Source organism: Bradyrhizobium tropiciagri (assembly GCF_018130545.1).
Taxonomy (GTDB): Bacteria; Pseudomonadota; Alphaproteobacteria; order Rhizobiales; family Xanthobacteraceae; genus Bradyrhizobium; species Bradyrhizobium tropiciagri_A.
This window is the reverse complement of sequence record NZ_JAFCKF010000004.1, coordinates 478,048-534,965: the sequence shown is the minus strand read 5'-3', so window position 1 is coordinate 534,965 and position 56,918 is coordinate 478,048. Positions and strand designations below refer to the sequence as shown.

General features: G+C 64.8%; 53 protein-coding genes, 1 tRNA gene and 1 pseudogene (2 of these 55 only partly in view). 42 read left to right on the top strand and 13 right to left on the bottom strand.

Translation table 11 applies throughout. The annotated features are described in order from the left end of the window. From epsC to JQ616_RS20195, 3 genes are all read left to right on the top strand, one after another. Positions 1-530 carry the 3' portion of a serine O-acetyltransferase EpsC gene (epsC, locus tag JQ616_RS20205; RefSeq protein WP_212017243.1) on the top strand. It extends 424 nt beyond the left edge of the window, so only the last 530 of its 954 coding nucleotides appear in the window; the start codon falls outside the window, past its left edge; the stop codon is at positions 528-530. A 45-nt stretch (positions 531-575) separates the two neighbouring features. After that, positions 576-1,913: an LLM class flavin-dependent oxidoreductase gene (locus JQ616_RS20200; protein WP_212017240.1), complete on the top strand. Its 1,338-nt coding sequence runs from the start codon at positions 576-578 to the stop codon at positions 1,911-1,913. An 84-nt stretch (positions 1,914-1,997) separates the two neighbouring features. After that, entirely contained in the window at positions 1,998-2,816 is an 819-nt protein-coding gene (locus JQ616_RS20195) for a MetQ/NlpA family ABC transporter substrate-binding protein (protein WP_212017238.1), read from the top strand. A gap of 55 nt (positions 2,817-2,871) precedes the next feature. Here the strand turns inward: JQ616_RS20195 and JQ616_RS20190 are convergent, their stop codons facing one another. Continuing rightward, positions 2,872-3,792 (bottom strand): LysR substrate-binding domain-containing protein, encoded by a 921-nt coding sequence (locus JQ616_RS20190; RefSeq protein WP_212017236.1) that lies wholly within the window; start codon positions 3,790-3,792, stop codon positions 2,872-2,874. Between the two features lie 97 nt (positions 3,793-3,889). Between JQ616_RS20190 and JQ616_RS20185 the strand changes: the two genes are divergently transcribed. The 21 genes from JQ616_RS20185 (at position 3,890) to JQ616_RS20085 (ending at position 28,190) form a co-directional block, all read left to right on the top strand. Then, positions 3,890-4,666, top strand: coding sequence for an ABC transporter ATP-binding protein (locus tag JQ616_RS20185; protein WP_249137016.1), 777 nt, complete (start codon positions 3,890-3,892; stop codon positions 4,664-4,666). Beyond that, positions 4,663-5,385 carry an ABC transporter ATP-binding protein gene (locus JQ616_RS20180; RefSeq protein WP_212017234.1) on the top strand — a complete coding sequence of 241 codons (723 nt, stop codon included), beginning with the start codon at positions 4,663-4,665 and terminating at the stop codon, positions 5,383-5,385. Before JQ616_RS20185 ends, JQ616_RS20180 begins: the two co-directional genes overlap by 4 nt. A 1-nt stretch (position 5,386) precedes the next feature. Then, positions 5,387-6,301: a branched-chain amino acid ABC transporter permease gene (locus JQ616_RS20175; protein ID WP_212017232.1), complete on the top strand. Its 915-nt coding sequence runs from the start codon at positions 5,387-5,389 to the stop codon at positions 6,299-6,301. 3 nt (positions 6,302-6,304) lie between these two features. Continuing rightward, positions 6,305-7,378, top strand: coding sequence for a branched-chain amino acid ABC transporter permease (locus JQ616_RS20170; RefSeq protein ID WP_212017230.1), 1,074 nt, complete (start codon positions 6,305-6,307; stop codon positions 7,376-7,378). Positions 7,379-7,409: 31 nt separating this feature from the next. Beyond that, positions 7,410-8,597: an ABC transporter substrate-binding protein gene (locus JQ616_RS20165; RefSeq protein ID WP_212017228.1), complete on the top strand. Its 1,188-nt coding sequence runs from the start codon at positions 7,410-7,412 to the stop codon at positions 8,595-8,597. 97 nt (positions 8,598-8,694) lie between these two features. Further along, entirely contained in the window at positions 8,695-9,423 is a 729-nt protein-coding gene (gene pxpA / locus JQ616_RS20160) for a 5-oxoprolinase subunit PxpA (RefSeq protein WP_212017226.1), read from the top strand. A gap of 41 nt (positions 9,424-9,464) precedes the next feature. Next, complete coding sequence (locus JQ616_RS20155; protein WP_212017224.1) at positions 9,465-9,707, top strand: acetyl-CoA carboxylase; 243 nt, start codon at positions 9,465-9,467, stop codon at positions 9,705-9,707. Positions 9,708-9,713: 6 nt separating this feature from the next. Next, complete coding sequence (locus JQ616_RS20150) at positions 9,714-11,114, top strand: acetyl-CoA carboxylase biotin carboxylase subunit (protein WP_212017222.1); 1,401 nt, start codon at positions 9,714-9,716, stop codon at positions 11,112-11,114. 43 nt (positions 11,115-11,157) lie between these two features. After that, a complete protein-coding gene (locus JQ616_RS20145) occupies positions 11,158-12,033 on the top strand; it encodes a 5-oxoprolinase subunit B family protein (RefSeq protein WP_212017220.1) in 876 nt (291 codons plus the stop codon). Beyond that, entirely contained in the window at positions 12,023-13,000 is a 978-nt protein-coding gene (locus JQ616_RS20140; RefSeq protein WP_212017217.1) for a biotin-dependent carboxyltransferase family protein, read from the top strand. The genes JQ616_RS20145 and JQ616_RS20140 overlap by 11 nt, the downstream gene beginning before the upstream one ends. Positions 13,001-13,210: 210 nt before the next feature. Beyond that, entirely contained in the window at positions 13,211-14,176 is a 966-nt protein-coding gene (locus JQ616_RS20135) for a LysR family transcriptional regulator (protein ID WP_212017215.1), read from the top strand. A gap of 105 nt (positions 14,177-14,281) precedes the next feature. Beyond that, complete coding sequence (locus tag JQ616_RS20130) at positions 14,282-15,241, top strand: helix-turn-helix domain-containing protein (protein ID WP_249137015.1); 960 nt, start codon at positions 14,282-14,284, stop codon at positions 15,239-15,241. 387 nt (positions 15,242-15,628) lie between these two features. Further along, positions 15,629-17,653, top strand: coding sequence for a hydantoinase/oxoprolinase family protein (locus tag JQ616_RS20125; protein WP_212017878.1), 2,025 nt, complete (start codon positions 15,629-15,631; stop codon positions 17,651-17,653). A gap of 3 nt (positions 17,654-17,656) precedes the next feature. After that, the gene (locus tag JQ616_RS20120; RefSeq protein ID WP_212017213.1) at positions 17,657-19,618 is read left to right on the top strand and encodes a hydantoinase B/oxoprolinase family protein; all 1,962 of its coding nucleotides are present in this window, start codon (positions 17,657-17,659) and stop codon (positions 19,616-19,618) included. 105 nt (positions 19,619-19,723) lie between these two features. Then, entirely contained in the window at positions 19,724-20,833 is a 1,110-nt protein-coding gene (gene torT / locus JQ616_RS20115; protein ID WP_212017211.1) for a TMAO reductase system periplasmic protein TorT, read from the top strand. Positions 20,834-20,900: 67 nt separating this feature from the next. Next, complete coding sequence (locus JQ616_RS20110; protein ID WP_212017209.1) at positions 20,901-22,439, top strand: sugar ABC transporter ATP-binding protein; 1,539 nt, start codon at positions 20,901-20,903, stop codon at positions 22,437-22,439. Beyond that, a complete protein-coding gene (locus JQ616_RS20105) occupies positions 22,436-23,452 on the top strand; it encodes an ABC transporter permease (RefSeq protein WP_212017207.1) in 1,017 nt (338 codons plus the stop codon). The genes JQ616_RS20110 and JQ616_RS20105 overlap by 4 nt, the downstream gene beginning before the upstream one ends. After that, positions 23,445-24,458: an ABC transporter permease gene (locus JQ616_RS20100; protein ID WP_212017205.1), complete on the top strand. Its 1,014-nt coding sequence runs from the start codon at positions 23,445-23,447 to the stop codon at positions 24,456-24,458. Before JQ616_RS20105 ends, JQ616_RS20100 begins: the two co-directional genes overlap by 8 nt. Further along, on the top strand, positions 24,455-25,348 hold the full coding sequence (locus JQ616_RS20095) for an FAD binding domain-containing protein (RefSeq protein ID WP_249137013.1): 894 nt from the start codon (positions 24,455-24,457) through the stop codon (positions 25,346-25,348). The genes JQ616_RS20100 and JQ616_RS20095 overlap by 4 nt, the downstream gene beginning before the upstream one ends. A 16-nt stretch (positions 25,349-25,364) precedes the next feature. Then, the gene (locus tag JQ616_RS20090) at positions 25,365-25,823 is read left to right on the top strand and encodes a (2Fe-2S)-binding protein (protein WP_212017203.1); all 459 of its coding nucleotides are present in this window, start codon (positions 25,365-25,367) and stop codon (positions 25,821-25,823) included. Between the two features lie 15 nt (positions 25,824-25,838). Further along, positions 25,839-28,190, top strand: coding sequence for a xanthine dehydrogenase family protein molybdopterin-binding subunit (locus tag JQ616_RS20085; RefSeq protein ID WP_212017201.1), 2,352 nt, complete (start codon positions 25,839-25,841; stop codon positions 28,188-28,190). Positions 28,191-28,195: 5 nt separating this feature from the next. Here the strand turns inward: JQ616_RS20085 and JQ616_RS20080 are convergent, their stop codons facing one another. Both JQ616_RS20080 and JQ616_RS20075 read right to left on the bottom strand, forming a co-directional pair. After that, on the bottom strand, positions 28,196-28,954 hold the full coding sequence (locus JQ616_RS20080; protein ID WP_212017199.1) for an SDR family NAD(P)-dependent oxidoreductase: 759 nt from the start codon (positions 28,952-28,954) through the stop codon (positions 28,196-28,198). A 78-nt stretch (positions 28,955-29,032) separates the two neighbouring features. Further along, positions 29,033-30,304: an ROK family protein gene (locus tag JQ616_RS20075; protein ID WP_212017197.1), complete on the bottom strand. Its 1,272-nt coding sequence runs from the start codon at positions 30,302-30,304 to the stop codon at positions 29,033-29,035. 241 nt (positions 30,305-30,545) lie between these two features. On the opposite strand from JQ616_RS20075, the gene JQ616_RS20070 reads away from it, so the two are divergent. From JQ616_RS20070 to JQ616_RS20040, 7 genes are all read left to right on the top strand, one after another. Then, the gene (locus JQ616_RS20070; protein WP_212017195.1) at positions 30,546-31,511 is read left to right on the top strand and encodes a sugar-binding protein; all 966 of its coding nucleotides are present in this window, start codon (positions 30,546-30,548) and stop codon (positions 31,509-31,511) included. Positions 31,512-31,574: 63 nt separating this feature from the next. After that, positions 31,575-33,101, top strand: a complete 1,527-nt coding sequence (locus JQ616_RS20065) for a sugar ABC transporter ATP-binding protein (protein ID WP_212017193.1) — start codon at positions 31,575-31,577, stop codon at positions 33,099-33,101. After that, a complete protein-coding gene (locus JQ616_RS20060; protein ID WP_212017191.1) occupies positions 33,098-34,153 on the top strand; it encodes an ABC transporter permease in 1,056 nt (351 codons plus the stop codon). Before JQ616_RS20065 ends, JQ616_RS20060 begins: the two co-directional genes overlap by 4 nt. 308 nt (positions 34,154-34,461) lie before the next feature. Then, a complete protein-coding gene (locus JQ616_RS20055) occupies positions 34,462-35,814 on the top strand; it encodes a carbohydrate porin (RefSeq protein WP_212017189.1) in 1,353 nt (450 codons plus the stop codon). A 31-nt stretch (positions 35,815-35,845) separates the two neighbouring features. Further along, positions 35,846-36,610: an ATP-binding cassette domain-containing protein gene (locus JQ616_RS20050; protein ID WP_212017187.1), complete on the top strand. Its 765-nt coding sequence runs from the start codon at positions 35,846-35,848 to the stop codon at positions 36,608-36,610. Beyond that, positions 36,610-37,692, top strand: coding sequence for an ABC transporter permease (locus tag JQ616_RS20045; protein WP_212017185.1), 1,083 nt, complete (start codon positions 36,610-36,612; stop codon positions 37,690-37,692). Before JQ616_RS20050 ends, JQ616_RS20045 begins: the two co-directional genes overlap by 1 nt. A gap of 94 nt (positions 37,693-37,786) precedes the next feature. After that, positions 37,787-38,719 (top strand): sugar-binding protein, encoded by a 933-nt coding sequence (locus tag JQ616_RS20040; protein ID WP_212017183.1) that lies wholly within the window; start codon positions 37,787-37,789, stop codon positions 38,717-38,719. Between the two features lie 218 nt (positions 38,720-38,937). Here JQ616_RS20040 and JQ616_RS20035 read toward each other — a convergent pair. The 3 genes and pseudogenes from JQ616_RS20035 to JQ616_RS20025 all read right to left on the bottom strand — a co-directional run. Then, positions 38,938-39,213 (bottom strand): annotated as a pseudogene (locus JQ616_RS20035) (ethanolamine ammonia-lyase light chain EutC); the annotation flags it as partial. Positions 39,214-39,255: 42 nt separating this feature from the next. Further along, complete coding sequence (locus JQ616_RS39810) at positions 39,256-39,417, bottom strand: 2Fe-2S iron-sulfur cluster-binding protein (RefSeq protein ID WP_349630025.1); 162 nt, start codon at positions 39,415-39,417, stop codon at positions 39,256-39,258. Then, entirely contained in the window at positions 39,384-39,734 is a 351-nt protein-coding gene (locus tag JQ616_RS20025) for a (2Fe-2S)-binding protein (protein WP_212017179.1), read from the bottom strand. Before JQ616_RS20025 ends, JQ616_RS39810 begins: the two co-directional genes overlap by 34 nt. A gap of 679 nt (positions 39,735-40,413) precedes the next feature. Here JQ616_RS20025 and JQ616_RS20020 point away from each other — a divergent pair. Next, positions 40,414-41,457, top strand: a complete 1,044-nt coding sequence (locus JQ616_RS20020; protein ID WP_349630024.1) for an AraC family transcriptional regulator — start codon at positions 40,414-40,416, stop codon at positions 41,455-41,457. Positions 41,458-41,501: 44 nt separating this feature from the next. Here the strand turns inward: JQ616_RS20020 and JQ616_RS20015 are convergent. The 5 genes from JQ616_RS20015 to JQ616_RS19995 all read right to left on the bottom strand — a co-directional run bounded on the left by JQ616_RS20015 (position 41,502) and on the right by JQ616_RS19995 (position 44,681). After that, a tRNA-Met gene (locus JQ616_RS20015) sits at positions 41,502-41,578 on the bottom strand. Between the two features lie 115 nt (positions 41,579-41,693). Then, positions 41,694-42,068 carry a hypothetical protein gene (locus JQ616_RS20010; RefSeq protein WP_212017177.1) on the bottom strand — a complete coding sequence of 125 codons (375 nt, stop codon included), beginning with the start codon at positions 42,066-42,068 and terminating at the stop codon, positions 41,694-41,696. Between the two features lie 52 nt (positions 42,069-42,120). Beyond that, positions 42,121-42,759: a class I SAM-dependent methyltransferase gene (locus JQ616_RS20005; RefSeq protein ID WP_212017175.1), complete on the bottom strand. Its 639-nt coding sequence runs from the start codon at positions 42,757-42,759 to the stop codon at positions 42,121-42,123. Positions 42,760-42,784: 25 nt separating this feature from the next. Next, the gene (gene mnmA / locus JQ616_RS20000; protein WP_212017173.1) at positions 42,785-43,981 is read right to left on the bottom strand and encodes a tRNA 2-thiouridine(34) synthase MnmA; all 1,197 of its coding nucleotides are present in this window, start codon (positions 43,979-43,981) and stop codon (positions 42,785-42,787) included. Positions 43,982-44,381: 400 nt separating this feature from the next. After that, positions 44,382-44,681 (bottom strand): hypothetical protein, encoded by a 300-nt coding sequence (locus JQ616_RS19995; protein WP_212017171.1) that lies wholly within the window; start codon positions 44,679-44,681, stop codon positions 44,382-44,384. An 85-nt stretch (positions 44,682-44,766) separates the two neighbouring features. Here JQ616_RS19995 and JQ616_RS19990 point away from each other — a divergent pair, with 85 nt between their 5' ends. The 3 genes from JQ616_RS19990 to JQ616_RS19980 all read left to right on the top strand — a co-directional run bounded on the left by JQ616_RS19990 (position 44,767) and on the right by JQ616_RS19980 (position 47,249). Further along, positions 44,767-45,927: a flagellar hook-length control protein FliK gene (locus JQ616_RS19990; protein WP_212017169.1), complete on the top strand. Its 1,161-nt coding sequence runs from the start codon at positions 44,767-44,769 to the stop codon at positions 45,925-45,927. 10 nt (positions 45,928-45,937) lie between these two features. After that, positions 45,938-46,654: a flagellar hook assembly protein FlgD gene (locus JQ616_RS19985; RefSeq protein WP_212017167.1), complete on the top strand. Its 717-nt coding sequence runs from the start codon at positions 45,938-45,940 to the stop codon at positions 46,652-46,654. 412 nt (positions 46,655-47,066) lie between these two features. Continuing rightward, positions 47,067-47,249 (top strand): hypothetical protein, encoded by a 183-nt coding sequence (locus JQ616_RS19980; protein WP_212017165.1) that lies wholly within the window; start codon positions 47,067-47,069, stop codon positions 47,247-47,249. A gap of 48 nt (positions 47,250-47,297) precedes the next feature. Here JQ616_RS19980 and JQ616_RS19975 read toward each other — a convergent pair whose 3' ends face one another. Beyond that, positions 47,298-48,275, bottom strand: a complete 978-nt coding sequence (locus JQ616_RS19975; protein WP_212017163.1) for a helix-turn-helix transcriptional regulator — start codon at positions 48,273-48,275, stop codon at positions 47,298-47,300. Between the two features lie 545 nt (positions 48,276-48,820). Between JQ616_RS19975 and JQ616_RS19970 the strand changes: the two genes are divergently transcribed. From JQ616_RS19970 to JQ616_RS19960, 3 genes are all read left to right on the top strand, one after another. Continuing rightward, on the top strand, positions 48,821-49,000 hold the full coding sequence (locus JQ616_RS19970; protein WP_212017924.1) for a hypothetical protein: 180 nt from the start codon (positions 48,821-48,823) through the stop codon (positions 48,998-49,000). A gap of 125 nt (positions 49,001-49,125) precedes the next feature. Continuing rightward, positions 49,126-50,361 (top strand): OpgC family protein, encoded by a 1,236-nt coding sequence (locus JQ616_RS19965; protein ID WP_212017161.1) that lies wholly within the window; start codon positions 49,126-49,128, stop codon positions 50,359-50,361. Between the two features lie 125 nt (positions 50,362-50,486). After that, positions 50,487-52,220 (top strand): hypothetical protein, encoded by a 1,734-nt coding sequence (locus JQ616_RS19960; RefSeq protein WP_212017159.1) that lies wholly within the window; start codon positions 50,487-50,489, stop codon positions 52,218-52,220. Positions 52,221-52,299: 79 nt separating this feature from the next. On the opposite strand, the gene JQ616_RS19955 is transcribed toward JQ616_RS19960, so the two are convergent. Next, positions 52,300-53,079: an alpha/beta fold hydrolase gene (locus JQ616_RS19955; RefSeq protein WP_212017157.1), complete on the bottom strand. Its 780-nt coding sequence runs from the start codon at positions 53,077-53,079 to the stop codon at positions 52,300-52,302. A gap of 522 nt (positions 53,080-53,601) precedes the next feature. Here JQ616_RS19955 and JQ616_RS19950 point away from each other — a divergent pair. The 4 genes from JQ616_RS19950 to JQ616_RS19935 form a co-directional block, all read left to right on the top strand. After that, positions 53,602-53,877 carry a DUF1153 domain-containing protein gene (locus tag JQ616_RS19950; protein WP_002714638.1) on the top strand — a complete coding sequence of 92 codons (276 nt, stop codon included), beginning with the start codon at positions 53,602-53,604 and terminating at the stop codon, positions 53,875-53,877. A 227-nt stretch (positions 53,878-54,104) separates the two neighbouring features. After that, positions 54,105-55,679, top strand: a complete 1,575-nt coding sequence (fliF, locus tag JQ616_RS19945) for a flagellar basal-body MS-ring/collar protein FliF (protein WP_249137082.1) — start codon at positions 54,105-54,107, stop codon at positions 55,677-55,679. Position 55,680: 1 nt separating this feature from the next. After that, positions 55,681-56,766, top strand: a complete 1,086-nt coding sequence (gene fliG, locus JQ616_RS19940) for a flagellar motor switch protein FliG (protein ID WP_021077001.1) — start codon at positions 55,681-55,683, stop codon at positions 56,764-56,766. Further along, positions 56,766-56,918: the start of a FliH/SctL family protein gene (locus JQ616_RS19935; RefSeq protein WP_212017153.1), read on the top strand. It continues 471 nt past the right edge of the window; only the first 153 of its 624 coding nucleotides appear in the window; the start codon lies at positions 56,766-56,768; its stop codon lies off the right edge, out of view. The genes fliG and JQ616_RS19935 overlap by 1 nt, the downstream gene beginning before the upstream one ends.

The following is a 56,918-nucleotide window of genomic DNA, read 5'->3' as shown; positions in this document are numbered from 1 at the left end:
TCAACGATCTGCGCGCCGCGTTCGTCGGCGATCCGGCGGCGCGGAATTTTCCCGAGATCCTGATCGGCTATCCCGGGATGACCGCCATCATCCACCATCGCCTTGCCCACCTGCTCTATCAGATCGGCGCCCGGCTGGTGGCACGCCTGATGTCGGAGATCGCCCACACCAGGACCGGCATCGATATCCATCCCGGCGCCCGGATCGGCTCCGGCTTCTTCATCGATCACGGCACCGGCGTCGTGATCGGCGAGACCGCCATCATCGGCAACAACGTCCGGGTCTATCAGGCCGTCACGCTCGGCGCGCGGCACTTCCCGACCGACGACGAAGGCCTTGTGATCAAGGGCGACGCCCGTCACCCGATCGTCGAGGACGACGTCGTGATCTATGCCGGTGCAACCATTCTCGGCCGGATCACGATCGGCCGCGGATCGACCATCGGCGGCAATGTCTGGCTGACCAAGGATGTGCCGCCGAACAGCATTGTGACGCAGGCCACCGCACGAAACAGTTCGAGCGGCGCCTGAACCACCGCCTCACTGATAACAACAAGCAGAACCTGCGAGCCCGACATGAGCAAACGGCAGCTTTCCCTCAACCTCTTCATTTATCCCGGCGGCCATCACGAGGCGGCATGGCGCTACAAGGAGTCCACCGCGGATCGCATCCTCGACGTCACCTACTACCAGGAACTGGCGCAACGCGCTGAAGCCCAGAAATTCGACGCGATCTTCTTCGCCGACGGGCCGGCACTCGCCGACAACGTCCGTTATGCGCAACGCTTCCGCTTCGAGCCGATCACCTGGCTGGCCGCGATCGCGGTTGCGACCACGCGCATCGGCCTGATCGCGACCGCATCGACGACCTACACCGAGCCGTACAACCTTGCGCGCCTGTTCGCGTCGCTCGATCATCTCAGCGGCGGCCGTGCCGGCTGGAACATCGTCACCACAAGCACCGCGCAGGCGGCGCAGAACTTCGGCCTGCCCGAGCATCCGCCGCATCACGAACGCTACGAGCGGGCGCGGGAATATCTCGACGTCGTCACCCGGCTGTGGGACAGCTGGGAAGACGACGCCGTGGTGAACGATCCCGAGTCGGGCGTCTTCGCTGACACCGGAAAGATTCACGCGATCGATCACGTCGGAAAGCATTTCCGGGTGCGCGGCCCGCTCAACATCTCACGGACGCCGCAGGGAAGGCCGGTCTATGTCCAGGCCGGCTCGTCCGACGATGGACGCGCTTTTGCGGCGCGCTTTGCCGAGGCGATCTTCACCGCGCATCAGACGCTGGCCAGTGCCCAGGAATTCTATGCCGACATCAAGCGGCAGGCCCGCGCCTTCGATCGCAACCCCGATCAGGTCAAGATCCTGCCCGGCATCAGCCCGTTCATCGCCAGCACCCAGGCCGAGGCCGATCGGCTGCAGGACGAGTTCAACGAACTGATCCAGCCGGAATATTCCTTGACCCAGCTGCGCCAGATGATCGGGCTCGACCTCTCCGACTTCGACCTCGACGGCCCCTTCCCGCGTCATCTGATCGACACCGGCAGCGCCCGCGGGGTGGCGAGCCGCTTCAAGCTCGTGGTCGACATCGTCGATCGCGAGCAGCCGACCATCCGTCAACTCGTGCAGCGGCTGGCGGGCGCACGCGGTCACTGGGTGATCGCGGGCCCGCCGGAGAAGATCGCCGACAACATCCAGACCTGGTTCGAGAACGGCGCGGCCGACGGCTTCAACGTGCCGCCCTGGCTACCCGGCGGTTTCGACCTCTTCGCCGAGCAGGTGGTGCCGATCCTGCGCAAGCGCGGCCTGTTCCGCGACGAGTACACCGGCACGACGCTGCGCGACCATTACGGCCTGAACCGGCCGGAAAGCCTGTTCTCCGGATCGATCAAGGCGATCGCGTGATCGCCTGACGATCCCATGTGCGGCCTGCTCCACGCTGGTCGGCATTGATGTTTTGCCTCAGCAACCAAGGATCTGACGTTTCCAATGAAGACGATGCGTTCCCTGCTCCATTCGGCCGTTCTCATGCTCGGTGTCCTCGCCGGCGCCGCGCTGCACGCCGAGACATCAGCCAAGACCGATCTGAAAGTCGGCTTCGTGCCGGGCCCTTATATCGACGAGTTCAAGGTGGGCGTCGCGCCGGAGCTGGAGAAGAAGGGCTACCATATCCGCTATGTCGAGTTCTCGACCGGGTTGGAGGCCAACAATGCGGTGTTCAAGGGTGAGATCGACGCCAATGTCATGCAGCACACGATCTTCCTGAACTCGTACAACGAGCGGCAGCAGACCGACCTCGTCGGCATCGTCCACGTGCCGACGCCACCGATGGGGCTCTACTCGAAGAAGCACGCGGTGGGTTCGCCGATCAAGCCCGGCTCGACGGTGGCCGTGCCCAACGATCCCGTCAATCTGCAGCGTGCGCTGTGGATCCTGCGCGATCTCGGCCTCGTCGAGATTCGCGACTCCAAGCCGGTCGATGTCAGCGAACTCGACGTCATCAAGAACCCCGGCGGCATCAAGATCGTGCCGCTGGAAGCCGCACAGGCGCCGCGCGCGCTCGACGACGTCGATTTCGCCGCCATCCAGGGCAACTTCGCGATCTATAGCGGCTTGAAGCTGACCAATGCATTCGGGCTGGAGAAGATGACGACGCCCTATGTCAACGTGGTCGCGGTGAAGAAGGCCAATGCGGATTCTGCGTGGGCACAGGACATCGTCGCCGGCTACAAGTCGCAGACCTTCAAGACCGCGATCCTGTCGGACCGGTTCTATGACGGGTTTGCGCTGCCGGATTACCTGAAATGACGGTCCGGGAGTTGCGACGGCTTGCGAGTGGCGACGGCTCGTCGCGGCGAGGACGTCAGTCGAACTGGACCGGCTCGGCGCCAGGATAGGAATGGGCGACGAACTCGCAGAACGCGCGCGCCGCCGGAGACAGCTTCGCGTTGTTCTTCCAGGCCAACCCGACATCCATGGTGTGAACATCGTCGTCGAGCGTCTTGAGGTCGATGCGATGTCCCTCGAGCGACCAGGGACGGTAGACCATGTCGGACAGGACGGTGATCCCCATGCCGGTTGCGACCATGCTGCGCACCGCCTCGACCGACAGGGTGCGGAAGATGACGTTCGGCACAAGCGCCGTGTGTTGCCAGTAGCGCATCGCCGAGCGCTCGGCTTCGTCGACGGTCAGCATCAGATAGGGCTCGCTCGCCAGGTCCGTCAGCTTGATGCTGTCCTTGCGCAGCAGCGGATGATTGACGCATGTCCACAGCCGGCGCGGCGAGCGCAACAGCAGCCGCGAGCGGATGGAATTGCGGTCATGCAGGTTTGCGATCAGCATGATCGCCGCATCGACGCTGCCGCTGATCAGGCTCTGCTCGATCGCGTCGCGTTGAAACTCGTGCAGCCGGACCGTGATGCCCGGAAAGGACCGCCAGAACCGCGACAGCAACGGCGGCAGGAAGTATCCGGCGACAGTGTAGCTCACGGCGACGTCGACAGTGCCGTCGACCTGTGTTCCCCAGCGATGCGGTCCCCGTATCGCATCTGACACGCTCGCCTCGATGGCGCGAGCGCGCTGCAGGAATTCGTGGCCGTCAAAGGTCAGGGTCACGCCATTGGAATGGCGGTCGAACAGCTTGCGGCCAAGCTCGGCCTCGAGGGCCTTGATGGATGAGGTGACGGCCGACTGCGTCACGCTCAGTGCGGCCGCGGCCGCCGAAACGCGCCCGCTCTCCGCCGTTGCGATAAAATGCCGAACCTGACGGAACGTCAGAGACATAAAATTTTCCGATATCAGCGAACGATATTTCGAATTTTACAATCCCGCGACGGAACGGAAAAATCAATCCGTTGGGTGCGGGCGAAAAGGCGTTGAGATGATGGCGGACGGTTTGGAGTTGGTCGCGCGCGATGTCAGCGTCCAATTCGAAGGCCTGAAAGCGCTGTCCGACGTTACATTGGCCATCCCGCGGGGGCGCATAACCGGACTGATCGGCCCCAATGGCGCCGGCAAAACCACCCTTATTAATGTGTTGACCGGTTTCCAGCCGGTCGGCGCCGGCACCGTGGAGCTCGAGGGCGAGACGCTGAACGGCATTGCGGCGCACAAATTGCGACGCAAAGGCGTGGCGCGGACGTTCCAGTCGGGTCGACTTTTCCGCGACCTGCCTGTCATGGACAACCTGGAAGTGACCGGCGTCGGCCTTGGCCAGGGCCGGCCCGACGCGATCGGCGAAGCCGAACGGGTGATGGCTTGGCTCGGCATTTCGCATCTCGCCAACACCATCGCGGGCGCGCTGCCCTATACGGACGAGCGCCGTGTTGCGATCGGCCGCGCCATCATGGGCACGCCGCGATATCTGCTGCTCGACGAACCGGCGGCGGGAATGTCGGAGCTTGAGAGCCACGAGCTCGCCGCCATCATCCGCCGGATCGCAGGCGAGCTCAATGTCGGCGTGCTGCTGATCGAGCACAATATCGGCCTGGTGCTCGAACTCTGCGAGCGCATCTTCGTGCTCGACTCCGGCGAGGTCATCGAAGTCGGCCCCCCCGCGCAGATCCGCGACAGCGACGCGGTACGGCATGCCTATATGGGCACGCAGCGCGACGAGTTGATTGCGCAGGTTGCTGGCGAAGTGGCTGGCGCGTCATGACCGCGCTCGCCGTCAACGACATCACGGTCAGCTACGGGCGCCTCACGGCGCTCCGCGGCGTGACATTGACGGTCGACGAGGGCGAGATCCTGTTCGTGACCGGCCCGAACGGCGCCGGCAAGTCGACGCTGCTCAACGCCATCGCGGGCGTCGTACCGCCCGCTTCCGGCTCGATCAAGATCGACGGTGCAGAGATCACGGGCGCCGCGCCCGAGGACATTGCCCGGCGCGGATTTTCGCTGGTGCCGGAGGGGCGCAACGTCTTCGGCGCGCTGACGATCGAGGAGAACCTGAAGGTCGGAACCGGCATGCGGGCCGACCGCAAGAAGATCGCCGGCGACCTCGATCAGGTCTACCAGGAATTCCCGATGCTGGCGGAGCGCCGCCACACCCCGGCGGGCATGCTCTCCGGCGGCCAGCAGCAGATGCTGGTGATCGGCCGCGCGCTGATGGCCGCGCCGCGCATCATGGCGATCGACGAGCCGTCGCTGGGCCTTGCACCGAAGATCATCGACCAGGTCTATGAGATCCTGCTGCGGCTGCGGGCACAGCGCAAGCTCACGCTCTTGATCGTCGAACAGAGCTCGACGCGCGCCATGATGACCGGCGGGCGGATGATTTTGATCCGCGGCGGACGCATCGTGCTCGAGGGTCCCGCGGCCGAGATGGTCAGGGACGATCGCCTGAAGCAGACCTATTTCGGCTTCGGAGATCATTGAGATGCGCGAGCTACTCCAGATCATCTTCGACGCCCTGAGCCTCGGCAGCCTCTATGCCCTCGGCGCGCTCGGCATCGCCCTGATCTTCGGCGTCATGCGGCTCGTGAATTTTGCCCACGGCGATTTCATCGCCTTTTGCGTCTTCGCCATGCTGTGGCCGTCGATCGATGCGGCGGCGATCGTGTTCGCCGGCCAGCTGCCGTTCTACCTGCTGATCCCGCTGCTGCTGGCGATCGGCGCCGCGCTGTCGATCCTGTCGGAGATCGTCGTCTTCCGCCGCTTCCGCAACGCCAATCCGGCGACGATGATGATTGCATCCTTCGCGCTCGGCTTCGTCATTCGCCATCTGCTGCTGATGCTGTTTTCCAGCCGGCCGAAATCGATCACGCTGTGGCCGAGCCTCGGCCTGCCGGTCGAGTTCCTCGGCGCCCACATCCCGATGCTCCAGGTCGTGACCATCATCATCACGCTGGCCGTGCTGGTGATCCTCGTGCTGTTCCTCAAGCGCACGCGCTACGGGCTCGAGATGCGCGCAGCCGCCGACAATTTCACCATGGCGCGCATGCTCGGGGTTCGCGCCAACGGCGTGATCCTGCTGGCTTTCGCCATCAGCGGCATGCTGGCAGCGGCGATCGGCCTGATCCTGGCGACCAATTCCGGCACCGCCGACATCGGCATGGGCGCCAACGTGATGCTGATCGCGTTCATCGCGACCGTGATCGGCGGCCTCGGCAGCATTCCCGGGGCCGTTGCCGCCGGCTTCCTGATCGGCGCGGCCAGCGTCGTGTTCCAGGCGACCCTGCCGCATGATGCCCGCGTGTTCCGCGACGCCTTCGTCTACGGCGCCGTCATCGTCGTCCTTCTGGTGCGGCCGCAGGGCCTGTTCGCACCGAAATCCGCCAAGCAGAGGGTCTGATCGATGTCGCAGCGGCCGTCCGTCATCCGGCAAACGATCATCACGCCGATCGTGCTGATCGTGGCGCTGCTCATCATGGCTGCCCTCTCCTACCAATTCGGCAGCCGCGCCTTCAACCGCACCGTGGTCGAGATGTTCATCAACATCATGGTGGTGGTCGGGCTCTACGTCTTCGTCGGCAATTCCGGCCTGCTATCGTTCGGCCATATCAGCTTCATGTGCCTTGGCGCCTACATGACCGCCTGGCTCACCATTCCGCCGGTCATGAAGTCGATCACGCTCAAGGGCCTGCCGGCATGGCTGCTTCACACCCAGCTGCCGATGTGGGTGGCGACGCCGATCTCGGGCCTGTTTGCGGCAGTGTTCGCGCTGATCGTCGGGCGGATCATCATGCGCCTGTCGGGCATTGCCGCCTCGATCGCGACCTTCGGCCTGCTCGGCGTCATCAACAATGTCTATTCGAACTGGGACTCGGTGACGGGCGGACAAGGCTCGATCGTCGGCATTCCGCCGACCATGAACGTCTGGACCGGATGGATCGGCGGCGCCGTGGCGATCGCGATCGCCTATCTCTATTCGATCTCGCGCTCGGGACTGGCACTGCGCGCGACGCGCGATGAGTCGGTCGCGGCCAGCGCCTCCGGCATCGACATCGTCCGCGAGCGGCTGATCGCCTTCGTCGTCAGCGCCTTCATCATCGGGCTCGCCGGCGCGCTGTACGCGCATTTCCTGAGCATCGTCAATCCCGGCGCATTCTATCTGCGGACCACCTTCATCACGCTGTCGATGCTGGTGGTCGGCGGCATGTACAGCCTCAGCGGGGCCGTCTCCGGCGTGGTCGCGATATCGGTGCTGATCGAGCTGTTCCGCGATCTCGAGAAAGGCGTCAGCCTCGGCGGGCACACCATCGGCCTGCCGAACGGCGTCCAGGAGATCGCGATCGGCATCATCACCATCGTGATCCTGATGTACCTGCCGACGGGATTGACCCGCAACCAGGAGTTCTCCTGGCGTCGGTGGCCGTTGCAACGGCGCCTGGCACGGCCGGTCCAGACCGCACTGAAGGAACTGCACTGACACTTGTTTGTACAATTGGAGGAGTGGGGTTATGCGCGTTACGACATTACTCAGCATCTTGGCCGGAGCAGCCACGCTCTGGTTCACGCCGGCCCAGGCGGCCGACGAGATCGTGGTCGGATTTGCCACCGCGGCATCCGGCTTCATGCAAGCCTATGACAAGCCGGCGCAAGACGCGGCGCTGATCCGGATCGACGAGATCAACAAGGCCGGCGGCCTGCTCGGCAAGAAGATCAAGCCGGTGTTTGCCGACACCAAGACCGACCAGGCCGAAGGCGCCAAGGCCGGTCTTGCGGTGCTCGATCAGGGCGCCGACCTCGTGATCGTTTCCTGCGACTACGATTTCGGCGCGCCCGCCGCGCTGCAGGCACAGGCTGCCGGCAAGGTCTCCTTCTTCCTTTGCGCCGAGTCGATCAAGGCCGGCATCCCCGGCGTCGGCCCGTTCTCGTTCTCGGCCTCGGTGCTGGCACCGGTGCAGGGCGCGACGATGTCGGAATGGGCCTACACCAAGAAGAACGCGCGCAGCTTCTATCGGCTGCTCGACAGCTGGACGGTCTACAACAAGGGCATCTGCGACGGCTTCGACTGGATGCTGCCGCGGCTGAAGGAGGCGAAGCTGGTCGGCAGCGACACCTTCAAGAACGACGATGCCTCGATCGCCTCGCAGATCACGCGGATCAAGAGCCTGCCGAAGGAACCTGACGCCATCATGCTCTGCACGATGATGCCAGGCGCCGTCTCCGCCATCAAGCAGATCCGCGCCGCCGGCATCAAGTCGATGATCCTCAACGGCTCGGGCGTCGACGGCAGTTACTGGATGAACGCCGTCCCCGACCTCTCGAACTTCTACGTTCCGGTTCAAGGTTCGGTCTATGGCGACGATCCGAACCCGAAGGTCAACGAGTTCAACAAGAAGTACAAGGAGATCACCGGCGGCGACCCGTCCAGCCAGTACGTCTATCCGGGCTACGTCCTGATCGACGTCTGGGCCAAGGCGGTCGAACGCGCCAAGTCGACCGATGCGGCGGCCGTCGTGGCCGAACTCGAGAAGATGAACAACGAGCCCACGCTGTTCGGACCGCGCACCTTCACCAAGGACATCCACCACCAGAACCAGGGCCGTTACCTGATCGTCGACACCGAAGCCGGCAAGCCGAAGGTGATCGACCAGTGGACGATCTCGGAAAAGATCCCGCTCGATTATCTGGTGTCCAAATAATGTCCACGTAACCCCGCCACGCGCCGTCCGGGTGCGCCAGAAATATCCGGACGGCGTCGACGGTCGTATGCAAAGCCAGTTGGAAGGAACTCAGGAGATGGTCGTGATCAACTGCGACATGGGCGAGGCCTACGGCCTCTACAAGATGGGCGACGACAAGGCATTGATGCCCCATATCGACGTCGCGAACGTCGCTTGCGGCTTTCATGCCTCCGACTTCAATCACATGCGCAAGACCGTGCAGCTCGCCAAGCAGTTCGGCGTCAAGGTCGGCGCGCACCCTTCGCTGCCGGATCTGCAGGGATTTGGTCGCCGCGAGATGAAGATCAGCCGCGAGGAGCTCGGCAACTGCCTGCTCTATCAGATCGGCGCGCTCAAGGCATTCCTCGATGCCGAGGGCATGCCGCTCAATCACATCAAGCCGCACGGCGCGCTCTACGGCATGGCCTCGCGCAGCGAGGAGATCGCCGAGGCCGTGGCTGACGCCGCCGACGTCTACAAGGTGCCGCTGCTCGGCATGAAGGGAACGCTGCACCAGCAAGTCTATGAGCGTCGCGGCCACGCTTTCGTCGCCGAATACTATGCCGACCTCGACTACAATGGCGACGGCAGCCTGATCATCACCCGCGAGCACGAGGCCAAGGATCCGGTCGATGCCGCGAGCCGATGCGCAAGGGCCGTCAACGAGGGCAAGACGCGCACGGTGGCGGGAAACGATATCGTGGTCGGCGCCGATTCGATCTGCATCCACTCCGACACGCCGAACGCAGTCGCCATCGCCGAGGCCGTCCGCGAAGCGGTCCGCCCGTATCTCACCGCGCGCTGAACCATCGCGGCAACGAAGCAAAGATTCTCAAAGAGGAAACCATGGCCACCCAGCAGATCTTCTCGCCGCTCCCGGGCATCTTCTATCGCAAGCCCGCGCCCGACAAGCCGGTCTACAAGAACGACGGCGATGTCGTCGCCGAGAGCGACACGATCGGGCTCATCGAGGTGATGAAATCGTTCAACGAGGTGAAAGCCGGCGTCACCGGCAAGATCATCGGCTTCCTGGTCGAGAATGAGGACGCCGTGATGGCCGGCCAGCCGCTCGCCGAAATCGACGTCTGACCAGCCATGGCAATCAAGAAGCTCCTCATAGCCAATCGCGGCGAGATCGCGGTGCGCATCATCCGCGCAGCGCGCGATCTCGGCATTGCGACCGTTCAGGTCTACAGCAAGGCCGACAGGGACTCGCTCGCGGTCCGACTCGCCGACGAAGCGATCGACATCGGTCCGCCGCAGGCATCGAAATCCTATCTCAACCAGGCGACCATCCTCGCCGCGGCGCAGAGCACCGGCGCCGATGCCATCCATCCCGGCTACGGCTTCCTGGCCGAGAATGCCGAGTTCGCGGCCGCGGTCGAAGCGGCCGGACTGGTCTTCGTCGGCCCGACCGCGCAATCGATCCGGCTGATGGGCGACAAGGTCGCGGCACGCGAGGCCGCCGCCTCGGCCGGCGTGCCGACCGTCCCCGGCAGCCAGGGACGGCTGGAGTCGGCGGATGCAGCCTTCGCGCTGGTCGAGAAAACCGGTTTCCCCGTCATGATCAAGGCCGCCGCCGGCGGTGGCGGCCGCGGTATTCGCATCGCGCGCTCAGCCGAGGAATTCCATCATCTGATGCCGCAGGCGCAGGCCGAGGCGCTCGCGGCGTTTGGCGATGGCGGGCTCTATGTCGAGAAGCTGATCGAAGGCGCGCGACATATCGAGGTCCAGGTGCTGGGCGACGGCCGCGACGTGATCCATTGCTTCGAGCGCGAATGCTCGTTGCAGCGGCGCCGCCAGAAGGTCTGGGAGGAGGCCCCCTCGCCTTCGCTCACCCAGGCCGTGCGTGAAAAACTCTGCACCTCCGCCGTGGCGCTGGCCAAGGCGGTCCAATACCGCGGCGCCGGGACGCTCGAATATCTCTATGACGACAGGACCGGCGAGTTCTACTTCCTGGAGATGAACACCCGCATCCAGGTCGAGCATCCCGTCACCGAAATGGTCACGGGCATCGACCTCGTGCGCGAGATGATCCGGATCGCCGGCGGCGAACCGTTACGCATCCGCCAGGACGAGGTGCGCGTCAGCGGCCATTCGATCGAGGTCCGCATCAATGCCGAGGACCCGGCCCGGAATTTCCTGCCGAATCCGGGAACGGTGAGCGGGCTCAGCGTCCCCGGCGGTGACGGCGTGCGCTTCGACAGCATGCTCTATCAGGGCTACACGGTGCCGCCGTTCTACGACAGCCTGCTCGGCAAGCTGATCGTGCACGACAAGGATCGGCCGAGCGCCATCACCAAGCTCGAGCGCGCGCTCGCAGAACTCAACGTCGACGGCATTTTCACGACCAAGCCGCTGCATCAAGCGCTGGCGCGCGACGCCGACGTCAAGGCCGGACGCTTCCACACCGCTTGGCTTGAGCCGTGGCTGGAGTCCCATGCCGCCGCCCTTGCCACCGCTCCACCGCCATCGGCTGCAAAGGCCACCACATGATCACGAGACAATCCGCCCCGTCAGCAACAGGAGGCCGCTAGTCATGCAAACCCGATTTTCCTTCGGCGGCGACGAGCACATCTTCGCCGAAGTCGGCGAAGCGATGTCGCTCGAGGCGTTTTTCAAGAGCCTCTTCATCACCAATGCGGTGCGCGACGCCAAGATCAAGGGCGTCACGGAGATCTGCCCGGCCAATGCGTCCTATCAGGTCAAGTTCGATCCCGATCAGATCAAGCCCGACGATCTGCTCACCGAGCTGAAGCGGCTGGATTCCGCATCCGAGAAATCGGAGCCGGTGATCAAGACGCGGATCATCGAGATTCCGGTGCTCTACAACGATCCCTGGACCCACGAAACCTTGATGCGATTCCGCGAGCGGCATCAGAACCCTGAAGGTACCGATCTCGAATACGCCGCGCGCATCAACGGCCTCGACAGCGTCGAGGCCTTCATCAAGGCGCATTCCAGCGCGCCCTGGTTCGTGTCGATGGTCGGCTTCGTCGCCGGATTGCCTTTCCTCTACCAGATGGTCGAACGCAAGCGGCAGCTGCAGGCGCCGAAATATCTACGCCCGCGCACCGATACGCCGAAACTCACCGTCGGACACGGCGGCTGCTTCAGCTGCATCTATTCGGTGCGCGGCGCCGGCGGCTATCAGATGTTCGGCATCACGCCGATGCCGATCTATGACCCCAACCAGACCATCAGCTATTTGCGCGACTTCATGTGCCTGTTCAAACCGGGCGACATCGTGAAGTGGAAGCCGATCGACCGGGCGGCGTATGACGCCGCGGTCGCCGACGTCGACGCCGGGCGCTTTGCGCCGATCATCCGTGATGTCTCGTTCTCGCTGACCGAGTTCAACCGCGACATCGATGGCTACAACAGCAAGCTCGATGGAGTTCTCCATGGCCGTTAAGGTTTTGAAGCCGGGTCTTGCGACCACCGTGCAAGACCTCGGACGTCCCGGCTATTATCACATCGGCATCCCGCTCTCCGGCGGAATGGACCGCCACGCACTGGTCGCCGCCAACCTTCTGGTCGGCAACGAGGCGGGCGCGGCGGTGCTTGAAGCCGTGTTCATGGGACCCGAGCTCGAATTCACCGAGGATGCGATCGTCGCGATCACCGGCGCGGAGCTGCCGCCGAAACTCGACGGCGAGCCGCGCGAGACCTGGACCAGCTTCAAGGTGAAGCGCGGCCAAATTCTCTCGTTCGACTTCCTCAAGCAGGGCGCGCGCGGCTATATCGCCGTCGCCGGCGGCATCGATGTGCCCGTGGTGCTCGGCTCGCGCTCGACCTACGCGCTCGGCGCGCTCGGTGGCTTCAAGGGCCGCAAGCTCGAGGCCGGCGACGAGCTGCCGGTCGGCCGGGCCGCCGCGACCGTCAAGGACGGCCGCTCCGTCGCCAAAGAATTGCGCGGGCAACCGGCCGGTATGCCGACGGAGCTGCGCGCGATGCCCGGCCTCTATTGGCATCGCATCACCGAGGCGGCCGGCAACGGGTTTTTCTCCGACACCTGGAAGGTCGCGCCGGAGGCGGACCGGATCGGCTACCGCTTCAAGGGCGGCAAGCCGCTCGAATTCGTGCCGCGCGAACCGCCGTTCGGCGCCGGGTCCGACCCGTCCAACATCACCGATGCCTGCTATCCCTACGGCTCGATCCAGGTTCCCGGCGGCACCGAACCGATCGTGTTGCATCGTGACGCCGTCTCCGGCGGCGGCTACTTCATGGTCGGCACCGTGATCGCCGCGGACATGGATCTGATCGGCCAGCTTCAGCCCAACACGCCGGTGAAGTTCGTCAAGGTCGACATGAACGAGGCGCTCGCGGCGCGCAAAAGCCGCTCGGAGTTGCTCGGCAGGCTGCACAGCGCACTGGCATAGTCGCCACTCACCTGCCCAGTCCGCCAAGGCCGCGGTCACCGATCCGGTGACCGCGTGATCACGTCCTACGCTCCGGGCCGTCGGTTGCGGCCTCTCACGTCTGGAATCGGCATCACCGCGTATTCTCGACCTGTCGGCACGAGAGTTGCAAAGAATACCGCCGGGCTGAGGAGCACCGCTCATGGGTTAGGCAGCATCGGAACAACCGCGATGTCCGTTTCTCTGAAACAAATCCGCTACTTTGTCGCCGCCGCCGAGACCGGGCGGATCAGCCAGGCGGCGATCGACCTCAATGTCTCGCAATCGGCGGTCACCGCGGCGATTCAGCAGCTCGAAGCCACCGTCTGCGCGCGCCTGCTGGAACGCACGCCGAACGGCGTGATCGTCACCATGGAGGGCAGCCGGTTCCTGTCGCAGGGCCGCCAAATCCTCGCCACTGTCGCCGAAGCGGTGCGCAGCACGCAGATGTCCGCCGGGCCCTTGTTCGGAACGGTCCGCATCGGCGTCACCTATACCGTGTCGGGCTACTTCCTGCCGCGCCATCAGATGCGCTTCCAGGCGAGCTTCCCCGGCATCACGATCGAGCTGTTCGAGGCGCCGCGCGACGTGCTCGAACGCGCGCTCGTCGACGGCGCGCTCGATCTCGCGGTGATGCTGGTTTCGAACCTGCGCGACAACACGAAGCTCACCAGCGAGACATTGCTGCGATCACCGCGCCGGCTGTGGCTTGCACCGGAGCATCCGCTGACCCGCGCCGAGCGGGTTCACCTCGCCGAGATCGCGACCTATCCCTACGTCATGCTCACCGTCGACGAGGCCAAGCACACCTCGATGCGCTACTGGAGCAACGCCTCGCTCGAGCCGAAGACGATCTTCCGCACCTCCTCGGTCGAAGCCGTGCGCTCGATGGTCGCTGGCGGCATGGGGATCGCGATCCTCTCCGACCTGATCTACCGGCCCTGGTCGCTGGAGGGACAGCGGATCGAGACCCGCGTCATCGAGGACGAGGTGCCCAGCATGGACATCGGCCTGGCCTGGCGTCGCGACACCAAGCCGTCGGAAGCGGCAATGGCATTCCGCGATTTCATGCGCTTTGCGGTCGCCGGCGTCGGGCCGGCCCGGCCCCCGGTCAGCATGGATCACCGGCAGCAGGCCGAGGAGGCGATCGAAATCTAGAATATCTGTTTCCGTTTTATTCGACTTGACGCCGTCCGGCAGTCCTCGCCAAACTTTAGCCGGGGACACGACGACCGGAGGCACAGCCGGCGGCGGGAGTGAAACATGCAAGTCACCTACACGACCAACGACATTCCGTTGCAGAGCCGCCGCCAGTACTGGCAGGAAGTGGTTTCGCGAACCTATTACTCGCTCGACCTGCGTTTCCCGAGCACGCGCGACTTCAATGCGCGCCTCGGCGCCTGGTCGATGGGTCCTCTCTCGGTGTCGCGCAACATCGCCAATGGCCTGCTGTACAAGCGCCACGAGCGGCACCTCCTGAGCGAGCGGGAGGAATCCTTCCTGATCACGGTGCCCGAGCTCGCCGAAATCCGCTTCGAGCAGGACGGCAAGGTCGTGCACTGCCGTCCCGGCGCATTCCTGATCGAGCGTAGCCACCTGCCTTACGAGTTCAGCCATCAGGATCCGACGGCGCTGTGGTGCCTGAAGATCCCGAGCGCGGTGCTGCGCGGGCGCATTTCCCGCCCCGAACGGCTCGCCACGCTGCAGTTCGACGCCAGCCGCAGCGTCGGCGCGCTGTTCGTCGACACGCTGCGGCTCTCCGCCGAGCGCATTGAGGAAATGGACGAGACGGCACGCGCGATGATGGGCAAGCACCTGATCGAGCTGCTTGCGATGGCCATCGAATCCGACGACCGCGTGCTGACCGGCCATTCGTCCTCGGTGCGGAACGGCCATCTGCTGCGCTGCGAGCAGTTCATCCGTGCCCGCCTCGACGACATGCGGCTGACGCCGCAGATGATCGCCGAAGGCTGCGGCATTTCGCTGCGCTATCTGCACCAGATCTTCGAGGGCGAGGGCCTGACCGTCTGCGCCTATATCCGCAACCAGCGACTGTCGATGTGCGACGCCTTGCTGCGCGATGCGAGCTGCCGCAAGAGCATTTCGGAAATCGCCTATCAATGGGGCTTTGCCGACCAGGCGCAGTTCAGCCGCAACTATCGGAGCCGGTTTGGCTGCACCCCCAGCGAGGCACGCGCCACCTCGCGCACCGCCAACGCCTAAGACGCGCACACGCTCGTCTGATCGTTTCCTGGTCAGCCCGCTGCCGCCGGTCCGGGCAGGTATGCCCCCATGCAGGGCAATCGCATATGGCTACGGCCATGTCCCATAGCGCGGGGTGAGGCGCCTTCACGGTTTCTGAATAATAGAATATTACTCCTGATTTGCCCGACATGTCAAGTGTCGAATGCCGGCGCGCCGCCGGCTACTTTGCATGGGGTTGTTTTCGATGTTTTGCAGTGCGCCCGTGCGGAGGCGAGCTATTTGCGATAGCCCTGCCCCGGTGCGGGTGCGCTCTCTCGCACAAATCTTCCTGCGCTCAGCGTCAAGAAGGCAAGCCGCCGCTCTGCCTAAGATCGGCGAAACGCTTGTTCGAAAGGAAGACGCATGGTGCAGGACCTTCGTGTGGCTGTCGATGTCGGGGGCACTTTCACCGACATCTGCATTATGGACGAGACGACCGGTCTCATCCGCATCGAAAAGACCTCCTCCACGCGCGATCCGATCGACGGGATCATGGGCGGCGTGTCCAAGGCCGGTATAGACCTGTCCAGGGTGGCGCTGTTCTCGCACGGCACGACGGTAGCCACCAACGCGCTCATCACCCGCCGCCTGCCCCGCACCGCTGTCGTCACGACCAAAGGGTTCCGCGACGTCATCGAGATCCGGCGCGCCAACAAGGAAGACCTCTGGGACACCTACAAGGACGTGGTCCGGCCCTATGTGCCGCGGCGCGATCGCCTGACCGTGCCCGAGCGCGTCGATGCCGCCGGCCAGGTGATCGAGCCGCTCGACGTCGACGCCGCGCGCAACGTTGCGCGCATCCTCAAGCGTCGCGGCGTCGCCGCGATCGCCGTCTGTTTCATGAACGCCTATCTCAACGGCGCCAATGAGCGCGCCATGCGCGACATCCTGCTGGCGGAGATGCCCGACATTCCGGTCTCGATCTCCTCGCAAGTGCTGCCCGAGATCTTCGAGCACGAGCGGTTCTCGACCACGGTCGCCAATGCGGTAGTGAGCCCGGTCGTCGTCAACTACACCAGCCGGCTCGGCGAACGCCTGGCGCACGAAGGTTACAGCCGCGATCTGCTGCTGCTGCACACCGGCGGCGGCGTGATGACGCCGGCGAGTGTGAAAGATTTTGCGGCGCGCCTGGCCGGCTCCGGCATCGCCGCCGGCGCCATCGCCAGCCGCTATATCGCCGGCCTCTGCGGCTTTCCCAACTCGATCGGCCTCGACATGGGCGGCACCTCCACCGACGTGTCGCTGGCCTATGAGGGGCAGTCGCGCATCACCAAGGATTGGCACATCGAATTCGGCTATCCGATCCGCTTTGCCTCGATCGAAGTGCTCACCATCGGCGCCGGCGGCGGCTCGCTGGCCTGGACGGATCCGGCCGGCTCCCTGCGCAACGGCCCGCAATCGGCCGGCGCTCACCCGGGACCAGCCTGCTATGGCAACGGCAACACGCAGCCGACCAACACCGACGCCAATGTGACGCTGGGCCGGCTCGGCACCGACCTCGCCGGCGGCAAGGTCAAGCTCAACCCCGCATTCGCTGAGCAGGCGGTCGAAGACGGCGTAGCAAAACCGTTCGGCCTCGGCCTGCATGAGGCCGCGGATGCGATCGTCAAGGTCGCCAATGCCAACATGTCCGATGCGGTGCGGCTGATCTCGATCAGCCGCGGCTACGATCCGCGCGACTTTGCGTTGGTGGCGTTCGGCGGCGCCGGCGCCCTGCATGGCGTCGACGTCGCGCGCGAACTGGCGATTCCCGTCGTGATCGTGCCGCCCAATCCCGGCGTGACCTCCGCGCTCGGATGCCTGCTCGTCGACGTGCAGCACGATTTCTCGCAGAGCTGCATGGTCGACGCGGCCGATGCCGACGCCGCCGAGATCGAGGCGCAATTCGCGGAGCTCGAGAAGGCGGCGCTGGCGCGGCTGACCCATGAGGGCGTCGCGCAGCAGGACATCGTGCTGCAGCGCTCGATCGACATGATGTATCGCGGCCAGTGGCGTTCGCTCGCGGTGAGCGCACCACGTCCGATCGCGGCGATTTCCGATCTGGTGCAGAGCTTCCACGCCGAACACCAGCGCGAGTACAATTTCCGCCGCGACAGCGCGCCGGTCAGCTTCTTCCGTCTCAACCTGAAGGCCGTGGGCGTGGTGCCCAAAGCCGAGTTTGCCATTCACAAGCCGACTGGCGCCAGCCCCGGGCCGGTCAGCCGCCGCAGGGTCTGGTTCGAGGGCAGCGGGCTCGATACGCCCGTCTATCGGCGCGACGACCTGCCCTGCGGCTTCTCCTTTCAAGGCCCTGCGATCATCGAGCAGGTCGATGCCACCACCGTCGTGCCGCCCGGCGCCAGCGCCGAGGTCGACAAATATCTCAACATCATTATCCGCGTGAAGGAGTGAGCCATGACCGGAGCTCTCCCGCTCGATCCCGTGACCTTCGAGGTCCTGAAGAACTCCTTCATCACCAGCGTCGACCAGATGGGCGAGCAGGTGCTGCGGACTTGCTATTCCTTCGTGATCTACAACCGTGACTTCTCGAGCGCGCTGCATGACGCCAATGGCGAATGCGCCGCGCAAGGCAACCAGGATATCGCCGTCCACGTCGGCACGCTGCATTTCACCTGCAAGGACGTCATGCGCCATTTCGAAGGCGACATGCATGAGGGCGACGTCTTCGCCATCAACGACCCCTATGCCGGCGGCACGCACTTCTCCGACGTGCGGTTGATCCGCCCGATCTTCGCCGACGGCAAGATCATCGCTTTCAGCCAGTCCAACGGACACTGGTCGGATGTCGGCGGCAGCGTGCCGGGATCGTTCGACGTCGCCGCCCGCGAGATGTTCCGCGAGGGCCTGCGGATCACGCCGGTGCGCCTGTTCGACAAGAATGGCTTGCGCAGGGACGTCGCCCATCTGATTGCTTCCAACACGCGCGATCCGGCCTCGATCATCGGCGACATCCAGGCCCAGGCCGAGGCGACGGCCGTCTGCGAACGCGAGATCTTGCGCCTGGTCGGCAAATATGGCCGCGATACCGTCGAGACCGGGCTTGCCGCCGTACAGGACTATGTCGAGCGCTCGGCACGGCAGCGCATCGCAGCGCTTCCGGACGGCGAATGGGAAACGGTCGACTTCATCGACCGCGATCCGGCCGGCGGCGAAGGCATGATACCGATCCGCATCAAGATGACGATCAAGGGCGACCGCGCGATCTACGACTTCACCGGCAGCCATCCGACCATCGGCTCGATCTACAATTCGGCGTTCGGCGCGACGTTTTCGGCCGTCGCCGCCGGCATGAAGACCTTCTTCCCCGATCTGCCGCTCAATTCCGGCTTCTACCGCTGCTTCGAGATCATCGCGCCCGAAGGGTCGATCGTCGACGCCAAATGGCCGATCGCGGTCACCGGCTTCCTGATGCCGTTCGAGAAGATCATGAACTCGATCTACGAGATGTGGTCGAAGCTGATGCCGGAGCGCGCGCTCGCCTGCGCCTTCAATCTCGAATATCTGCTCACCGGCGGCCTCGATGCCCGCAGCTCCGACAAGCCGATCTTCATGTTCTACGACTGGCTGCCCGGCGGCTGGGGCGGACGCAACGGCAAGGACGGCAGCAACGTCACGACCGCCTGCTTCGGCACCGGGTTGATGTCGCAGCCGGTCGAAGGCCAGGAGCGCGCCAACCCGATCCTGACCACCGAATGCGAGATCCTCAGGGACTCGCCCGGTCCCGGCAAATGGCGCGGCGGCGCCGGCGTCACGAAGACGTCGCGGATGCTGCAGGCCGAGAAGACGGTGATCTCCTATATCTGCGACCGCGAGCGCGCGATTGTGTGGGGCATCGAGGGCGGCTTGCCGTCGATGCCGCACGGCCTCACTCTGAAGCGCGCGGGCAGCACGGCCGAGGAACGGCTCGGCTCGATCTTCTCTGACGTCCCGATCGGCGAAGGCGACGTCTTCTCGCGCCCGACCGCCGGCGGCGGCGGCTTTGGCGACCCGCTGGAGCGCGATCCGAACCTCGTGATCGAGGACATCAAGGACGACTATGTCTCGGTCGCCCGCGCCGCCAAGGACTATGGCGTCGTCGTGCACACCATCGATGCGGAGCTCTGCAACTACGAGGTCGACAAAGTCGCGACCGAAGCGCTGCGCGCCAAAATCCGCGCCGAGCGCGTTGCCAATGTCCGGCTCGATCCCGAAAAGGTGGCGCAGCGCTACCGGAGCGGCGAGATCGACGCGCTCGACGTGATCCGCAGCCACGCGGTGATCCTCGACTGGGGCACCGGTGCCTTGCTTCCCGAATCCACTCGTCAATTCCGCGAAGCATTCGAGCGTCGCTCGGTCACGATGTGGAAACCGGGCTGATCGCCATCGACCACCGCGCCGCCTTTAGCGGCGCGGTCTGTCTATCAAGGCAGGGTCCGAAATCACCGCTCCCCGCACTTTCATTCCAACCATGAGGATTGCGCTATGACGATCACGACGTGCCTTTCTTCTTCCAACCGGCTGCGGCCGATCCGCTCCGTGCTCGGCATCGCCGCCGGCCTCGCACTTGCCGGTGCCGCGACTCAGGCATTGGCAGCGGCCGAGACGCCGTGGTTTCCAATGAAGGTCTACGACGCCTCGTCCGGCACGCCGAAACCGGCGGAATACACGCCGCTGCCGAAGGCCGAGAAGGCCTACAAGCTCTGTGTGCTGTTTCCACACATGAAGGACAGTTTCTGGGTCGCGGTTGCCTACGGCATCGTGAAGCAGGCCGAGACGATGAACGTCAACATGAACCTCTATGAGGCCGGAGGTTACGAGAATCTGCCCAAGCAGCTTTCGCAGTTCGATGACTGCATGGCGAGCGGACCGGACGCGATCATCGTCGGCGCCATCTCCGGCGCGGGCCTCAGCAAGAAGTTCGAGGAAGCCAAGGCCAAGGGCGTGCCGGTGGTCGGCGTCACCAATCCGCTGCCGCCCAACGCGCTGCCCGCGGCCAACTACGTCGACTTCGTCGCCATGGGTGAGGTCACCGGCGACGGCCTGCTGGCGCAGACCAAGCCCGGCGACAAGCTCAACATCGTGACGTTCCCGGGTCCGGCCGGCTCGGGCTGGGCTGAATCGTTCAATGAGGGTTTCAAGAAGGCCGTGGCCAAGAACCCGAACGCCAAGATCCTGGCTGAAAAGTTCGGCGACTCCGGCGTCGCCGTGCAGCTTCAGCTGATTCAGGACGCGTTGCAGGCCTATCCCAGCATGAACGTGATCTGGGGCACCGCTCCCACCGCCGAGGCCGCCATCGGCGCAGTTGCCGAGGCCGGCCGAAACGATCTGAAGATCGTGTCGTCCTACGAGAACCAGGCCATGCTCGACGCGCTGAACCGCGGCGACATCCTCGCCTTCGCAACCCAGTATCCGGTCGGCGAAGGCGCCATCGCGATCGACCAGGCGGTGCGCCTCATCGAGAAGAAGCCGGTCATGAGCCTGGTCCAGCCGGTGGCTGCGGTGATCGACAAGACCACCGTGCCGAAACTGCAGATGGATCTCGTGCTGGCGCCGGCAAGCTGGACGCCGGTCTATTCGGTCAAGGCCAAATAAGCCGACCTGAACCATCAAGGCGGGAGCAACGCTCCCGCCTGCCCGCGAACGGCCCACGGAGAAGCGGATGGACGTCGAGATCGACCCGAACCCGGCCGAGCCTCTGCTGCGATTGCGGGGGATATCGAAGCGATTCACCGGCGTCCGCGCGCTCGACCGCGTCGACCTCGATGTCCACGCCGGCGAGCTTCACGTGCTATTCGGCGAGAACGGCGCCGGCAAGTCGACCCTGATCAACGTCATATCGGGTACCTTTCCACCCGACGAAGGCACCTTCCATTTCGGCGACGAACAGATCCAGCATCTGACGCCGCAGCGGGCGCGTGAGATCGGCATCAGCCCGGTGTTTCAGGAATTCTCGCTGATCCCGAGCCTCACTGTGGAAGAGAACCTGTTCCTTGGCCGCGAGATCACCCATGGCGGCGTGTTGCGCTCGCGCGAGATGCGCAAGCGCGCCAGCGCGCTGATCGACGAGCTCGGCTTCGATATCGATCCATCGCAGAGAGTCGATGACCTCTCCCGCGCGCACCAGCAGATGGCCGAGATCGCCAAGGCGCTGCTCGGCCGCGTTCGCCTCCTCATCCTCGACGAGCCGACCGCCTCATTGACCGAGCGCGAGACCGGACGGCTGTTCGAGCTGATCGCGCGTCTGAAGAGCCAGAATGTCGGGCTGATCTACGTCTCGCACCGCATGCGTGAGATCCGCGCGCTTGCCGACCGCGTCACGGTGCTGCGCGACGGCCGTCATATCCAGACCCTCGACGCGGCCGGCTCGACGGACGGCGAACTGGTGGAATTGATGACCGGCCGCAAGATCGACCTGCTGTTCCCGACCATCACCCATCGCCCGGACAAGATAATGGTCGACATCGAAAGTCTGACGCTCGCCGACGGCAGCGTGCAGGAGGTGAATTTCCATGCCTGCGCCGGCGAGATCACCGGCATCGCTGGCCTCGTCGGCTGCGGCAAATCGGAGCTGATCCGCGCAATCTACGGCATAGAACCCGCGACATCGGGCGTGATCCGGATCAACGGCCTGCCTTACGAATTTCCAACACCGAGGCGAAGCCTCAAGCGCGGCATCGCCTATTTTCCCGCCAACCGGATCGCCGAAGGGCTCGCGCTGTCGCGGCCGATCCGCGAGAACGCGTCGATGACCGGGCTCGACCTGCCCGCCTTCGCCCGCTTCGGCGTGTTGCGGCAGGCCGCCGAGCGCGTGACGATTGCAGGCATCATGGAGCAACTGCAACTCAGGCCGCTGAACATCGAGCGCAGCGCCGGTGCCTTGTCCGGCGGCAACCGTCAGAAGGTGATGCTGGGACGGGCGCTGACGCGAGAGCTGACCGTATTCCTGTTCGACGAGCCGAGCGTCGGGATCGACGTCGGCGCCAAGCTCGAAGTTTACGAATTCATGAAACGCCTGATCGAGGCCGGCGCCGCCGTGATCGTGGTGTCGTCCGAATTGCCGGAGGTGCTGGCGCTGTCGAACCGGCTCTATGTCATGCATCACGGCCGCATCGCCGCCGAGCTGAAGGGGGCCGAGAAGACCGAGCAGAACGTGCTGTCGAGCTTCTTCCGCGACCACCTCGCCGCGGAGGTCGCATGACTACGGCGCTGGTCACCGCCAACCCGCACGGCACGATCAGCCTGCGATCGATCGCCGGCCGGATCGGGTTCCTGCCGGCGCTGCTGGTGATGCTCGTGGCCGGCATGTCGGCGGTCGATCCGCAGTTCTATGGCATCATCAACGTCCTCAACATCCTGCGCAACGCCTCGCTGCTTGCGATCGTCGCCTGCGGCCAGGCACTGGTCATCATCGCCGGCGGATTCGATCTTTCGGTCGGTGCGGTCGTCGCACTTGCGAGCGTCGTCACCGCAAAAGCCATGGCGGCGACCGCCGCCGCGTTTCCCGGCAACAACGCGCTCATCATTGCAAGCGGTGTCGCGGCCGGGCTCGGCTCGGGGGCCGTGGTCGGGCTCGTCAACGGCTTCTGCGTGGCAAAGCTCAAGGTCTCCGGCTTCGTGGTGACGCTGGGCACGATGTCGGCGACCGCGGGCGTCGGCTTGATGATCACCAACGGCATCCCGGTCTACGGCATGCCGGAGATCTTCGTGAAAGGCTTTGGCCGCGCCCAGGCGCTCGGGCTGCCGACCGCGGTCCATATCGCGGTGATCGTGATCCTGGTGATGGTGTTTGCGCAACGGCGCACGCTGTTCGGCCGTTACGTCTACGCGATCGGCGGCAATGTCGATGCCGCCGTGGTGTCGGGCGTGACGATCCAGCGTCATATCGTCGGCACTTATGTCGTCTCGAGCGTGCTTGCGGCATTGACCGGCATCCTGCTGACCGCGCAGGTCGGCTCCGGCCAGGCCAGCTTCGGCGGCGACCGGATGATGCTGCAGTCGATCGCTGCCGCCGTGATCGGCGGCGTCAGCCTGCGCGGCGGCGTCGGGCGCGTCGAGATTGTCGCCGTCAGTGCCCTGTTCCTGACCATCCTCGGCAACGCGCTCAACCTGCTGCACGTCGATTCCCGCCTTCAGCCGGTCTTCCTCGGCGTCATCATGGTCGCAGCGGTGGCGCTCGACGAACTCAGCCGACGGAGCAAGCCGCGTGTCTGATCTCGAATTGTCTGTCGGTGCCAAGGACCCCGATCGCCCGAGACTGACGCTGAGCCGCCGGCTCTGGAGCGCCGTGCTGCCGGTCGCGCTCGCGGTGTTGCTGCTCGGCTTTGCTACCTTCGACCACGGCGTGCTGTCGTCGGCCAACCTGCTCAACATCGCACAGCAGACCAGCTATCTGGCCCTGTTCGCGATGGCGCAGACCGTCGTCATCCTGACTCGCGGCTTCGACCTCGCCCTTGGCCCGACCGTGTCGATGGTCAGCGTCGGCACCGCGCTCGCGATGGCCGGCGCCACCGCGTCGGGCCACGGCACGGCGGCCGTGCTGCTCGCCGGGCTTGCGGCCGGCTTTGCGCTCGGCATCGCATGCGGCCTGTTCAACGGCGTGGTCATTGCGCTGCTTGGGGTCAATCCGTTCGTCGCGACGCTGGGCAGCTACAATATCGCGATCGGAATCGCGACCACCCTTTCGTCCGGGCGTCCGGTGCAGGGCGTACCGCCGCTGTTCTCGCAGATCTTCTACGGCGGCAGCCTGTTCGGCGTGCCAGCGGCGATCGCGATCACCGTCGCGGTCGGCGTCTTGCTTCATCTGCTGCTGGCGCGCACCGTGTTCGGCCGGTCGCTCTATCTGATCGGCACCAATCCGCGCGCCGCGGCGGTCGCCGGCCTGCCGGTCAAGCGCATCCTGGTCGCAACCTATGTGCTGTGCTCGGGACTTGCCGCGCTGGGTGCGATCATGATGACGGCGCGGACCGGCTCGGGCGAACCGAACCTCGGCGGCGCGCTTTCGCTGCAGGCGATCGCCGGCGCGGTGGTCGGCGGAACCAGCCTGGCAGGCGGACGCGGTGGGGTCGGCACCGCCGTGCTCGGCGCGCTGTTCATCACCATTCTCTCCAACGGCATGAATCTCACCCGGATCGACGGATACGTCCAGATGGTCGTGCTCGGCGCGATCGTCATCATCGGCGTCCTGCTGGATCGCCTGCGGCAGGAGCGACGCCAATGATGTCCGGCTCACCCATTCAGGACAGCGCGGTCGTCACGCACGACGCACCGGCATCGATCTACGTCGCGCGCTCGCTCGCCGGCGCGCTCGATGCGCTCGGTGAATACGGCACGGCCGGCGCTCCCTTCGCCGGCGGCACCTGGATCATGAGATCGCCGATCCGGCACCAGCCGCTCAAGACGCACTATGTCGCGATCGGAAGGTTGCCCGAGCTGACTGCGGTCCGGATCAGCAGCGATGCCATCGAGATCGGCGCGACCATCACGCATGCAGCTTTGGCGGCAGCCCTGGCCGGTCTTCCGGAGTTTGCCGGCCTCGCAGCGGCCGCCGGACACTCCGCCAACCCCGCGATCCGTGCGATGGCAACGATCGGCGGCAATCTCGCGACATCGGAATTCGCGGCGGCGGATTGCGTACCGGCGCTGCTTTGTCTCGATGCCGATGTCGAGATCTCGGACCGCAGAGGTCGCGAGCACCTCAGCCTGACGGATTTCCTCAAGATCAGGTCAACGCTCGCGCCCGGTCGCCTGGTGACACGGATCATCCTGCCCCGGACGGAGCGCAAGACGGCCCATGTCCGGCTGCCGCTGCGCAGAGCGGGCGACTATCCGGTCGCCATCGTCAGCCTTTCGGTGAGCCTCGATGCGACGAGCCGTGTCCAGGCCGCGCGGATCGCCGTCGGTTCGGTCGAGGCAACCGCGCGCCGATGGCCGCGGCTGGAAGCGGCGCTGCTCGGACGTCCGCTCGACGCCACAGCAGTGGCACGGACTGCGACCGAGCTGACCGACGAGTTCGTCGGCCGCGACAGCGTCGATGCGCCGGCCTGGTATCGCGTCAGCGTGCTGCCCGGCCTGGTCCGCCGCGCTGCGATCGCAGCGCTTGGCTCCTGAACCCGCGGGGATCGACATGGGATTTAGCCTCACCGTCAACGGCGATCGCCTCTCCTGCGCGGCCGATCCGGCCACACCGCTGGTCGACATCCTGCGCGAGGAGATGCATCTGACCGGCGCGAAACCGGTCTGTCGCGAAGGCTTTTGCGGCGCCTGCATGGTGCTGGTCGACGGCGAGCCGACACCGTCGTGCCTGGTGCCCGCCGCGCTCGCCGATGGCCGCGAGATCCACACGGTCGAAGGCCTCGCGCCGCACGGCGCACTGAACCGTATCCAGACCGCGCTCGAGGCCAGCGATGCCGTCCAATGCGGCATGTGCTTTCCAGGCATGGTGGTGAGCCTGACGCATCTCTTGACAGCCCGGCCGGATGCCAGCCGCGACGACATCCGGGCAGCGCTGACCGGGAATATCTGCCGCTGCACGGGCTATGAACGCATTGTCGAGGCGACATTGCTCGCCTTGGCCACGAGATGATCGGGAGGCGCAGAGATGTCCGATGTTTCCGCGACGATGGATTTGCGCCGACGTGACGCCGCCGACAAGCTGCGCGGCCGTACGCGCTACACCATCGATCGGTATCTTCCGGGCATGCTGCACGCTGCGGTGCTGCGTGCCACCGTGCCCTCGGGACGGATCGTTCGTCTCGATACGTCGCGGGCCGCCCGCATACCGGGCGTACGCGCGATCGTCACTGCCACCGACGCGCCCGGCATGATCGGGATCGGCATCGCCGATCACCCGCTCTTCGCCCGCGACGTCATTCGCTACGATGGCGAACCACTCGCCGCGGTTGCCGCCGTCACATTGGCGCAGGCACAGGCCGCGCTGGCGGCGATCGAGGTGGAGATCGAACCGCTGCCCGCGATATTGACCATGGCGGATGCGCTGGCACCCGATGCAACCCTGGTTCATCCGGACTGGCGCAGCTATGAGGTGTTGCTCGAAGGCGGCGCGCGTGGCGGCAACGTTGCCTGGGAAGCAACCGTCGTGCGCGGCGACGTCGATGCCGCCTTTGCCCGGCCTGACGTCGAGATCGTCGAGAGCTGCTTTCGCGTCGGCCGGCAGAACCACGTGGCGTTCGAGCCGCGCGCGGTGGTCGCGAGCTATGAGGACGGGCGGTTCCACATCGAGACCTCGACGCAGGTTCCCTGGAGCATCCGCAACGCGACCGCGCGCCTGCTGGGCGTGCCGGCATCGCAGGTCCGCGTCACCGTGCCGCCGGTCGGCGGTGGCTTCGGTCTCAAATTCGATCTGGCGGTCGAACCCTTCGCCGCCCTGCTCGCCCGCGCCAGCGGCCGGCCGGTGCGCCTGGTCAATTCGCGCGAGGAGGAGATGCTGACCTGCCTGTTCCGCGAGAACGCGGACATCCGGATTCGCTCGGCGGTGACGCGGGAGGGCGACATCGTGGGCCGCGAAGCGGTCGTGCTGATGGATTGCGGCGCCTATGGCGGCGAACAGATATTCCTGACCACCATGACCGCACACACGCTCGGCGGCAACTACAAGCTTGAGAACGTGCGCATGGTCTCGCGCGCGGTTTACACCAACACGACACCGAACGGCGCCTTCCGCTGCTGCAACGGCGTCTACAACACGTTTGCACTGGAGCGGCACACCGACGAGATCGCTTCAAGGATCGGCATGGATCCGCTGGCCTTCCGCCGCCGCAACGTGCTCGGCGACAAGGATCTCGGCGCCACCGGCCAGGTGTTCGAAAGCAATGTGCTCGGCCCGATGCTCGATCGGATGGATACGCTGCGCGATGCGACGACGCTGCCGCCGGCGCGCAGCGACGGCAGGCTCCACGGACGCGCAACCACCGTCGGCACCTGGTTCGTGTTCGTCGGCCCCTCCGCGGCGACGGTGAACATGAATGCCGACGGCACGGTGACGCTGGTCACGTCGGGTGTCGAGATCGGATCCGGCTCGATGATGCAGAGCCTGCCGCAGATCGTCGCCAGTACGCTCGGTATCGCGCCCGAGCACGTCATCGTCCGCGCGGCCGATACCGATGCGGCCGGCTACGATGTCGGCGTCGGCGGCGGCCGCACCACGGTCTCGCTCGGCGCCGCCAGCCTGTCGGCGGCGCAGGAGGTGCGCACCAAGCTCCTGAAGGTCGCCGCCGACATGATCGAGGCCGCGCCCGATGATCTCGTGATGCGCGACGGGCGGATCGAGATCGCGGGCGCGCCGGGCTCGGGCCGCACGGTCGCCGAAGTCGCGACCCGCGCCCAGACGGTGGGTGGTCCGGTTTCAGGCACCGGCGCCTTCACCGGCGCGGGCGTGCCGGCGATGCCCGGCTGCGTCGCCGGGCATTTCATCGACGCGATCGATATCCCGGTGTTCGCGGTGCACGACTGTGAGGTCGCCGTCGATCCGGAAACCGGACATGTCGAGGTGCTCAGCTATCGCGTGGTGCAGGACGTCGGCCGGGCGCTAAATCCGCGCGCCATCCATGGCCAGATCCAGGGCGGTGTCGTGCAGGGGCTCGGTTATGCCCTGCACGAGGAGGTCACGATCGGCGACAACGGCCGCGTCTGCCAGAACGGCTTCGAGACCTATCGGGTGCCACTGGCGCTCGATGTCGTGCCGGTCGAGATCAATCTTTACGAAGGGGCGCCGTCAATCGGACCGCTCGGCACCAAGGGCGCCGGCGAGGTGCCGATCCTGAATGTCGGCGCGGCCGTTGCCTGCGCTGTTGCGAACGCCACGGGCAAGCGCGTCCAGGCGCTGCCGCTGACGCCGCCACGCGTGCTCGAACTCCTGCTCGATCGAAAGCCGGAGCTGACGCTTCCCCACATCGCCGACAAATGGGCGGATAATCTGATCCGCCCACACTGAGGTCGTCAGACCCAGCCGCCGTCGACGATGTAGTTCTGGTTGGTGCAGGCGCCGCTGTCGTCAGCGGCGAAGAACAGCACGACGCGAGCGATGTCATCGGGCACCAGCTTGCGCTTGAGGCATTGCCGCTGCATCAGTTCGGCCACGCCTTCGGGCGTCAACCAATTGTCCTGCTGCCGCTGCGTCATGATCCATCCGGGCAGGATGGAATTGACCCGCACATTGTTCGGCCCGAGGTCACGCGCCAGCGCACGGGTAAGCCCCTGCACCGCCGACTTGGCGGTCGTGTAGCAGGGCATGTTGCCCTGGCCGATCACCCAGCTCACCGAGCCCATGTTGATGATCGAACCGCCGCCGGCCTGTTTCATGTCCGGTGCGACGGCTTGGGCCGCGAAGAACTGATGCTTCAGATTGGTGGCGAACCGCTCGTCCCAATATTCCGGCGTGACGTCCTCGATCGCGTGACGGTCGTCGCGGGCCGCATTGTTGACCAGGATGGTAATCGGCCCGAGCGCCTCGCGAATGCCGGCGACCGCGCGTCGCAGGACCGCGATGTCGCGCAGATCGGCGTGCTCGAAATGGACGCGGGATTGCGCCGGCAGGCTGGCAAGCAGCTGCTTTGATGCGGTCTGATCGATATCGATGAATCCGACCCGCGCGCCCTGGTTGACGAACTGGCGGACGATGGCCTCGCCGATGCCGGAACCGCCACCGGTTACCAGTACGGTCCGGTCCTTGAGGCTTGGATAGATGGCACCCTGCATTGGCATACTCTCGATTTGACGCCTGAAGCGCGTCGGTTGCTTAGCTGCGGCTCGACAGCGCGCCACAACTCCCGAAATTCACTCGGTCGTCTCCATGTGGTTCAGGTCCACGACCCGCAGCGTCCGCCGCACCATGCCGTCGACAATCGTCGCCGACTCGCTGGGACGCACATGGATCGCCGTGGACTTGAGCAGCCACGGCAGCACCGCATGATCGAGCCGCTCCTCATAGGCACGGCGCATCATGTCGAATGCCTCCAGGCCAGGACCTGCGAGGATGAGATGATCGGGACGCAACACCGAAATCGTCGTGGCGACCGCTTCGGCCAGCGCGTGGCCTGCCTGGCGGAATAGCTGCTCGAGACGAGGGTCTCCGGCGCGTGCACGTGCCCGCAACAGCGCCATCTGCGCTTCGGACGGCTGCTGCGACACCGCTGGCGGCAGGTCGAGGAAAGTGCGGGCATCGCGATACAGGGCATAGTCGGCAAGATGGGCCTCGATACAGCCGCGCTGACCGCAGCGGCATTGCGGACCGTTCATCGCCAATTTGACATGGCCGATCTCACTGCCCGCACCCGCTCCCCAGCGCGCTTCGCCGTCGACAACGATGCCCATGCCGACGCCATGCCCCACCATGATCGTGGCGGTGAGGCCCTGCGCCAGTGCCGGTTCGGCGGCCGCAAGCGCCAGCGCAACGGCGACCGCATCGTTCGCCATCACCACTTCGACGCCGAATGCCTCACGCACCGGCTTGGCCAGTTCGACGTCGGTGATCGACAGCGCCGGGCTCCACAGGTGCCGGCCGGAATCGGCGTCGACGATGCCCTGCAATGCGATCCCGATGCCGAGCAGCCGGTCTCGCGGCGTGGCCGTCTCATCGAGCATGGCCCCGATCTGCGCGATGACGAGATCGCACAACGCACCGGCATCGAGCCCGCGCGTCGTGAGTTCAAGTCGCGCCTGCGCCAGCGCAGAGCCGCTGAAATCGGCGATCAACGTCTCGATCAGGTTCATGCGCAGCGAGACTGCGATGATGCGGCCGAATTCGGGATTGAGGGTGAGCAGGACCGCCGGCCGGCCGCGACGGCGGCCGTTCAGCCCATCCGCATCGTCCTCATCGCCATCGTCGGTCCACGACGTCGCCGCATCCGGCTCGGCTTCGCACAGCAGGTCTTCCGCCATCAGCTTCGACGTGATCGCGGAAATGGCGGGGAAGCTCAGCCCGGTGCTGCGTGCGAGTTCGACGCGCGGCAATGGCCCCTGGCGCCGCAAAACCTCGACGAGACGGCCGCGGCTCGATCCGCGAGCCACACTTGAAGCACGTCTCAGCGGTTCGGACTGCTCGTTCATGCCGGCTTTTTTAATTCGCTTGATAAAATTATTCAACGTACGAGGCTCAGAAGTTGGTCAAAAATGGCCGACAGCGGCGAAAATACATCACCATCATACTATTATTGCTTGAAGATACCGGATTGAACATCCTTGACTGGACATTTTGTCGCGCTAATTTATTAGTTACGTGAATAAAATAAGGCGTGAAAAGCGCCGAGCGTGAAATCCCCTCGCCGGGGGTGTCGTCAGGGAGGTGCATATGAATGACTCAATGAAAAGATTGATCGTGCCGCTATTGGCGGGCGCAGCCGCGCTCGCGATGACAACGGGGGTAGCACAGGCACAGCAGAAAAAAACCATCGCGCTGGTGACCAATGTCGCCGCCGACTTCTGGACCATCGCAGGCCGCGGGCTTGAGAAGGCGCAGAAGGAACACCCGGAATACAATATCGAGCTGATCGTCACCAATGAAGGGACGGCGGCCGGCCAGCGCCGCGAACTGGACGATCTGCTGGTGCGCGGCGTCGCCGGCATCTCGATCTCGGTCGACGATGCACCGCATGCAACCGAAGAGCTCAACAAGGTTGCCGCCAAGACCGTGCTGATCACGACCGACAGCGACGCGCCACAGAGCAATCGCCTTGCCTATATCGGCACCGACAACGTCGCCGCCGGGCGGCAGGCCGGCGAGGAGATCAAGAAGGCGCTGCCGAACGGCGGCAAGATCGCGCTGTTCGTCGGCACGATGGATGCCGACAATGCCCGCGAGCGCGTCCAGGGCATCAAGGAAGCGATCGCCGGCACCAAGGTCGAGCTGGTCGACGTGTTCACCGACCAGGTCGACTTCGCCAAGGCCAAGGCGAACATGGAGAACGTGCTCGTCAAATATCCCGACATCGCACTGCTGTCCGGGCTGTGGAGCTACGAAACGCCGCTGATCTATGACGCGGTGAAGGCCGCGGGCAAGGCCGGCAAGGTGAAGATCGTCGGCTTCGACGAGGACCAGCGCACGCTGCGCGGCATTTCCGACGGCACGATCGAATCCACGGTCGTACAGCAGCCCTACGAGTTCGGCTATCTCTCCGCCACCAACATCATCAAGACGTTGAACGGCGACAAATCCTGGATTCCGAAGGACAGCAAGCTGATCGTGCCGACCAAGGTGATCAGCAAGACCAATGTCGCGGAGTTCGCCGGCCAGATGAAGGAACTGCTGAAGAAGTAACTTCAGTCGGCATCACCGCCCGGCTGCCACAGGCGGCCGGGCGGGTGCAGGAGGACATGCCGAATGGCGGAGACGCTGCTCGAACTCAGCGGAATCAGCAAGACCTATCCCGGCGTGCGGGCGCTCGACGACGTCAATTTGAACGTCTGCCGCGGCGAGGTGCTTGGCCTGATCGGCGAGAACGGCGCCGGCAAATCGACGCTGATGCGCGTGCTGGCCGGCGTGATCGAACCGAGCGCGGGCGTGATCCGTATCGGCGGCAACGAGCACACAAGGATGACGGTGACCGAGGCCACACAATGCGGCATCGCCTTCGTGCACCAGGAACTGAATCTGTTCGAGAATCTCGACGTCGCCGCCAATGTCTTCATCGGGCGCGAAAAGCTGGCCGGCGGCCCGCTGAAGCTGGTGGACAATGCGGTGATGCGCGCCCGCGTGATGCCGTTGTTGCAACGGCTGGGCGCCGATTTCACGCCGAACACGCTGGTCGACAATCTGTCGATCGCGGAGCGCCAGATGGTGGAGATCGCCAAGGCGCTCTCGATCGACGCCCGCGTGATCATCATGGACGAGCCGACCTCCAGCCTGACGATTTCGGAGACGGAACGGCTGCTGGAGGTGATTGCAGACCTGAAGGCGCACGGCATCTCGGTGATCTACATCTCCCACCGGCTCGGCGAGATCATGAGCTGCGCCGATCGCGTGGTGGTGCTGCGCGACGGCCGCACAGTTGGCGAACTGGCGCGGGACGAGTTGAGCCACGCCGCCATGATCCGGCTGATGATCGGCCGCGACCTGAAGGCGCTGTACACGCCGCCGGCGTGCGCGCCGCAGCCGGGCGGCTGCGATATCGCCGGCGTCGTGACATCGGCCTTTCCCGACCGGCAGGTCAACCTGTCGGTACGACGCGGCGAGATCCTCGGCCTCGCAGGCCTGGTCGGCGCCGGCCGCACCTCGCTGGCCCGCGCGGTGTTCGGCGTCGACGCACTGCTGGCCGGCGAGATCAGGATCGACAACGCGCCGGTCGGCATCGGCTCGCCGCGGGACGCGATCAGGCAAGGGATCTATCTGGTACCGGAGGATCGCAAGAAATCCGGGCTGGTGCTCGAATTGCCGATCCGGGAAAACGTGACGCTCGCGAGCCTGCTGGATCACGCGCGGATGTGGCTGGTCAACGGCACGGCCGAGCGCAAGATCGCGAAGGACCAGGCCAGGCGCCTGTCGATCAAGGCGCCGAGCGTCGACATCGAAGCCGTGACGCTGTCCGGCGGCAACCAGCAGAAGGTGGTGCTGGGCAAGTGGCTCTCGATGCAGCCGCGCGTGATGTTCTTCGACGAGCCGACCCGCGGCATCGATGTCGGCGCCAAGAGCGAGATCTACGCTCTGATGCGCAGCCTCGCCGACCAGGGCGTCGCGATTGTGATGATCTCCTCCGACATGGAGGAGGTCATCGGCGTCTCCGACCGGGTGGCGGTGATGCATGAAGGCAGTGTCAGCGGCGTGCTCGAGCGCGACCAGTTCAGCGAATACAACGTGTTGAGGCTGGCGGTCGGCCAAGCGCTCGAAATTCAGGAGGCCGCGGCGTCATGATGAAGAAGGAACTCGGCCTGTTCTTGCTGCTGGCGGTGATCTCCGCCATCACCGGCGCAATCAACCCGGCCTTCCTGTCATTCGTGAACCTGCTGAACATGGCCAATCTGATCGGCCTGTTCGGTGTGTTCGCGCTGGGTGAAGGGCTCGTCATCATCACAGGCGGCATCGATCTCTCGCTCGGCTCGATGTTCGCGCTACTCGGCGTCGTCTTCATCGACCTGCTGACGACCTATCAGGTGCCCTGGCCGTTCGCGTTGTTGCTGGTCCTGTTGGGCGGGCTTGGGCTCGGCGGCATCCAGGGCTTCCTGATCACCCGGCTGAAGATGCAACCCTTCATCGTGACGCTGTGCGGGCTTTTGATCTATCGCGGCGCAGCGCGCTACTACACCAGCGATTCGACCCGCGGCTTCGGCTACGGTGACGAGGCCAGCACGCTGAGCAACATCGCCTCCGGCAATGTCGCGGGTATCCCGAACACCTTCATCTTCCTGATCGTGCTTGCGCTGATCCTCGGCGTGCTGCTGCATCGTTCGGTCTACGGACGCTGGCTCTATGCCGTGGGCAAGAACGAGGAAGCGGCGCGCTTCTCCGGCATCAACACCAATCTCGTGATCGCGACCGCCTATGTCATCAGCGGCGTGCTCGCCGGCGTGTCGACCGTGATGTTCGTCTTCTATACCAACTCGGTCTCGCCGAGCTCATTCGGCAATTTCTACGAGCTCTATGCGATCGCGGCGGCGGTTCTCGGCGGCTGCAGCCTGCGCGGCGGCGAAGGCTCGATTCTCGGCATCGTGCTGGGCACGGCGTTGCTACAGGTGCTGCAGAACCTGGTGAATATCCTGGGCATTCCCAATTCGCTGAACTTCGCGGTGATGGGAACCGTGATCCTGATCGGCGTGCTGGCGGACCAGCAATTGCAGGCCCGCCGACGGCGCAAGGCTGCGCTGGCGGGCCTCGCCCGCACCGCACCGAAGAAGGACAGCACCATTCTGCAAAACGCAGCCTCGCGCGGCGCGGCGCTGCCAACGACGACGGGCGATCAGGCATGACGGCTCGATAAGCACAGCCGGCGACGGGAATACGGTCGCGGCGACTTGAGTAGAGGAACAAGGGGAGTTCGATGCGCTGGATTGATGGAGCACAAGGAGTTCGCGTTCGGATTGGCGCAGCGGGCACGGCCGGCCCGGGCTACGGACAGACCATTGCGCGCATCCTGAAGGGCTTTGGCGTGGGTACAGTTTCTATCTCAAGTTGATGGGTCGACAAACTGAAACGCGGCACGTTCCAGGCTGAAGGGCTTTGGGCGGGGACGTGACACAAAAATGGACAAAGCCGGGGACGCTGGGAGTGCAGAAAAATGTCACTTTGGTCTGTGAACACCGCGCGGGCGTGCGGCGTGGGGATCGCCTTGTTATCTCTGTTCGGCGGCGGCGGCGCGCATGCTGCCGATCTGTTAACGAAGGCTCCGCCTGTGCCTTACACGGAGACCGACGATTTCTGGACGAGACCGTATCTGTTCGGCGATCTCGGCAGGACGCAGCTGAAGGAGCGCGGCATCTCGCTGGCCCTGACGCTGGGCGACGAAGCGGTCGGCAATCTGTCGGGAGGCAACAAGAACACCGGGGCCAATGCCGGACAGCTGTTTTTCCAGGCCAAGTTCGATATGGCGAAGCTCGTTGGCATCCAAGGCGCCACCGTCGGCCTGACGCTGGTCGATCGCTTCGGCCACAATCTGAATGACGACGCGGGCATTCCCGCCTTGCAGCTGACCAACGAAGTGTTCGGGCGCGGCAACATTCTGCGCCTCACCGAACTCTATTGGTCGCAGAAGCTGTTCGATGATCGCCTCGAACTCAAGGGCGGCCGTCTTCCGGTCGGCTCCGACTTCTTCTTCGGCCTGTGCGAATTCATCAACCTGACGTTCTGCGGCGGTCAGCCCGGCAACATCCAGGGCGGCTACATCTACAATTGGCCAGTGAGCCAGTGGGGCGGTGTCGTTCACTACAACTTCACCAAGGAATGGCAGCTGTCGGTCGGCGTCTACGACGCCAATCCGAACTATCTGACGACGTCGGACTCCAGCGTCTACTTCCTGCCCGGCGTTCCCGGATCGAGCCCCGCCTCCGGCGTATTGGTGCCGGTCGAGGTGGTCTGGGCGCCGAGCGGTCCGCTGAACGGGACCTGGCGCTTCGGCGGCTGGTATGACAACGCCTCGACGATCGACGGTAACCTGCCGGGTATCATCGCGATCTCGCCCGGCATCGGTGGCGTCTCGGATCAGAATCTCGGAGATTCACGCGGCCGCTATGGCGTCTATGAGTCGATCCTGCAGCGCCTGACCGTCGACGGCCCCAAGGCACAGGGCTGGTACACGTTCCTCAACACGACCGTCGCTGATCATCGGACATCGTACCAGGATTACCAGATCGCCCTGGGCTTCAGGCACACCGGCACCTTCTCATGGCGTCCGGACGACGAAGTCGGCTTTGCGGTGGGCACGACCCACGTAAACACGGCCGCGCTCACGCCCAATGCCGGCGGCAACGAAGTTCCGATCGAAGCCTGGTACGGATGGCAGGCCACCGGCTGGATGAACCTCAAGTTCGACGCCCAGTACGTGATCAATCCGGGCGGACGCGGCTACAACGCCGCCGGCGTGAAGACCGACAACGCCTGGATTCTCGGTCTGCGCACGCTGGTGCACTTCTGAGCTGCCAGCATATGCCCGAACGAGGCCAGCCATGGTAACCCCTCACGACGCCGGGCTGGCGGTCCTGGAGTTGAAGGGCATCGGCAAGGAGTTCGGCGCCATTCGCGCGTTGCATGGCGTCGACCTGCGCATTTCTCCCGGCGAAGTGGTCGGCCTGATGGGCGACAACGGCGCCGGCAAGTCGACGCTCGTCAAGATCATCGCCGGCAACTTCCCGCCAAGTCACGGCGAGATGCGCTTTGACGGCGAGCCGGTCCACTTCGCACGTCCGATCGATGCCCGTGCGGTCGGCATCGAAGTGGTCTACCAGGACCTCGCGCTCGCCGACAATCTCACGGCCGCGGCCAATGTCTTCCTTGGCCGCGAGCTCAAGCGCAAGCTTGGTCCGTTCGCCTTGCTCGACCACAAGGCGATGGCGGCGCGCGCGCTGGAGCTGTTCGGCGAGTTGCGCTCGGAGACCCGTCCGCACGATCTCGTCAAGCAGATGTCCGGCGGCCAGCGTCAGGCCGTCGCGATCGCGCGGACGCGGCTCTCCAACGCCAAGCTCGTCATGATGGACGAGCCGACGGCCGCGATCTCGGTTCGCCAGGTCGAGCAGGTGCTGAGCCTGATCCATCGCCTCAAGGAACAGGGTGTCGCGGTCATGCTGATCTCGCACCGCATGCCCGACGTGTTCGCGGTCTGCGATCGCGTCGTCGTGATGCGCCGCGGCGAGAAGCGGGCCGACAAGGCGATCAGCGACACCAGCCCCGAGGAAGTCACCTCCCTCATCACGGGAGCGAAGGAGGCTGCGTGATGGCCACGCCCCTGGACTCTCCTATCAGCTTCACCAATGTCGGCAAGGCCAGATGGTGGCAGACCGGCTTCTTCGCCTCGCAGACCGGCTACGTGCTGCTCGCGCTGCTGGTGCTGTTCGTGGTGATGAACTTCGCCAGCCCCTATTTCCTCACCGAAGGCAACATCCAGAATGTGGCGAAGAACTTCTCCTTCATCGCCATCGCGACGCTCGGCGTCACCTTCGTCATCATCACCGGCGGCATCGATCTCTCGGTCGGCTCGGTGATGTGCTTCTCCGCGATGATCACCTCGATGGTGATGACGCAGATCTCGACACCGGGCATGCCCGGCGCCGACTGGTTCGTGCATCTCGGCCCTGACGGCAAGACTGCGGTCGCCAACTTGCCCGGCTTGATCCTGCTGGTCTCGATCCTTGCGGGGCTCGGCGTCGCGCTGATCGTCGGCCTGATCAACGGCTTCTGTATCGCGGTGCTGGGGCTGTCGCCCTTCGTCACCACGCTCGGCATGCTCTCGATCGTGCGCGGCCTCGGCTACGTCGTCTCCAACGGCCGCGGCAGCTTTCCGAGCGGCCCCGAGGCCAGTTACTTCTACACGCTGACGTCTGGCGTCGTGTTCGGCATGCCGGCGCCGTTCATCTATCTCGTGGTTCTCGCGGTCGCGATGGCGGTCGTGCTGCACCACACCGGCTTCGGCCGCCACGTCTTTGCCATCGGCGGCAACGAGAAGGCCGCCGCGCTGACCGGCATCCCGGTCGTGCGTGTGAAGATCGAGATCTATGTGATCTGCGCACTCGCCGCGGGTCTGCAGGGCATCATCATCTGCGGCTGGCTCGGATCGGCGCCGGCGAACATGGCGACGTCCTACGAGCTCAACGTCATTGCCGCCGCCGTGATCGGCGGCGCCAATCTCGCCGGCGGTGCCGGCGGTCCGCTCGGCGCCATCGTCGGCTGCGTGCTGCTCGAGGTGATCCGCAACGGCCTCGTGCTCGCGCAGGTCAACTCCTATTGGCAACAGACGTTGGTCGGCGTGATCATCATCGCCGCAGTGCTGGTCGATCGCCTGCGCTCGCGCATGGCCTGACAAGTTCGTCCTGGAGGATCGCGAATGTCGCCTGTCCGCCTCCGGGAACCGCTGATTGTAATGGATGGGCACAAAAACAATGTGGAGGGACGCAATGAGGAAGGCACTTCTTGCCGCCGCGGTCTTCGCCATGATGGCGACGCCCGGATTTGCCCAGAGCTACAAATTCGTGATCGTGCCCAAGGCGATGAACAATCCGTTCTTCGATTTCGCGCGCGATGGCTGCCAGAAGCGCGCCAAGGAGCTCGGCAACATCGAATGCATCTACAAGGGTCCGGTCGAGCATGAGCCTGCGACGCAAGCGCAGATCATCCAGGACTTCATCACCCAGAAGGTGGACGGTCTCGCCATCTCGGTCGCCGACGTCGCGGCGATGACCAAGTCGATCGAGGCGGCAACGGCAGCCGGCATTCCCGTCATCACGTTCGACTCGGATGCGCCCGGCTCGAAGCGGATCGGCTATATCGGCACCGACAACAAGGAGTTCGGCGTCGCGCTCGGCAAGCAATTGCTGAAGCTGCGGCCCGACGGCGGCAAATACGCGATGATCTCCGGCGGGCCGGGTGCGGAGAACCTGGCCGAGCGTGTCGACGGCGTCCGTGAGGCCCTCAAGGGCTCGAAATGGACCGAAGTCGGGGGCTCGCCGACCTTCTGCAACGACGACCCGGCACTCGGGGTTCAGCAGATGACCGATCTGCGCACCGCGACCCCCGACCTCGCAGCGATCATCCCAGTCGGCGGCTGGCCGATGTTTGCGCCGGAGGGCTTCAAGGCCTTCGCCAGCAAGAGCAAGAAGGACATCGACGCCGGCAAGTTCACGCTTGTCGTCGCCGACACCCTCAGGATGCAGCTTGAGCTGCTGAACCAAGGTTACGCCAATGCGCTGATCGGCCAGCGTCCATTCGAGATGGGTGAGAAGGCGATGGATACGCTGCTTGCCATCAAGAAAGGACAGAAGGTGTCGCAGATCATCCACACCGGTCTCGACATCGTGACAAAGGACAATGTCGCGGCGATGCTGAAGTAGCCACGCGCAACGGCCCGATGGGACGACGGCGATCGGCGCCGCCACTTTGCTTCGCTGATCGTCATCGTGCCTGGTCCCTGCATCCGACAGACGCGGTCAGGACTTTGGCTGCCTGTACCATCTGCGACCGCTGCTCGGCCGTGCGCCTCCAGGGCAGCCTTCAATCCAACTCCGCTGATGCCGGTCTTGAGCATATCCGCCACCAGCGCCGCCACGGCGGCGTCGATTGCGAGCCCGCCGTCGCGGATGTTGGAGATGCAGTTACGTCGCGAATCCGGCGTCCCCGACTGCGGCGAACAGGTGACATAGATCCCGACGCTGTCGGCCGCGGAGAAGCCGGGACGCTCACCGATCACCATGATGCAGATCTGCGCGCCAAGCGCTTCCGCAATGGGATCGCCGAGTGCCACCCGCACCTGCGATGCCAGCACAAGCGGCGCGATGGCAAGCCGCCGTGCCGTGAGGCGCTCGACGATCGCCTGGACCAGCGGCACCGTGTTGACCTCGATGGCGCTGGCGTCCGTCAGCCACCACGATCACGATCGCACCGTCCGGTCTGATGTCGGCAAGCCGTTCTGCCGACCCGGTCGAGAGCTTCCGGCTGCCTTGATGTCGGCATCGCTGGGTTTAGCGTTGTGCTCCAGCAATTCGGTGACCTTGATCATCATGCCGAACTGGCAGATCCCGCACTGCGGCACCTGCTCTTCGATCCAGGCCTCCTGCACGGGGTGCAACGTCTTGGCCGCCTTTTCGAGAGAGAGGTTGCGCTGCTTGGCCCAACGAGCCGCCAGACCTCGACGGTGGTGAACTCCTTATCCGCGACCGGATCGACGGGCGTAATACAGGAACGGATCTCCTCACCGTCCAGCAGGACCGAACAGGCCCCGCACTGCGCCAACCCGCAGCCGAATTTCGGGGTCATCACATTCAGTTCGTTGCGCAGCACATACAGCAGCGGCGTATCCGGCGGCGACTGGACTGCTCGCTTCTCGCCGTTGACGACAATCGTGATCATACCTTCTCCATTGGCGCGCCATGCTTTCAGGACTCGCGCCAGCTGAGGCCAGAGACAGGCAGGGCGAGCCAGCGCGATTACCCGCCACCAGCCGAATGAAGCTATGAACCTGGTTCATGAATGCGATCACAGACAGTTGACCGCGCCAACGCGCGTGACCTGGAGCAGGACCCGACCGCCTAACGCTGCGTGCAGCACTGTCTTGTTTGGAGAAACGTTTTACATTTGATGCTGCGGGTGGATGCCTGACAACACGCCCTTGCCGGACCTGCCGCTAACCTCTGGGCATTCGGCATGCATCAATGATCAGCGCGTCAACCACGACATTCTCCTGAAGACGTTCGTGGTGACAGGGGATTAGAGCCGTCATTTCGCGGCCGCATTCGGCGGCATCATGTCTCCGGACGCGAGCTGTACCGCATGCGATCAAAAAAGAGGCACGCGCGCGGCGGATGGACGGATCCGGACAAGCACTAGCAAGTCGATCGCACGGCCGATGTGCCTGGGTCTCAACCCCGGATTCCTTCCGGCATTGATGCAATTGCATCACAACTGCCACGGCAGGCATTGCCACTTCCGCGCGGTTGCTCCGGCTTGTCCGGATCGCTAGATACAACGCGTGGATGTCTGTGCTCCGGATGGTGTTCATCCGCGCGGCCTGACCGTGTCGGGGAATGCCGTGGACCGCGCCGTGAACGAGAACCCGCCGCCGGATGACGGCACGCGCGACGGCTTGCGCGGACCGGACGCGGTGAGAGCGCTGCGGGTGGAGCTCACCGATATCTGCGACCTGATCCCGCTCACGCCCGAGGAGGACTTCTATTTCACCTCACGGCCGAGGATGGTCGGCAATGTGTTGCTGGTGGAGTCGCGCGTGAGCGACCTCGAATACGACCGGACCCCTGCATATGTCGCCCGCGGCGGCCTCGATCACTATCAGATCGCTCTCTGTGTCGAAGGTGAGATCTGGTTCAGCTCCGGACGGCGCGAGATAACGGCGCGCCCCGGTGAGATCTTCCTGGTCGACATGGCGCAGCCAAGCCGCACCGCGATGCGCTCCGGCAGCGGCCGCACCCAGTTGACGACGATCATCCTGCAACGTTCGATGCTTGCGCCGCGCCTCGCCCATCCGGATTCGGCGACGGCGACCTTGCTGCCCGCGCATCATTCTCATGCGCGCCTGCTCGCCAGCCATTTCGCGGCGCTCACGCTGAGCGACCAGCCGGAGGCAGGCAGCGTCGAAGGCACGATCGAGGCGATCGCCGACATCGTCGCGGCGGCGGCCGGTGCGGCGGATACCGCCGAGCGCGCCGAACGGGCCGAGCGGCACCTTTATCTTGCGATGATCAAGCGCCACATCGCGGGCCATCTCACCGATACGCTCGACGCGGGCGAGCTGTGCCGCCAGTTCCAGATCTCGCGCGCGAGCCTCTATCGGCTGTTCGAAGCCGACGGCGGTCTGGCGCATTACATCAGTGAGCAGCGGCTCAATCATGCATTGCGCCTCCTGATCTCGCCAGGCGCGCAGGACAAGCGCCTGATCGACCTTGCGGTCGAATTGCGCTTCAGCAGCGACTCCACCTTTATCCGGGCGTTCCGCGTCAAGTTCGGCGTGACACCGGGGGAGCTCAGGGAATTGTACGAGACGTGGCTCCGGGACACCGGAGCGGTACCGACCTTCGACACCGTGCTGCATCAATTGGCGCGACGGCGCTCAAAATAGTCGCGACGAACGGCTACGATCACGTCAAAGGGTTTGAGGTAGTATGGTAGCGGGAGAGGGACTTGAACCCCCGACCCCAGGATTATGATTCCCGTGCTCTAACCAGCTGAGCTACCCCGCCATGGGCTCGCGATCGGCGGCGTGGAGCCGCACCTTGCGAACGCGCGGCATATAAAGAGTGGCATGCGCGCCTGTCAAGCAAACCCAAGCGTGCCTGTAACTTATTGCAGATGGGGCTATTTCGGCCGCACCGTCTGGTCGCCGCCGGGACTGCCGGGCGGCGGAATCACCGGCGTGTTGCCGCCTTGGGGCGTCGGCGCACGCATTTCCGGATCGACGCCAGCCGGCGGGCACAGCACGCCGTCGGATCTGGCGAGCTTGTCGCCCAGGCTGCCCTGTCCGGTGGTGGTTCCCTCAGGAACCGCAGCCCCCGGATGCGACGGCTGCTGCGGCGCGCAATTCGCGGCGGCGCGCTGCGGGGCCGGCGGCGCGGTCTGCGCCGGCGGCGTCGCGGGTGTCGGCGGCGCCTGCGCCGCGGCAACAACCGGCGCCAGCATCAACACACAGGACAATGCGAGTGTGCGATTGGCGAGTGTTCGACTGATCCTCATGACGAGAAAACCGGGAGGAGGCGCCGATGTTCCCGGTCAAATCGCAGCAGGCTCACGATTTGCGGAACCGGATCAGCGAGAAATGTCCCATCGGCGGCATCGGCCTGCGTTCCGCGAGGCTGACGCCGCCATGCTTGGCGGCCCAATCGGTCAGCCGCTCCCACGGAAACTCCGGACGCCAGCCGAGCCGCCGCGCCAGCGGCGCGAAGGCAAGCTCGAAGATGCGGCGCGGGCCGCTCTCGGCACCGATGTGATTGACCAGGATCAGCTCGCCGCCAGGCTTCAGCACGCGAATGAAATCATCCAGCGTCGCTTCGGGATCGGGCACCGCGGTGATGACATATTGCGCGACCACCGCGTCGAAGAACGAATCCGGGAATGCGAGATTCTTGGCGTCCATCACCGCCAGCGTCTCGACATTGACGAGGCCCAGCGCACGCACGCGCTTGAGCGCCCGCCGCAACATCGGTTCGGAAATATCGACGCCATAGAGTTTCGTGGTGCGCGAGTAATCCGACAGCGACAAACCGGTGCCGACGCCGACGTCAAGCACACGTCCGCCGATCCGGTCAGCTTCTGCGATCGTCGACTGACGGCCCTGATCGAACACCTTGCCGAACACGAGATCGTAGATCGGCGCCCAGCGGCCATACGCCTTTTCGACCCCCTCGCGGTCGATGTCCCCAGCCATTCCCCTGCCCCGAAGCCTCTTGTCTCTAACCGCGAACCGCTTCCGCAAGCGGCGCCACTGTATCGCGCGTCACGCCATGCGCCGCGCGGCTCGCGCTCGCGCTCCTGATGAAGCCACCGCCGAGCACACGCGCCTGCCCGGATGGTGCGTCATAGAACACGCAGGCCTGGCCGGGCGACACGCCCTCCTCGCCGGCGACGAGCTCGACCTCATAGCCGCCATTGGCGGCGCGCAACCATGCCGGCTGCGGCGCGCGCGTCGAACGCACGCGGACATAGATCTCGATGCCCTCGCCGATCACGCGATCCAGCGCGCCGTCGCCGATCCAGTTGACGTCGCGCAGCGCGATGCGATCCATCCGCAGCGCCTCGCGCGGTCCGACCACGACGCGGCGCGTCGCCGCATCGAGCTTGACCACATAGAGCGGGTGGCCCGAGGCGATGCCGAGGCCCTTGCGCTGGCCGACGGTGAAATGAACGATGCCCTGGTGCTGGCCGACGACATTGCCAGCGAGATCGACGATGTCGCCCGGCGCGATCGCATTCGGCTTCAGCCGTCCGATGATGTCGGTGTAGCGGCCGGTCGGCACGAAGCAGATGTCCTGGCTATCCTGCTTGTCGGCGACCTCGAGCTCGAAGCGCCGCGCCAGCTCGCGGGTCTGCGGCTTGGTCATGTCACCGAGCGGGAAGCGCAGGAAGTCGAGCTGCTCGCGCGTGGTGGCAAACAAGAAGTAGCTCTGGTCGCGATCGGCATCCGCGGCACAGACCAGCGAGCGCGATCCGTCGGCAAGCCGACGCGAGGCGACATAGTGGCCGGTGGCGAGCGCCTGCGCGCCGAGCTCGCGTGCGGTCGCCAGCAGATCGCGAAACTTGACCGAACGGTTGCACTCGATGCACGGCACCGGCGTCTCGCCGAGCGCGTAGCTGTCGGCGAAATTGTCGATCACCGACTGCTTGAAGCGGCTTTCATAGTCGAGCACGTAATGCGGAATGCCGATCCGCTCGGCGACATTGCGCGCATCGTGGATGTCGCGGCCGGCGCAGCAGGCGCCCTTGCGATGGGTCGCAGCGCCGTGGTCGTAGAGTTGCAGCGTGATCCCGACCACGTCATAGCCCTGCGACTTCAACAGCGCAGCCGTCACCGACGAGTCGACGCCGCCGGACATCGCGACGACGATCCGTGTGTCTTCAGGGCGGCCTTCAAGATCCAGACTGTTGAGCATCTCTAAGCGGTCATTGGTCACTGTCGCGGCGAAGTTATGCGCTCCGCGACGAAATTGGAAAAAGCCTTTGTCCAGAGAGCCTTAGAACGCGTCCAAGACCGGGTCGGTCGGTTCGGGACACGTCGGAGGCCACTCTTAATATAGGCCGTATTCCGACGAGGCAATCCGGCCAACGCCATGCCTTGCCGCGCGCGGACGGCAAATCTTGCCGCCGGGCAAAAAGGAGACCCGTCGGGAACCCGTTTCAGGCCAACAAGGCAACAGATAACCAACTGAAATAACTAGCTATTTGTTGCAGCCGAGGATTGGCCCGCTCCTTGCTGACATAACGCCGGAAGTCTCATTTGCGAGGATTGGCAGTGGTCAGCGTCACGTCGGAAGCATTGGCAAGCCGGTCTTTTCAGGGCCCGACGCGGTCGTCGCGGCCCGATCCCGCCTCACAGGCGGGGAACGACGGTTTCGCCGCGCTTGTCGACAGCAGCACGACGTCCACGAGCGACAGCAGCCGGTACGACTCCCCGCCGGCGCCGGCGCGCCGCTCCGACGATTCGTCCTCGACCACCGACACACGCTCCCGCGACACCAGCACGGCCCCCGATCGGACGTCGCGGGATGACAAGACCGTCGACGATGACAGCGACACCGGCACGCCGCGCAAGACCAAGTCGAAATCGAAATCGGACGACTCGAATTCGAGCACCGATGCTCAATCCACCGGTGACAAGTCCGCCACGACACCAGCTACCCCGCCGCAGAATCCAGCCAGTGCGGCAACCGCCGGCGCTTTGATTGCTCCGGTCGCCGCGGCTGCTGCGACTGCCCCGGCAACGACAGCCACCACGCCATCCGACCAGCCCACCGCACCGCTCGCGATTGCGGCTGCGGCCATCGCGGCAAGCTCCGCCATCGCAGGCACCGGTGCCGCGACCGGCACCGGCGTGCCGGCCGGCGCAGACACTGCAACGGCGGCAACCGCCACGGCGAATGCCGACAAGGTCGCCAAGGCGGCAGGCGTCAAGACCGAGGCCCAGATCGTCACCCCCGATGCGGCCACGGTTTCCGGCGCGGCAACCGCGACCGGCGACGCGACACTCGCCGCCACCGTTGCCGCCGGAACGCCGGCCGCGAAGACACCGACGCAGGCCAAGGCACAGGTCGCTGCAAAGGACGCCACCGCCGCAGCGCCCGCTGACCCGGATGGCGCGGCCCCGAGCACCAACACAGCCACGCCGACCAACCCGACGACAATCGTCCCCGCAGTCGCGCAGGCAGCTGCGGTTTCCGGCAAGGCCAAGGCTGCCGCGGACGGTGCCGCCGATGCCATCAAGGCCGATGCGAGCGACGGAGACGGCAGCGCCGCGCCGACGCCGGCGGTCGGCGGCCACGCCGCTGCGCAGGCCCAAGTCGCGACGCCCGATCCCAGCACGCAGGCTGCCAATACATTCCAGGCGCAATTGGCGAGCAGCCAGACGACGCCATCCGCGACCGCGCAATTGACGGTGACCAACGCCGCGCAAAACGCCGCGGTACCGCTCAGCGGGCTTGCGATGCAGATCGCGGCGTCCGCCAAGAGCGGCAAGAGCCGCTTCGAGATCCGGCTCGACCCCGCCGAGCTCGGCCGCATCGATGTCCGCATCGATGTCGATCGCAACGGCCAGGTGACCTCGCACCTCACCGTCGAACGCCCTGAGACGCTGTCGATGCTGCGCCAGGACGCCAACCAGCTGCAGCGCGCGCTCGACAATGCCGGCCTGTCGACCGGCAATGGCGGATTGCAGTTCAGCCTGCGCGACCAGTCGCAGTCGGGCCAGAACAACAATAGCCAGTCGAATCCGAACGCCCACCATTTGATCGTCGCCGAGGAGGATAGCGCTCCTGCCGCGGCCGCGGGCCGCTCCTACGGCCGCGCAACCGGCGCCCTCGGCGGCGTCGATATCAGAGTGTAAGGAGTTCACCATGGCAGTCGATGCAACCATGCCGACGCCCGTCGTCTCGGCACCGGGCACCAGCAACAGCACGAGCTCCGGAAGCAGCAGCAGCTCCAGCGGCCTGACCACGTCGTCGCAGGGCATCGCCGACAATTTCCAGACCTTCCTGACGCTGTTGACCACGCAGTTGCAGAACCAGAACCCGCTCGACCCGCTCGACACCAACCAGTTCACCCAGCAGCTCGTGCAGTTCGCCGGCGTCGAGCAGCAGTTGAAATCCAACGACCAGCTGAAGCAGCTGATCGAGATCGAGAAGAGCGCGCAGTCGACCCAGGCGCTGGTCTATGTCGGCAACACGGTCGCGGTCGACGGCAGCAAGACGCAGTTCGACAAATCCGCAACCTGGAATCTGGTGTCCCCGCAGGCCACCAGCGCCACCATCACGATCACGAGCTCGACCGGCCAGACCGCCTATTCCGGCAATTTCAACCTGAAGCAGGGCAACGCCAGCTTCGTCTGGGACGGCAAGGGCAATGACGGCACGCAATGGCCGGCCGGCACCTATACGCTGACCGCCACCGGCAAGGACTCCAAGGGCAACGACCTCGCGATCTCGACCGAGATCCAGGGCATGGTCGACTCCGTCGACCTCACCGCCTCCCCGCCGCTGCTCTCGATCGGCGGCCAGACCTACACCACCGACAAGATCAAGCGCGTGGTGCGCGGGGCGACGAGCTCGAGCTGATCGCACCTGCTGGCGCTATGCGCATCGGCCCGAGCAGGCAACAGCCGCGCGACATACCCGGCTGTCGTCCCTGCGGAAGCAGGGACCCATAACCACAGGCTAGCGTTGTTGAAATGAGCTGTAGCTACAGCTCTGCAAGCCAATTCGCATTCGTGGTTATGGGTCCCGGCTCAAGGCCCGGACGACACCGAATGTGTTGCGCGGCCGGTGAGTCGTAACTTCGTATTCTCGACATGAATCGTCCGCGCCGCAGGCCCATATCAACGGACATACGTCAGCAATAAATTGACACATGTAAGCTGCCTGTAAGCAAGCGGGCGCTATCCTCGTGCTCCGTGCTTGAGCGTCGATTCCGCCTTAAAACTCCGCAGCTACCGAGGCTGCGCGCTTGACCGCCGGCAAGAGTTAGCCCGTGACCCCGACACGCCCGACACCGCCAGATACTTCAAAGACCGCTCCGCCGCATGCGGTGGCAACGCCCCCGCAGCTTGCCGAGACAATGGTCGAGAATGCGCGCCTCAGGACCATCGCCATCACCGTGATGCTCGAGATTGCTGTGCTGAGGGAGCGGCTACCGCCGGCTCCTGGCGAGTGAGCTCTTGGGATGGATAGAGCGCAGCGCGCTGTCTCTTCCATCAATCGATCAATGAGCCGCCTTTCGGGCGAGCCGAACACCGCGTGGAGAATCTCCGAAACGCGTCCGGAACAGGCGATTGAAATAAGAAACATCCGAGAAGCCGACCTCCAGCGCGATATCGGAAATTCGCCGGTCCCTGGCCTCGGTCTCGGTCAGCAACTCGAGCGCCCGCTGCAGACGCAATTCATTCAAGCGTTCGGTGAACGATGTTCCCGATGACGCCATCAGGCGCTGCAGGTAGCGAGACGAGATGCCCTGACAGCGTGCGACCGCTTGAACGTTGAGCCCGGGCTCCTGGAAGTGGATGGCTATGTAGTCGAGTGCCGCGTCGTGCCGTGCGGCCACCACGGCGCTCGCGCTGCTCTCGCCCAGAGCAGGACATTCGTCGAGCGCGAGCGCGACGAGATCGTGGATGTGGGTCACGACCGTACGACGAAGTTTGGGCGCCGTCAGTGCTCGCGCCTTGAGCGCCGACTTCAGATAGGCCGTGAACAACCGGAAGGCTTCTGTGCGGTGTCCGATCGGCCGCATGACCAGGCTTTCGACGTTCGAGAGGCGCTGCTCGAGCGCCTCGCGCGGAATGGCCAGGCCGAATTGCAATCCATCGACATAGGTCACGCTGGCGGGCTCCGAATGCAGAATTGCGATCGCATCGCCCGTGCGCAGCTCGACGTCGCGGCCACGCTGCGACATCTGGCTGCTGCCGGGAGAGCAGAAGATCATGCCGACGGAATCATCGCCGTCAGCAAGGTTTGCCTGCAAACGCCTGAAGCACATCGACGTGCCCTTCAGCGCGAGCATGCGCAAGCCGTGCACCACTTGCAGCGAGGCATCGGCCTGGAGCGGGATACGTGACAGAGGCTCGATATCGGCATGCACGACGCATCGCCCAAAGTGCTCGCGCCATGCGGGAATGCGAATCCGCTCCGGAAGATCGCGCGTCGAAAATCGATACGATATGAAATCGGCTGCGTCCGTAGGCATGGGGACCTCCAGACTTCACAGAACATCCGAATGAAATGCTACGGCACACCACAAAAATTGACTGCATTTTGCAATCGCGCACCGGTCTTCTCTCGATCCGTGCGCACATGTCCAAGAAGTCATGCCGTCGATCTGCTAACCTAATGGCCTGCGATCGATATAGATGTGAACTGGTTCACCTGTCGGTCAGACTATTACGTTTATACTGATCGCGAAAGTCGCGGCGCAATTTTCTCCCTTAAGAGGAGCCGGTCGCGATGGCACTATCTCTAATTGCCGCCATCGGATTCATTGGACATCCCGGGCGGCGTGCAAGTGCAAATCGGACTCGCGTCCCTGTTCGCAATCGATCCGGCTTACCGATCCGCGGACAGGCTACTATGAAAGATTGCTGATACCGATTTTATTTCGCTGCTCAGCCAAATCGCTAGCAGAATTCGTCGGACATAAATGCCTGCGGCACTGTTGGCTTTTGGCCGCCGGTTGAAATGGTCGAAATCTGTCACGTGGGAAGTCAACCTTAGTGATCAAGAAGGCGTTCGATCATGTCCACCATATTCGACATGCTCTATCATGAATTCTGTCGCGCTCGCCTCGCCGAAATGAGGAAGCAGCTTTTGATACCCGTCATCGGCGACGTCTTGCAGCCGCCGCCGCAAGACGGCGACCCGGCCGCGCCCCTTGATCGTGGCTGGCCGGCGGAAGCGCCGCCAACCCTCGGGTAGCTGAAGCGCACAATCCCATTGGTTACGCCGGAGGCTAGTCCGGCACGCGCACGCCTCGGGGCCCCCGGGAGCTTCACATAGACCGATGCCGCTTGAGGCCGTGCGCACGCCAGACAGATCGACAGATGCATGATCGAATCCACACATCGAAGCGATTGATCGGCGAAACTCCGCTGGTGTTCAGATCGACTGGCCGCGACCCGCGCATCGACGTCTGCCGCGGCATCGCATTATGGTGGATCTTTCTCGACCACGTTCCCAACAACGTCGGGAGCTGGCTCACGTTGCGCAATTACGGCTTCTGCGACGCCGCCGAGATATTCATGTTCATCTCGGGCGTGACATGCGCGCTGGCCTACGGCAGGACGCGGCAGCGGGATGGCTGGCAAGGCATGATCGGCCGTTCGCTGCGGCGGGGATGGGACATCTACGCCGCCTTCCTCCTGCTTACGCTCGCTTGCGCCGTCCTCGTCTACGTTGCGGGCAGCGGTGATCTTGCTGACGACAGCAATACGCGGATTCTGTTCGAACATCCGGGTGCGGCATTTGCGCACGCCGCGATGCTGCAATACCGCCCTGTCAACACCGACGTGTTGCCGGTGTTTGTGATCTGTCACGTCCTGTTCGCGCCGCTGTTGTGGCTGTTGCTGCGGACACCAAACGCAACGCTTGGCCTTTCGTTGTCGCTCTATGCGCTGGTGCAGGTGTTTGGCTGGAGAGTTCCGGCATGGCCCAACGGCGTCTGGTTCTTCAATCCGCTCGCCTGGCAGCTGTTGGTCGTGCTGGGTGCGTGGTACGTCATCGAGGGCGACAAGATCCGAACATGGGTGATGTCGCGCTCTGCGCTGGTGGTTTCCGTTCTCTATCTGGTGGTCGGGCTGATCGTTGCGCGCGGCCATGACATCGGGTCGCCGGCGCTGCAGACCTTGACGGATCACCTGTTGCCCTTGGACAAATCGAATCTGAGCCCGTTGCGGCTGCTTCATTTCCTGGCTCTTGCGATCGTGGCGCTGTGGCTCGTTCCGGCGGGCTGGCGCGGGCTATCGACGCCGGTGCTGCGCGGCGCGCGGTGTTGTGGGGAAAATTCGCTGCCGATCTATTGTCTCGGCGTGCTGCTCGCGCTGGTCAGCCAGTTGGATGTGTTCGACATCTCGAACCGGGTTTCGATGCAGATCGCGCTCAGCCTCGGCGGCGTCCTGGTGATGGTCGTCGCCGCGGCGCTCCTGAACGCGCTGGGCGCCAAGCGCAAGCCTGCGGCAGGCGCAGTTGATCGGGAACTGAAAGGCGAGGATCGCGCCCGCAGGACTGCTCCAGCTCCACGGCTGACAATCGTCCCCACGCCATCAACGTACTGCCCTTGATGAAAATTTGAATCGCGGTGGACATCGGCTGTTTGCCACGTTCGGGCCCTCACGCATTCGCGACGCAACCATTCCGTTCAGGCTTCGGTTTTGGCTCCGGTTAGACGCAACACGGAGGCAACCTCATGAACGACCCGAATGCGTATGCTGATCAGTATCAGGCTATGGGCCAGGGCACCTCTTCAGCAGGCTCTTCGTCCGGATCAAGCAGCTCCGGATCGTCAGGACAATCCGCCGGCGGTGGCGGCGCGGATGACGGCAGCGGTGGCTCGGGCGGCATGTCAGGGTCAGCGGGTTCAGGCGCATCGGGTAGCGGCGCCGGCAGCTCCTCGGGCGGTACGGGCGGTGGCGCTTCGGGCAGTGGCAGCTCGGGTGGAGGTGGCTCGGGTGGCGGCACCTCCGCGGGCGGGGGAACGAATGGCGGCACCGGACAACAGGCAGGAGGCGGCGACGGATCTTCAGGCAGCGGCGCTTCGGGCGGTGGCACGTCAGGTGGCGGCGGCTCGGGCAGCGGCACGTCAGCTGGCGGCGGAACGGATGGCGGCACTTCGGGCGGCGGCACCTCTGCAGGTGGCGGCACGTCGTCGGGCGGCGGCTCCGGAAGCGGCGGATTGCCGGGCCTCGGTAACGGCCTTGTGCTCGCCGGACAGGACGGATTGCTGCAACCCGTGCTGAACCCGATCAATGCCGCCGCGTCCAACGCCGGCGGTCTTCTCACCACGATCGGCCACCAGGCCGGACTGGACAGCACGGTCGGCGACGTCACCGGCCTCGCCGGCACAGTCGGGCTCGGGCAGCTCGGCGCTGCGCCGGCGGCCGACGGGCACTCCAATCTTCTGACCGACCTGCTCAACACACCAGGAGAAGTTCTGTCAGGTCACACGTCAGACGCCGTGGCGAATCTCGGCACCGACCTCACCGACACCGTGAATGCGATCGGCGCGATCCCGGCCGGTCTCGGCCAGAACAGCGGCCTGACGCTCGCCGGACAAGGCGGGCTGCTGCAACCCGTGTTGAACGCGGTCAACGGCGCCGCGTCCGACGCGAGCGGCCTTCTCACGACGATCGGCCACGAGGCCGGGCTCGACAATCTGGTTCACGACGTCACCAATCTCGCCGGCACTGTCGGGCTGGGCCAGCTCGGTGCCGCGCCTGCGACCGACGGACACTCGAATCTCGTGACCGATTTGCTCAACACGCCCAGCGAGGTCCTGGCTGGTCACACCACCGACGCGGTGACGCATCTCGGCGCCGACCTCACCGATACCGTGCATGCGCTCGATGCCGTGCCGGCGAATCTGTTGACCGGCGTCGTCAACGGACAAGACGACCCGGCCAATCCGATCGACAATCTGATCCAGAACGTCGGCCATGATCTACAAAGCCTGCCGCTGGTGACGGCGAATGGCGGCAACAATGCCAATGACGGCGGATTGCTCGGCGGCATCGTCGGCAGCCTCAGCAATCCGAACAGCGGGCATCTGGTCACGCTCGACGTTGGTCCGACCCAGCCAAACGGACAGGCGATCGATATCCTGGCTGCGCCAACCTCGGGCGATCATCACACCGTCGAGGTCAACGCCGTCGATGTCGGCGCCAACGGTCCGCATCTGCTCGATCTCGGCGCGCTGACCGGCAGCAATAGCCCGCTCAGCATTCCCTCGCTCGGCGGGACCGGAACGGATGGGCTGGTTGGCAATCTGCTCGGCGGGCTCAATCTCAGCCACGCGTTGTCCGGCAACATCGCCTCCGGCAATACGACAAGCGCGCCGATCGACGTCGATGCCGTGGTCCATGACCTGATCCCGATCACGGGCGACCACGGCATTCTCAACAGCCACGGCGCGCATATCCTTTAGGCGCGCATGCAAAATGGCCCCGGAGACGTCTCTACGTTTCCGGGGCCGTTGCGTTAGCGACGCGCGGAGCAACCGACACTCACTCCGCCTGTCCCGCGGCGGCGAGGATCAACCGCGCAATCGGCTCGGGCTGCGAGATCAATGCGAGATGACTCGCCTTCACCTCGATCGTGGTGGCGCCCATCCGCTTCGCCATGAAGCGTTCGAGATCCGGATTGATGGTGCGGTCCTCGGTCGAGACGGCGTAATAGCTCGGCTTGCTGCGCCAGGCGGCGTGGCTGGTCTTGCCGGTCAGCAGTTGCTTGTGGAACGGCTGCTGCACGGCATAGAGCACCTTTGCTTTTGCTTCCGGCAGGTCGCCGGCGAAATCGCGCAGGAACGCCGCTTCGCTCAAGCGGCCCTCATCGCCATCGAACACGATACCGGCGCTTGCCGGAGGCGTCGGATAGGTTTTTGCAAGCGCGGTGTAATCCTCATCCGCATCGGGCGCGCGCGCCGCGACATAGACCAGCGCGGACACATTCGGATGCACGCCGACCTCGGTGACGATCATGCCGGAGAAGGAATGGCCGACGAGGACGGTCGGTCCATCCTGGCGATCGAGCACGCGCTGCGCCGAGGCGACCGCGTCCGGCAGCGTGGTCAGCGGATTCTGCACCGACGTCACATTGAGCCCGGCCGCCTGCAAGCGCGGAATGACTTCGGACCAGCACGAGCCGTCGGCGAACAGGCCGTGCACCAGCACGACGTTGCGCGCCTTCACCGGCGGCGTGGTTGCGGCGAAGCCACGCGAGGACACCAATGAAGCTGCCGCGCCGGCAAGCAAGGCAGTCGAGAAAGTCCGTCTGTTCATCATCATGACAAGGGCTCGGATGGAAGGATTGGAAGCGCCCACCGGCGGTGAGCGGACATCCTCTTCTACGCACGCAAAGGCGCATGGTTACGCGCGGTGGCGATATGACGATCAAGGATCGGTGAACGAGATGCGGACACCACTTTCGACATGGAACGTGGCGCGTAGCCGAGATTGCGAGAGCAAGTCTCAAATCGATCATCTCGCCCGGGCCTTACCCCTCTCTCCAACCCTCCCCTCAAGGGGGGGAGGGAGCCTTACCGGTGTGCTCGCCTCACATTACATCGATGCGTTGTGCGTCAGAATTTCGCGGAAGGGGTGTGAGGGACGCACCGGCGGATGGGTTCCCTCCCCGTAAAAACCGGCAGCGGCCGCGGCGTCCGACGGCCAATCCGCCCCCTCGCCGCCCCCCAGTTCCCGGCTGTTCCAACGAGATTCGTATTGAACGCTTGGGCTTAGGCAAATTTTAAACCGGTGGGCGTAGGTTACCACTCGCGAGTTCAGTGGTTGAGAGTTTGTGAGTACGCCATGACAGAACCCCATCGCCCGAGGGTGAAATACGTCATCGGGCCTGACGGCAGCCCGTTAACGATTGCGGATTTGCCGGCCCCCGGTACCAAACGGTGGGTCATCCGCCGCAAGGCCGAAGTTGTCGCTGCGGTCCGCGGCGGTCTGCTCTCCCTTGAGGAGGCCTGCAGCCGCTACACGCTGACCGTCGACGAATTCCTTTCCTGGCAGTTCTCGATCGACCAGCATGGTTTGGCCGGACTGCGCACCACACGTATCCAGCAGTACCGGCAGTAAGTTTCGCGCAAACTGCGGCATTTGAAGAAAACCGGCCTCGCTTTGCGAAGCCGGTTTTTTTCATGTCCGCGTTTTAGCCGCGGTTCTTAACCTTCGTTAACCATATGGAAACCATACCCTAGGCAATATTTGCCCAGTCGGACCCGCGTGGGCCGAATCCCTGGGGGCCGTTGGTGCAAAGTCTGGTTGCTTTCTTCAGAGGTCTTGGTGCGGCCCGCCTCGCGGCCATGGTTGCGGTCACAGCGGCCCTGATCGGTTTCTTTGCGTTCGTCATCATGCGCGTCACCACACCGCAGATGACCACCCTCTTCACCGACCTGTCGACCGAGGATTCCTCGGCCATCATCAAGGAACTGGAGCGCCAGGCGATCCCGTTCGAGCTGCGCAATGACGGCGCCGCGATCATGGTGCCGAAGGACAAGGTGACGCGGCTGCGGATGAAGCTCGCCGAGGGCGGCATGCCGAAGGGCGGCGGCGTCGGCTACGAGATCTTCGACAAATCGGACGCCCTGGGCACCACGAGCTTCGTCCAGAACATCAATCATCTACGTGCGCTGGAAGGCGAGCTCGCCCGCACCATCCGCGCCATCGACCGGGTGCAGGCCGCGCGCGTCCACCTCGTGCTGCCGGAAAAGCCGCTGTTCTCGCGCGAGACGCCGGAGCCGTCCGCCTCGATCGTGCTCAGGGTGCGCGGCTCGCTGGAGCCGCAGCAGATCCGCGCGATCCGTCACGTCGTCGCTTCCGCGGTCAACGGGCTGAAGCCGCAGCGGGTCTCGATCGTCGACGAGGCCGGCCAGCTGCTCGCAGACGGCGCCCAGTCCGATGCCGATGCCGCCGTCGGCGACGAGCGCCGCGCCGCCTTCGAGAAGCGGATGCGCAAGCAGGTCGAGGACATCGTCTCCTCGGTGGTCGGCGCCGGCCGCGCCCGCGTCCAGCTCTCCGCGGACTTCGACTACAACAAGATCACCCAGACCTCGGACAAGTTCGACCCCGAGGGCCGGGTGCTGCGCTCGACCCAGACCCGTGAGGAATCGAGCCTCACCGCCGACAATTCCGGCCAGGTCACCGTCGCCAACGAGCTGCCCGGCGGCCAGAACCAGGACAACGCCGCCCGCGCCCGCGACCAGAGCAAGAAGAGCGAGGAAACCAACAATTACGAGATTTCCCGCACCACCAAGACCGAGGTGACCGAGGCCGGCCGCGTCAACCGCATCTCGGTCGCGGTGCTGGTCGACGGCGCCTATTCCAAGAACGAAAAAGGCGAGATGGTCTACCAGGACCGCACCAAGGAGCAGCTCGACCGCATCGCCGCTTTGGTCCGTTCCGCGATCGGCTTCGACCAGAAGCGCGGCGACCAGGTCGAGGTCGTCAACCTCCGCTTCGCCGAGCCGCCGACCGCGCAGCCGATCGCCGAGCCCACCGGCCTGCTCGGCATGCTGCAATTCACCAAGGATGACGTGATGTACGTCATCGAGCTCGGCGTCATGATGATGCTCGGGTTGGTCGTGCTGTTCATGGTGGTCCGGCCGCTGGTCAAGCGCATCGTCGCCGCCGACGCGATTCCGTCGCTGGCCGGCGCCGGCCTGCCGGTACTCGCCGAAGCCCATGCCGAGAGCGCCGGCGCCACCGGCCAGGCGCTGATCCCAGCCGGCGGCGGCGCGGCGCAATTGATCGACGTCGCCCAGATCCAGGGCCAGGTCCACGCCCAGGCCGTGCACCGGGTCGGCGAGCTCGCCGAGCGCAATCCGAACGAAACCGTCTCCATCGTCCGTCAATGGCTGAGCGAGCCGGTAGAGAACTGACATGGCCGCCGTACCCCAGACCACCAACGCCAACGACATCGCCACCGTCCTCTCGACGCTGGCGAACCGGCAGAGCGCACGGCCCAAGGGCAAGCCGCTGCCCGGCCCGAAGCGCGCCGCAATCCTGATGCTCGCGCTCGGCGAGCAGTATGGCGGCAAGATCTGGTCGATGCTCGACGACGAGGAGGTCCGCGAGCTGTCGGTCCACATGTCGACGCTCGGCACCGTCGAGGCCGACGTAGTCGAGGATCTGATGCTGGAGTTCGTCTCGCGGATGTCGGCGTCCGGCGCGCTGATGGGCAATTTCGACGCCACCGAGCGGCTGCTGCAACAATACCTGCCGGCCGAGCGCGTCACCGGCATCATGGACGAGATCCGCGGCCCTGCCGGCCGCAACATGTGGGAGAAGCTCTCCAACGTGCAGGAAGAGGTGCTCGCCAACTACCTCAAGAACGAGTACCCGCAGACCATCGCCGTGGTGCTGTCGAAACTGAAGCCGGAGCACGCCGCCCGCGTGCTCGCGATCCTGCCCGAGGACATCGCGCTCGACGTGGTCGGCCGCATGCTGCGGATGGAGGCGGTGCAGAAGGAAGTCATCGAGCGCGTCGAGCAGACGCTGCGCACCGAGTTCATGTCGAACCTGTCGCAGACCCGCCGCCGCGACGCCCATGAGGTGATGGCCGAGATCTTCAACAATTTCGACCGCCAGACCGAGACCCGCTTCATCACCTCGCTGGAAGAAGAAAACCGCGAGTCCGCCGAGCGCATCAAGGCGCTGATGTTCACCTTCGACGACCTGATCAAGCTCGATTCCGCCTCGGCCCAGACGCTGATGCGCAACATCGACAAGGACAAGCTCGGCGTCGCGCTGAAGAGCGCCAATGAGGAGGTGCGGAGCTTCTTCCTCGGCAACATGTCCTCCCGCGCCGGCAAGATGCTGATGGACGACATGGCCGCGATGGGCCCGGTGCGGTTGCGCGACGTCGACGAGGCGCAGGCGCTGCTGGTCAACCTCGCGAAGGACCTCGCCGCGCGCGGCGAGATCACCCTGACCAAGAACCGCGCCGACGACGAGCTGGTGTACTGATGGCCGCACCTGCAAAATTCCTGTTCGACACCGACTTCTCGGCCCCGGACCGCGCCCGCGAGCGTGCGCCGACGCCGGCCGAGGTCGCCCAGAAGGTCGCCGATGCCGAGGCCCGCGCCTACCGCGCCGGCTATGAGGCCGCGCTGCGCGAG

What these genes read in the sequence shown, in the direction of transcription:
- JQ616_RS20180 (WP_212017234.1), top strand. Translation starts at nt 4,663, where the DNA reads ATGACCGCGCTCGCCGTCAACGACATCACGGTCAGCTACGGGCGCCTC.
- JQ616_RS19965 (WP_212017161.1), top strand. Translation starts at nt 49,126, where the DNA reads ATGCATGATCGAATCCACACATCGAAGCGATTGATCGGCGAAACTCCG.
- JQ616_RS20085 (WP_212017201.1), top strand. Translation starts at nt 25,839, where the DNA reads ATGTCCGATGTTTCCGCGACGATGGATTTGCGCCGACGTGACGCCGCC.
- JQ616_RS20045 (WP_212017185.1), top strand. Translation starts at nt 36,610, where the DNA reads ATGGCCACGCCCCTGGACTCTCCTATCAGCTTCACCAATGTCGGCAAG.
- JQ616_RS20055 (WP_212017189.1), top strand. Translation starts at nt 34,462, where the DNA reads ATGTCACTTTGGTCTGTGAACACCGCGCGGGCGTGCGGCGTGGGGATC.
- JQ616_RS20195 (WP_212017238.1), top strand. Translation starts at nt 1,998, where the DNA reads ATGAAGACGATGCGTTCCCTGCTCCATTCGGCCGTTCTCATGCTCGGT.
- JQ616_RS20200 (WP_212017240.1), top strand. Translation starts at nt 576, where the DNA reads ATGAGCAAACGGCAGCTTTCCCTCAACCTCTTCATTTATCCCGGCGGC.
- JQ616_RS20040 (WP_212017183.1), top strand. Translation starts at nt 37,787, where the DNA reads ATGAGGAAGGCACTTCTTGCCGCCGCGGTCTTCGCCATGATGGCGACG.
- mnmA (WP_212017173.1), bottom strand. Translation starts at nt 43,981, where the DNA reads ATGCTCAACAGTCTGGATCTTGAAGGCCGCCCTGAAGACACACGGATC.
- JQ616_RS20120 (WP_212017213.1), top strand. Translation starts at nt 17,657, where the DNA reads ATGACCGGAGCTCTCCCGCTCGATCCCGTGACCTTCGAGGTCCTGAAG.
- JQ616_RS20005 (WP_212017175.1), bottom strand. Translation starts at nt 42,759, where the DNA reads ATGGCTGGGGACATCGACCGCGAGGGGGTCGAAAAGGCGTATGGCCGC.
- JQ616_RS20060 (WP_212017191.1), top strand. Translation starts at nt 33,098, where the DNA reads ATGATGAAGAAGGAACTCGGCCTGTTCTTGCTGCTGGCGGTGATCTCC.
- JQ616_RS20135 (WP_212017215.1), top strand. Translation starts at nt 13,211, where the DNA reads ATGTCCGTTTCTCTGAAACAAATCCGCTACTTTGTCGCCGCCGCCGAG.
- JQ616_RS20185 (WP_249137016.1), top strand. Translation starts at nt 3,890, where the DNA reads ATGATGGCGGACGGTTTGGAGTTGGTCGCGCGCGATGTCAGCGTCCAA.
- JQ616_RS20050 (WP_212017187.1), top strand. Translation starts at nt 35,846, where the DNA reads ATGGTAACCCCTCACGACGCCGGGCTGGCGGTCCTGGAGTTGAAGGGC.
- JQ616_RS19955 (WP_212017157.1), bottom strand. Translation starts at nt 53,079, where the DNA reads ATGATGATGAACAGACGGACTTTCTCGACTGCCTTGCTTGCCGGCGCG.
- JQ616_RS20155 (WP_212017224.1), top strand. Translation starts at nt 9,465, where the DNA reads ATGGCCACCCAGCAGATCTTCTCGCCGCTCCCGGGCATCTTCTATCGC.
- fliG (WP_021077001.1), top strand. Translation starts at nt 55,681, where the DNA reads ATGGCCGCCGTACCCCAGACCACCAACGCCAACGACATCGCCACCGTC.
- JQ616_RS20170 (WP_212017230.1), top strand. Translation starts at nt 6,305, where the DNA reads ATGTCGCAGCGGCCGTCCGTCATCCGGCAAACGATCATCACGCCGATC.
- JQ616_RS19960 (WP_212017159.1), top strand. Translation starts at nt 50,487, where the DNA reads ATGAACGACCCGAATGCGTATGCTGATCAGTATCAGGCTATGGGCCAG.
- JQ616_RS20165 (WP_212017228.1), top strand. Translation starts at nt 7,410, where the DNA reads ATGCGCGTTACGACATTACTCAGCATCTTGGCCGGAGCAGCCACGCTC.
- fliF (WP_249137082.1), top strand. Translation starts at nt 54,105, where the DNA reads ATGGTTGCGGTCACAGCGGCCCTGATCGGTTTCTTTGCGTTCGTCATC.
- JQ616_RS20080 (WP_212017199.1), bottom strand. Translation starts at nt 28,954, where the DNA reads ATGCAGGGTGCCATCTATCCAAGCCTCAAGGACCGGACCGTACTGGTA.
- torT (WP_212017211.1), top strand. Translation starts at nt 19,724, where the DNA reads ATGACGATCACGACGTGCCTTTCTTCTTCCAACCGGCTGCGGCCGATC.
- JQ616_RS20075 (WP_212017197.1), bottom strand. Translation starts at nt 30,304, where the DNA reads ATGAACGAGCAGTCCGAACCGCTGAGACGTGCTTCAAGTGTGGCTCGC.
- JQ616_RS20110 (WP_212017209.1), top strand. Translation starts at nt 20,901, where the DNA reads ATGGACGTCGAGATCGACCCGAACCCGGCCGAGCCTCTGCTGCGATTG.
- JQ616_RS20145 (WP_212017220.1), top strand. Translation starts at nt 11,158, where the DNA reads ATGCAAACCCGATTTTCCTTCGGCGGCGACGAGCACATCTTCGCCGAA.
- JQ616_RS20090 (WP_212017203.1), top strand. Translation starts at nt 25,365, where the DNA reads ATGGGATTTAGCCTCACCGTCAACGGCGATCGCCTCTCCTGCGCGGCC.
- JQ616_RS20175 (WP_212017232.1), top strand. Translation starts at nt 5,387, where the DNA reads ATGCGCGAGCTACTCCAGATCATCTTCGACGCCCTGAGCCTCGGCAGC.
- JQ616_RS19985 (WP_212017167.1), top strand. Translation starts at nt 45,938, where the DNA reads ATGGCAGTCGATGCAACCATGCCGACGCCCGTCGTCTCGGCACCGGGC.
- pxpA (WP_212017226.1), top strand. Translation starts at nt 8,695, where the DNA reads ATGGTCGTGATCAACTGCGACATGGGCGAGGCCTACGGCCTCTACAAG.
- JQ616_RS19975 (WP_212017163.1), bottom strand. Translation starts at nt 48,275, where the DNA reads ATGCCTACGGACGCAGCCGATTTCATATCGTATCGATTTTCGACGCGC.
- JQ616_RS20010 (WP_212017177.1), bottom strand. Translation starts at nt 42,068, where the DNA reads ATGAGGATCAGTCGAACACTCGCCAATCGCACACTCGCATTGTCCTGT.
- JQ616_RS20095 (WP_249137013.1), top strand. Translation starts at nt 24,455, where the DNA reads ATGATGTCCGGCTCACCCATTCAGGACAGCGCGGTCGTCACGCACGAC.
- JQ616_RS19950 (WP_002714638.1), top strand. Translation starts at nt 53,602, where the DNA reads ATGACAGAACCCCATCGCCCGAGGGTGAAATACGTCATCGGGCCTGAC.
- JQ616_RS20140 (WP_212017217.1), top strand. Translation starts at nt 12,023, where the DNA reads ATGGCCGTTAAGGTTTTGAAGCCGGGTCTTGCGACCACCGTGCAAGAC.
- JQ616_RS20070 (WP_212017195.1), top strand. Translation starts at nt 30,546, where the DNA reads ATGAATGACTCAATGAAAAGATTGATCGTGCCGCTATTGGCGGGCGCA.
- JQ616_RS20130 (WP_249137015.1), top strand. Translation starts at nt 14,282, where the DNA reads ATGCAAGTCACCTACACGACCAACGACATTCCGTTGCAGAGCCGCCGC.
- JQ616_RS19970 (WP_212017924.1), top strand. Translation starts at nt 48,821, where the DNA reads ATGTCCACCATATTCGACATGCTCTATCATGAATTCTGTCGCGCTCGC.
- JQ616_RS20025 (WP_212017179.1), bottom strand. Translation starts at nt 39,734, where the DNA reads ATGATCACGATTGTCGTCAACGGCGAGAAGCGAGCAGTCCAGTCGCCG.
- JQ616_RS20190 (WP_212017236.1), bottom strand. Translation starts at nt 3,792, where the DNA reads ATGTCTCTGACGTTCCGTCAGGTTCGGCATTTTATCGCAACGGCGGAG.
- JQ616_RS20150 (WP_212017222.1), top strand. Translation starts at nt 9,714, where the DNA reads ATGGCAATCAAGAAGCTCCTCATAGCCAATCGCGGCGAGATCGCGGTG.
- JQ616_RS20065 (WP_212017193.1), top strand. Translation starts at nt 31,575, where the DNA reads ATGGCGGAGACGCTGCTCGAACTCAGCGGAATCAGCAAGACCTATCCC.
- JQ616_RS20105 (WP_212017207.1), top strand. Translation starts at nt 22,436, where the DNA reads ATGACTACGGCGCTGGTCACCGCCAACCCGCACGGCACGATCAGCCTG.